Annotated in this window: 34 protein-coding genes, 1 rRNA gene and 2 pseudogenes (1 of these 37 running past the window's edge); 10 read left to right on the top strand and 27 right to left on the bottom strand. The window is 60.2% G+C overall.

Annotated elements, in window-relative coordinates; genetic code table 11:
* The 11 genes from pgaB to J7E41_RS26710 all read right to left on the bottom strand — a co-directional run.
* Nucleotides 1-851, bottom strand: the start of a protein-coding gene (gene pgaB / locus J7E41_RS26760; protein ID WP_214997254.1) for a poly-beta-1,6-N-acetyl-D-glucosamine N-deacetylase PgaB. The gene continues 1,147 nt to the left of window position 1, outside the view; the window shows 851 of its 1,998 coding nt (coding positions 1-851); the start codon lies at nt 849-851; its stop codon lies beyond the left edge, outside the window.
* Nucleotides 852-863: 12 nt separating this feature from the next.
* Nucleotides 864-3,341, bottom strand: a complete 2,478-nt coding sequence (gene pgaA, locus J7E41_RS26755) for a poly-beta-1,6 N-acetyl-D-glucosamine export porin PgaA (protein WP_214997253.1) — start codon at nt 3,339-3,341, stop codon at nt 864-866.
* Nucleotides 3,342-3,647: 306 nt separating this feature from the next.
* Nucleotides 3,648-5,144, bottom strand: a complete 1,497-nt coding sequence (locus J7E41_RS26750) for a YdgA family protein (RefSeq protein ID WP_214997252.1) — start codon at nt 5,142-5,144, stop codon at nt 3,648-3,650.
* A gap of 127 nt (nt 5,145-5,271) precedes the next feature.
* Nucleotides 5,272-5,904 carry an NADH:ubiquinone oxidoreductase subunit N gene (locus J7E41_RS26745; protein WP_155586250.1) on the bottom strand — a complete coding sequence of 211 codons (633 nt, stop codon included), beginning with the start codon at nt 5,902-5,904 and terminating at the stop codon, nt 5,272-5,274.
* A gap of 79 nt (nt 5,905-5,983) precedes the next feature.
* Nucleotides 5,984-7,432 (bottom strand): efflux transporter outer membrane subunit, encoded by a 1,449-nt coding sequence (locus tag J7E41_RS26740; protein WP_214997251.1) that lies wholly within the window; start codon nt 7,430-7,432, stop codon nt 5,984-5,986.
* Entirely contained in the window at nt 7,429-8,319 is an 891-nt protein-coding gene (locus J7E41_RS26735) for an efflux RND transporter periplasmic adaptor subunit (RefSeq protein WP_214997250.1), read from the bottom strand. The genes J7E41_RS26740 and J7E41_RS26735 overlap by 4 nt, the downstream gene beginning before the upstream one ends.
* Nucleotides 8,316-8,525 carry a DUF1656 domain-containing protein gene (locus J7E41_RS26730; protein ID WP_155586247.1) on the bottom strand — a complete coding sequence of 70 codons (210 nt, stop codon included), beginning with the start codon at nt 8,523-8,525 and terminating at the stop codon, nt 8,316-8,318. Before J7E41_RS26730 ends, J7E41_RS26735 begins: the two co-directional genes overlap by 4 nt.
* Complete coding sequence (locus J7E41_RS26725; RefSeq protein ID WP_214997249.1) at nt 8,522-10,600, bottom strand: FUSC family protein; 2,079 nt, start codon at nt 10,598-10,600, stop codon at nt 8,522-8,524. Before J7E41_RS26725 ends, J7E41_RS26730 begins: the two co-directional genes overlap by 4 nt.
* A complete protein-coding gene (locus J7E41_RS26720) occupies nt 10,597-11,028 on the bottom strand; it encodes a MarR family winged helix-turn-helix transcriptional regulator (RefSeq protein ID WP_214997260.1) in 432 nt (143 codons plus the stop codon). The genes J7E41_RS26725 and J7E41_RS26720 overlap by 4 nt, the downstream gene beginning before the upstream one ends.
* Before the next feature lie 378 nt (nt 11,029-11,406).
* Nucleotides 11,407-11,652 (bottom strand): DUF2789 domain-containing protein, encoded by a 246-nt coding sequence (locus tag J7E41_RS26715; protein ID WP_214997248.1) that lies wholly within the window; start codon nt 11,650-11,652, stop codon nt 11,407-11,409.
* A gap of 78 nt (nt 11,653-11,730) precedes the next feature.
* Nucleotides 11,731-13,332, bottom strand: a complete 1,602-nt coding sequence (locus tag J7E41_RS26710) for a glycosyltransferase family 39 protein (RefSeq protein WP_353049434.1) — start codon at nt 13,330-13,332, stop codon at nt 11,731-11,733.
* A gap of 264 nt (nt 13,333-13,596) precedes the next feature.
* On the opposite strand from J7E41_RS26710, the gene J7E41_RS26705 reads away from it, so the two are divergent.
* Entirely contained in the window at nt 13,597-15,741 is a 2,145-nt protein-coding gene (locus tag J7E41_RS26705; RefSeq protein WP_214997247.1) for an outer membrane assembly lipoprotein YfiO, read from the top strand.
* Between the two features lie 3 nt (nt 15,742-15,744).
* Nucleotides 15,745-16,449 carry a DUF3142 domain-containing protein gene (locus J7E41_RS26700; protein WP_214997246.1) on the top strand — a complete coding sequence of 235 codons (705 nt, stop codon included), beginning with the start codon at nt 15,745-15,747 and terminating at the stop codon, nt 16,447-16,449.
* A 54-nt stretch (nt 16,450-16,503) separates the two neighbouring features.
* Here J7E41_RS26700 and J7E41_RS26695 read toward each other — a convergent pair whose 3' ends face one another.
* The 11 genes from J7E41_RS26695 to J7E41_RS26645 all read right to left on the bottom strand — a co-directional run bounded on the left by J7E41_RS26695 (nt 16,504) and on the right by J7E41_RS26645 (nt 30,895).
* On the bottom strand, nt 16,504-17,949 hold the full coding sequence (locus J7E41_RS26695; RefSeq protein ID WP_214997245.1) for an efflux transporter outer membrane subunit: 1,446 nt from the start codon (nt 17,947-17,949) through the stop codon (nt 16,504-16,506).
* Entirely contained in the window at nt 17,946-19,004 is a 1,059-nt protein-coding gene (locus J7E41_RS26690) for an HlyD family secretion protein (RefSeq protein WP_214997244.1), read from the bottom strand. The genes J7E41_RS26695 and J7E41_RS26690 overlap by 4 nt, the downstream gene beginning before the upstream one ends.
* A gap of 26 nt (nt 19,005-19,030) precedes the next feature.
* Nucleotides 19,031-20,566, bottom strand: coding sequence for an MFS transporter (locus J7E41_RS26685; RefSeq protein ID WP_214997243.1), 1,536 nt, complete (start codon nt 20,564-20,566; stop codon nt 19,031-19,033).
* Nucleotides 20,567-21,109: 543 nt separating this feature from the next.
* A complete protein-coding gene (locus J7E41_RS26680) occupies nt 21,110-22,030 on the bottom strand; it encodes a LysR family transcriptional regulator (RefSeq protein WP_214997242.1) in 921 nt (306 codons plus the stop codon).
* A gap of 62 nt (nt 22,031-22,092) precedes the next feature.
* A complete protein-coding gene (locus tag J7E41_RS26675; RefSeq protein ID WP_214997241.1) occupies nt 22,093-22,941 on the bottom strand; it encodes an ABC transporter permease in 849 nt (282 codons plus the stop codon).
* 12 nt (nt 22,942-22,953) lie between these two features.
* Entirely contained in the window at nt 22,954-23,805 is an 852-nt protein-coding gene (locus J7E41_RS26670) for an ABC transporter ATP-binding protein (protein ID WP_214997240.1), read from the bottom strand.
* A 1-nt stretch (nt 23,806) separates the two neighbouring features.
* Nucleotides 23,807-24,832, bottom strand: a complete 1,026-nt coding sequence (locus J7E41_RS26665; RefSeq protein ID WP_214997239.1) for an ABC transporter substrate-binding protein — start codon at nt 24,830-24,832, stop codon at nt 23,807-23,809.
* Nucleotides 24,833-24,846: 14 nt separating this feature from the next.
* Nucleotides 24,847-25,740 (bottom strand): TauD/TfdA dioxygenase family protein, encoded by an 894-nt coding sequence (locus J7E41_RS26660; protein ID WP_214997238.1) that lies wholly within the window; start codon nt 25,738-25,740, stop codon nt 24,847-24,849.
* Nucleotides 25,741-25,981: 241 nt separating this feature from the next.
* A complete protein-coding gene (locus J7E41_RS26655) occupies nt 25,982-27,343 on the bottom strand; it encodes an HlyD family type I secretion periplasmic adaptor subunit (protein ID WP_214997237.1) in 1,362 nt (453 codons plus the stop codon).
* Nucleotides 27,333-29,489: a type I secretion system permease/ATPase gene (locus J7E41_RS26650; RefSeq protein ID WP_214997236.1), complete on the bottom strand. Its 2,157-nt coding sequence runs from the start codon at nt 29,487-29,489 to the stop codon at nt 27,333-27,335. The genes J7E41_RS26655 and J7E41_RS26650 overlap by 11 nt, the downstream gene beginning before the upstream one ends.
* 41 nt (nt 29,490-29,530) lie before the next feature.
* Nucleotides 29,531-30,895, bottom strand: coding sequence for a TolC family outer membrane protein (locus J7E41_RS26645; protein WP_214997235.1), 1,365 nt, complete (start codon nt 30,893-30,895; stop codon nt 29,531-29,533).
* A gap of 338 nt (nt 30,896-31,233) precedes the next feature.
* Between J7E41_RS26645 and J7E41_RS26640 the strand changes: the two genes are divergently transcribed.
* Together J7E41_RS26640 and J7E41_RS26635 are read left to right on the top strand one after the other, a co-directional pair.
* A complete protein-coding gene (locus J7E41_RS26640; RefSeq protein WP_214997234.1) occupies nt 31,234-44,556 on the top strand; it encodes a retention module-containing protein in 13,323 nt (4,440 codons plus the stop codon).
* Nucleotides 44,557-44,718: 162 nt separating this feature from the next.
* Complete coding sequence (locus J7E41_RS26635; RefSeq protein WP_214997233.1) at nt 44,719-45,057, top strand: tryptophan synthase subunit beta; 339 nt, start codon at nt 44,719-44,721, stop codon at nt 45,055-45,057.
* 40 nt (nt 45,058-45,097) lie between these two features.
* Here the strand turns inward: J7E41_RS26635 and lapD are convergent, their stop codons facing one another.
* Both lapD and lapG read right to left on the bottom strand, forming a co-directional pair.
* The gene (gene lapD / locus J7E41_RS26630; protein WP_214997232.1) at nt 45,098-47,047 is read right to left on the bottom strand and encodes a cyclic di-GMP receptor LapD; all 1,950 of its coding nucleotides are present in this window, start codon (nt 47,045-47,047) and stop codon (nt 45,098-45,100) included.
* 14 nt (nt 47,048-47,061) lie between these two features.
* A complete protein-coding gene (gene lapG, locus J7E41_RS26625) occupies nt 47,062-47,754 on the bottom strand; it encodes a cysteine protease LapG (protein WP_214997231.1) in 693 nt (230 codons plus the stop codon).
* A gap of 249 nt (nt 47,755-48,003) precedes the next feature.
* Here lapG and J7E41_RS26620 point away from each other — a divergent pair, with 249 nt between their 5' ends.
* The 5 genes from J7E41_RS26620 to J7E41_RS26600 all read left to right on the top strand — a co-directional run bounded on the left by J7E41_RS26620 (nt 48,004) and on the right by J7E41_RS26600 (nt 54,834).
* Complete coding sequence (locus tag J7E41_RS26620) at nt 48,004-48,714, top strand: GntR family transcriptional regulator (RefSeq protein ID WP_214997230.1); 711 nt, start codon at nt 48,004-48,006, stop codon at nt 48,712-48,714.
* A gap of 536 nt (nt 48,715-49,250) precedes the next feature.
* Nucleotides 49,251-50,027, top strand: a complete 777-nt coding sequence (locus tag J7E41_RS26615) for a DUF3050 domain-containing protein (RefSeq protein WP_214997229.1) — start codon at nt 49,251-49,253, stop codon at nt 50,025-50,027.
* Complete coding sequence (locus tag J7E41_RS26610) at nt 50,024-50,971, top strand: diiron oxygenase (RefSeq protein WP_214997228.1); 948 nt, start codon at nt 50,024-50,026, stop codon at nt 50,969-50,971. The genes J7E41_RS26615 and J7E41_RS26610 overlap by 4 nt, the downstream gene beginning before the upstream one ends.
* A complete protein-coding gene (locus J7E41_RS26605) occupies nt 50,968-54,348 on the top strand; it encodes an amino acid adenylation domain-containing protein (RefSeq protein ID WP_214997227.1) in 3,381 nt (1,126 codons plus the stop codon). Before J7E41_RS26610 ends, J7E41_RS26605 begins: the two co-directional genes overlap by 4 nt.
* Nucleotides 54,349-54,375: 27 nt before the next feature.
* Entirely contained in the window at nt 54,376-54,834 is a 459-nt protein-coding gene (locus J7E41_RS26600; protein ID WP_214997226.1) for an SRPBCC family protein, read from the top strand.
* A gap of 49 nt (nt 54,835-54,883) precedes the next feature.
* On the opposite strand, the gene J7E41_RS28640 is transcribed toward J7E41_RS26600, so the two are convergent.
* Both J7E41_RS28640 and J7E41_RS28635 read right to left on the bottom strand, forming a co-directional pair.
* Nucleotides 54,884-55,669, bottom strand: coding sequence for a methyl-accepting chemotaxis protein (locus J7E41_RS28640; protein WP_435304144.1), 786 nt, complete (start codon nt 55,667-55,669; stop codon nt 54,884-54,886).
* A gap of 69 nt (nt 55,670-55,738) precedes the next feature.
* Nucleotides 55,739-56,764, bottom strand: a pseudogene (locus J7E41_RS28635) (HAMP domain-containing protein); the annotation flags it as partial.
* 186 nt (nt 56,765-56,950) lie between these two features.
* Between J7E41_RS28635 and J7E41_RS28275 the strand changes: the two are divergent.
* Nucleotides 56,951-57,122 (top strand): annotated as a pseudogene (locus tag J7E41_RS28275) (sigma-70 family RNA polymerase sigma factor); the annotation flags it as partial.
* Between the two features lie 319 nt (nt 57,123-57,441).
* Here J7E41_RS28275 and rrf read toward each other — a convergent pair.
* A 5S ribosomal RNA gene (gene rrf, locus J7E41_RS26590) occupies nt 57,442-57,557 on the bottom strand.
* Between the last annotated feature and the right edge of the window lie 114 nt (nt 57,558-57,671).

Here is a 57,671-nt window from a genome sequence, read left to right as displayed (position 1 = left end):
CTGCTCATCAGGTTGCCGAGGCTGTCGAGCCCGTCTTCCAGGGTCAGGGCCATCTGGTAGCCCTGCTCGCCCACTACCGCCAGCGAGGTGCCGTCGGCGGCGCCATATGGCCAGACCCACACACGCGGCGCCTTGCCGGTCACGGTGCGGATCTTGTTGGAGATGGCGGCGACATCGTTACGCATCCGTGCCTGGAACTGCGCTTCGGTTTCGTAGCGGCCCGTGGCAGGATCAAAACGGCGGGTGGTGGCGGCCGGTTGCAGGTTGCCCTGAGGGTTGGCCAGCACGCCCTTGTGGTTGGCATCGGTGTGCGCAGCGATTTCCACCAGGCCGGACTGAGAGACTTCGCGCACCTGCTGCCAGGTGAGGAACTCCGAACGCGGGCGTGGCGTGCCGGCGAAATCCACCGGCTGGTTCAGCGGCGTATCGACCCAACTGCCCACTGGCGCCAGCAGCGCGTGCCAGTTGTAGGCCCGCAAAATCGGCATGACTCGGGTATAGAAGCTGGCATAGCCGTCATCGAAGCTGAGCATGATGGCTTTGGCCGGAAGTTCGGGGCCGCCACTGCGCGCCGCCAGAATCTGGTCGACAGTGACCGGCTGGTAGCCGTTCTCCCGCAGCCAGGACAACTGCTCGATCAAACGCTCAGTGCGCACCGCCACCACCGCCTGGTCGGGGTCACGATCCTCGACGTCATGGTAGGCAATGCCCAGGAAATGGTTTTTCGGCCACGGCGCTTCGTTAACGGGTTTGAGCCGCTCGACGGGTGGAGTGAAAGGCGCGGGTTGCTGGGCGCAAGCGCTGCTCAGCATTAACCCCAGGGCCAGCAGGCATCGGGAAAGGACAGGCATGATCGGACTCTTCTAGAAGCGGTAAGTGAGGTCGACGATCAGGCGCAGATCGCTTTCGCGCTCACCGTCATAAGGTCGGTTGATCCAGCTCAGGTTGGCGCCGGTTTCCAGCACGTCGCTCCAGCGAAAACGCTGGCCGTAGCCGATCACGCCGACGCCACCGGTGGAGTAATCCCGCTGGCTGTAAGTACCCGCACCCACCTGGAACTGCTGACTCCACTGAGTCTCGTAGCGGTGATAGAGCACGTGATTGACGTTCACTGTGGGCAACACGCTGAAGTCCGAACGCGGGTTGAAGTACGGTGTGTCTTCCTTACTGTTGCGGCTGGTACCGACCTCCAGGCCGAGGTCGACTTGCACTTTCGGCGAGCTGTAGACGCCTTCACGGCCGGTGAGCAGGGCCTCGACACGGTTGTTGCCGTCGCTGAAATGGGACGGGCTCAAGGCCAGTTTCCATTCGCGGCTTTCATTCGCACGCCAGCGGATAAAACCACTGCCGCCGTTGGCGGTGATGTCGGCGTTCAAGGCGCGCAGTGGCGTGCTGGCCGAGAGGTAATCGAGGCTGCCGCCGTACTGCCAGTGATCGTTGATGTCCCGGGCCAGGGCGATGCGCGCGCCCTGTTTGGAACCGAAGCCATAAGAGTGGTTGGAGACTTCGGCCTCCAGGGTCATGTCGCGGGTACGCCGCTCCACACCCAAGCGCTGCCAACGGTGTTGACCGGTGCCTTCCTGGAAGTCGGCGGTGGCGTAGCCGACGCCACCGAATACCCGCCAGTCTTCGTCGATCGGCGGGCTGTAGAGCAGGGTTTCGATGCCAAAGTCGCGACTGCCGGACACCGCGCCGGCGCCGCTGTTGCCGCCGCCGTAGCTTTTGCCGGTGTAGGCTTCGACCCGCAACTCGGCCATGTCATGCACATCCCGCAGGCGACTGAGGCGCTGCACCTGACGGTTCTCTGGAGCACGGGCGACCACGTCATCGGTGAGCGCATCGAGCTGGCGCCACTCCTGCAAGTCCAGGGCGGTATGGCCTTGGGAGACTTCCAGGCCGATGTCACGCGGTGCCTGGCTTTCGGTTTCCTTGAGGCTGTTTTCGGCGCGACGCGGCCAGTCCCGGGCGCGGTACATGTCAGCCTGGGCCAGGCGCAGGCCAACGTTACCGGGGGCCTGTTGCACCAGGGCCTCCAGGCTTTTTTCGCTGGCCGGCAGGTCGGCGCCATAGGTGCCGGCCTGGGCCGCCAGTTGTTGGGCGTCCATCCATGCATCGTTAGGATTGCCGATCGGCAGACCCTTGAGTTCGACCCGTGCGGGTTGAGTGCTCGCCAACTTATTGGCGACCTCACGAGCCTCGCTCACCTGATCGTTTTCCAGCAGGGCGTAGAACAGCGCGGTGCTGTCTTCAACGCGATCGCTGCCATCGGCATCCGGCGCGGCCAGCGCTTGACGGTACAGCGGTGCGGCTTTTTCCGGCTGACGCTGGTCGAGGTAAGCGGCGGCGACCCAGCGCAGGGCGTAGGTCGGCAACTGTACGCCTTCGCTCTTGAGGGTTTCATAGTCGTAGATCAATTCGGCGGTGCGCGCGCGGGCCTTGAGGGCGCCCAGGCGGTCGATGCGCCAGCGCACTACGTCGTCATGGGCATTGGCATCCGGGGCCCAGGTGGCGAGCAACTGGTTGTAGTCCTTGAGGGCACGGTCGGCGATGACGTAACGCTCTTGCTCCGTGCGGGAGGCGAACTCGGCCAGGCGCACGCGCTCGGCAGCAAGGTCGCCTTCCAGGCGGCGCTGGGTGACCGGATCCAGCAGGCCAGGACGCTGGGCGGCCAGGCGCAGGGCCGGCTCAGGCATACGAGCGCGTTGCAGGGCGACGATGTACTCGCGGGCGACCTCGGGGTTTTTGCCGGCGCGGATGAAGGCCTGGTCGAACTCAAACAACGCATCAAAGGTTGAACCCGCGCGGGTCAGCGCGTAACCCAACGCCATGCGCCGGTCCGCGTCGTCCGGCTTGGCGGTTACCAGAGCTCGGGCGCGTTGCACGGCTTCGGCGGTCTGGCCGGCATCGGCCAGGGTCAGGGCCAGGCCCAGTTGCAAGTCAGCGTTGTTCGGTTCGCGCACCATGGCCTGGCGATAGACCGCAACCGCCGGCTCCCAGCGCTGCTGGTTGCGGTAGGTACGCGCAACAGTGGCGAGTGCTTGGGTGGTCAGGGTACGGTTGCGCCCTTGGGCCTCGTAGACCTTCAGCACTTCGGCGTCTTGATGGGCCCAACTGGCGATCAGCAGGTGGTCGCTGATCTGCCCCGGCGTCTGGCGCTCGGCGGGCAATTGACGCAGCAGGTTGAGCGCCGGTGCATAGTTACCGGTGCGGGCCTGGTGGATCAGGGAGTCGTAGGCAGGATCGGCCAAGGCCAGCGCAGGCAGCAGCAGTTGGCTGCACAGGGCGGCGCGGATAAACAGGCGCAATCGGTTGTCGGTAGGTGGATGTGAGTGTTGCAACATTTCGTCAACTTCCCTAACACGGAAAGCTGTAGCAATAGGTTTACCTGTAAAACACACATCAGGTCGCCGGCGTCTGATGACCCGGCCAAGCTTTCCTACGGCGCAATATCCTTGAGAGGGGTACAAAAAAGGGCAATTCCAAACATTTATTCAGAATTGCCCTACAAAATCTATGGTCTGGCAAAACACCAATGTGGGAGCGGGCTTGCTCGCGAAGGCGGACTGTCAGTCAACACATCTGGCGACTGACCCACCGCCTTCGCGAGCAAGCCCGCTCCCACATTTTGCCCAGCGGTGGCCAGGTTTTTACTGAGCCCCGCTCACCGCGCCCAACTTACCGAGTACACCACCAATGAACTGCTCAACGGTCATTTTCTGGCCGTTGAAGGTCACTTCATTGTTGGCGTAGTGCAGCTTGGACACGATATCGGTGCCGTCCAGGGTTGCCAATTGGGTGCCGACGGCCATGTTGCTGACCATTTCACCGGCCATCTGGGATTGCTGCTCAATGGCTTTCGGGTCGGTAACGCCGCCAATCTGTGCTTGCAGGCCAGCCACATCGGCAAGCATTGGCTTGGACAGGGTCAGGTTGGCATCCAGCAGCGAGATGATCTGCTTGCCCAGTTCAACCGATGGCAGTTCCATGGTCGCCGGTTTGGTCATGTCCACCAGCAGGTTGAAGCGGCTTTCGCCATTGGTGGTCTTGAGGGACAGGTTTTCCACGGCCACTTGCGGTTTGGCGGCCAGCAATTGGTCGACATTGGCCTGGGCCAGCGTTTGCTCGGCTTCGGTCAGTTGCAGTTCCGGGATCGGTTGCCCGGCAGCGGAAGCGGCCTGCGCCGGCTGCATCTTGTCCTGGTACAGCTTGGTCAACACCAGCATGGCCGGGATATCGACGTTTTTCATGCTCACGGCCATGGCCGCCGAACCCACGGGCTTACCCTGGTAACCGATCTCGTTGATCTTGTAGTCCACGCGGCCGGACAGGTTGTTGTCCTTGGTCTCGCTGCTGTCTTTCTGCTCAAAGCCCTTGAGGGTCAGCACGGCTTGCTGCGGACCGAAGGTGGCCTTGGTATTGGTCAGCTCGATGGTGTTCTGGCCGGTGTAGAAACCGAAGGTGCTCTTGACCAGGTTACTGGCCACGGTCAGCCCGCTCAGCTCAGCCTGGAACGGCGCGCCATTGGCATCGATCAGCGAAACCTTGAGGGCGTCCATGTAACCGTTGGCCTTGACCTTCTGGGCCTCGGCGGTGCTGGAGAAGTCCAGGTTCGCGCCGGAGAAGCTCACCGAGGACTTGTCGTCCTTGATTTCCAGAGGCAGCAATTCGACATTGCCGTCTACCGAACGGCTATAGCCGATATTGGCCACGCCCTTGAGCGGCGACACGTCTTTGGTGGCGGCGAACCATTTTTCAGTGGTGGCGTTTTTCTCAAGCTCGTAGTGACTGGTGGCCATGACCGGCAACCATTTCAGCGATACCAGACGGGAGAACGGCAGCGGGCCGTGCTCGATGTGGTCGACGAATAGCAGCTCGGAATCTTTGTGGTCTTCGCCGAACACCGAACCTTGGGCCCTGAGGCGGTAGTGGGCGGTGCTGGTGAACGTCTGACGGTCCAGGGACACCAGTTCCAGGGTCACCGTGCCGTCGACGCCGGCCATGGACGTCTGCAGTTCCTTGTTGGCATTCTGGATCGCAGTTTGCAGTACCGGCTCCAATTGCTTACCGGTGTACCAGGCGCCACCGGCGCTGACAACGCCGACCGCGACGACAAAACCCAAAAGAACGACTGCTGGCTTATTCATGTAGTGACCTGATCAAATCCTGTATGGATGTGGGCTGTCTTCCCTGAGCACCCAACGGGTGTCGGCTCAAGCCCGCCGAAAATCCGGGGAAGATTAGCATAGGCACCCAATCATAGCGGTAGGCCCCTCAGGAATACTCCGTCTCGATCTCGTCCAGTTGATGGTCAAAGCTCTTCAGCCGCGCCGTCCACGTATACACCAGCACCTCGAACTCCCGGTGAATCACCGCATTGCTCGGCGTGTCCGCCTTGGGGTCACAAAAGTCCAGTTGGTAGCGCTCCCGAGCCATGGCCGTGGCGACGTCGGACAGTTCCCGCGCGTTGTTCAACCAATGACGGCCGTCGGCGACCTGTTGGTCCAGCGCCACGCATTGTTTCTTCAAGGCTTCGAGGCTTTTTTCCAGGGGGGTGCCGGTGAGCTCACCCATGACTTCCTGGAAGGTGCGGCCGGGCTGCCAGTAGCTGCCCCAGAAATAGCGGTCGAAGACGGTCTCGACCCGGCGCAGAGCCACTTTGGTGTCCCAGATGGCCACCCGCGTCTTGCCTTGTTCGAGGAGTTTTCGCTTGATGCGCTGGCCCTGGTAGGAGGCCCAGGCCACCACACCGATGGACAGCACGGCAATCAGCGCGCTGGCACTGTCGAGGAACACCATGGCCTTGTCGATCTGATGGGCCAGCATGATGCCGTAGAAGTAGGTCGCCGATAACAGCACCAGTGCGAAGAACACGCACCAGAAAGCGGGAGCATAAGGGTTTTTCATTATTGGAATCCCCATGAGCAAACGCGAGCAGTGACAGGTGGGCCTTCAGGTGCCCACCTGTCCAAGCATAGCAACCCGCTCAGGGTTTGCTGGCTTGTGTGCCTTGCGTTCGTCCACTTTCCCAACCGCCGCCCAACGCCAGGAACAAATCGATCTGGCTCATGGCAACCTGGGTGTTGGCCGCGGCCAACTGCGCCCGCATGTCGGTGTAGGTGCGGGTGGCTTGCAGGTCAGCCAGGAACGACGCGCGGCCGGCCTGGAAGAAGCGGTGCGTCTGGTCCGCGGCTTGTTGCGCCGACTGCTCGGCATCGGCCAGGGCATCACGCCGCTCCAGTTGCGCGGTGTATTGCGCCAGGCCGGTCTGGGTCTCGCGAATGGCGTTGAGCACCACACCGTCAAAATGTGCCAGGGCGCCCTGGGTCGCGGCCTCGGCTTCATGGATGCGAGCGCGGGAGCCGTTGGACGGCACGGTCCAGCTCAACAGCGGGCCAAAGCCCCAGCGGTTGGCGGCCGGTTTGCCCAGGTTTTCCAGCAGGCCAACCGTGCCAATCGTGGCACCGATACTGATGTCGGGGTACAGCTCGCCGGTGGCAACACCGATGCCAGCAGTGGCGGCGGCCAGCCGGCGTTCAGCTTGGCGTACATCGGGCCGACGCTTGAGCAAGGCAGCGCCGTCGCCCACCGGCAATAGCTGGGAGATATGCGGCAGCTCGGCGCAGTCGCGGGTACCGGCCGGCAGTTGATCCAACGGCTTGGCCAGCAGCATCGACAGGCGGAACAATCCGGCCTGACGCGCCGCGTCGTAACGCGGCAGCTCGGCACGCAGGGATTTGAATTGGGTCTGTGAACGGGTGACCTGGGTTTCATCACCGCGCCCGGCATCACGCAGACGCTGGGTCAGATGAGTGCTTTGGGCCTGCAGATCGAGTGAATGCCGGGCAATCTCCAGCTCTTCGTTGGCCGCGCAGACCTGGGTGTAGGAACGCACCACGTCTGCCACCAGGGTAATGCGGGCGGTATCGACGGCAGCCTGGGTCGCGTCGGCATTGGCCTGGGCACCTTCAATACCGCGCTGCAAGGTACCGAACAAGTCGAACTGATACGAGGTGGTGATCCCCACGTCACCAACATTGGCCACCGGCACTTTATCCGCCAACAAAAAAGCTTCGCCGGACTCTTGCAAGCGTTGGGCGCCGAGCTTTACGCCGCCACTCCAGCCGCCCGCAGACTGGGCTTCTTGAACCTGGAAACGCGCCCGTTGCAGGTTGGCTGCGGCTACACGCAAATCAGTATTGGAAGCCATAGCCTGGCGCACCAGTTCATCCAGGCGCGGGTCTTGATACAGCTTCCACCAATCAGCGGCCACAGGGGCCGAGACCACATGACTACCCTGCCCTGCCAGTTGCCCTTGCAAGTCGCCACGGGATACGGCGGCCTGGTCCGGCAGATGATAATCCGGCCCGACCACCTGGCAGGCCGACAGCAGCAACCCCAGCCCGGCGGTTGCTAAAAGCGCTGCCGGTTTCATGGTTTGTCTCCCTGGACGGGCTTGTCATCGATGATCGACACCGTAGCGGTCCGCCCGGCGATCATGCGGAAATCCTCCGGCACATCGTCAAAGGCAATCCGTACCGGAATCCGCTGGGCCAGGCGCACCCAGCTGAACGCCGGGTTGACGTTGGGCAACAGGTTGGAACCGCTGCTGCGGTCACGGTCCTCGATACCGGCGACGATGCTCTGCACATGGCCACGCAGGCGAGCGCTGTCGCCGATCACGCGGATGTCGACGCTCTGTCCGACGTGAATGCCATCCAGCTTGGTTTCTTCGAAATAACCGTCGATGTGGAAGGAATTGCTGTCCACCACCGATAACACCGGGCGACCGGCGGTGACGAATTCCTGGGTACGGGGCGCACGGTCATTGACGTAGCCGTCCACCGGGCTGCGGATCACCGAGCGATCAAGGTTGAGCTGGGCGCTGTCCACCGTCACCTGGGCTTCGGCCAGGGCCGACTGGGCACGGGCCACGCGCGATTGGCTTTCTTCCAGTTGCTCGCTGGCCACCAGGTTGCCCAGGCCTCGGTTACGCTTGGCTTCACGTTGGGCCTGGGCCAGGGTTTCCTGACGGTCGGCGACAGCGGCCTGGGCCTGGCGCAGGGCCAATTTGAAGCGGTCCTGATCGACGGAGAACAGCACTTGGCCGCGCACCACCAACTGGTTGTCGCGCACGTCCACTTGCTGGATCAACCCGGACACGTCCGGGGCGATCTGCACGATGTCGGCACGGATGTGGCCGTCACGGGTCCAGGGCGCAAACATGTAGTACATCACCATGCGCCAGACCACGACGCAGGCGAAACTCACCACCAATAACGTCAGGACTACGCGGCCGATGGTCAAAAAAGGTTTTTTCATGTCATCAGGTATCGACTGAGTGAGTCCACTGCGCCCAGCAACAGCGCGTAGAGACCCACATTGAACAATGCCCGGTGCCAGACCAGGCGATAGAAGTGGAAGCGCGTCAACAGCCCGTGCACCACCAGGTACAACACATACGTAATGCCCATCAGCACCAGCAGCGTGGGCAGGAACACCCCGCTGACATCCAGATCACCGATCATAAAGGCGCTCCATCGGGTAGCGGCGCGTCCAGCTCGGCGCCGCCGACAAATTCCACGCCCGGCAACAGCGCCAGGCGCAAGCCGCTGAGGGCATGCAACAGATGCAGGCGGGTTTCGTCTTCACCTTGCAGGCCCTGACCGTTGAGGGCACGGCGGGTACGGTCCAGAGTCATCAGCAGCCCGCCGGGGGCAGGCAGGCGTTCACCGGCTTTCAGGCAGGCCTTGAAGTACCCCCCAACGCCCTCCACCACTTGATTCAGCAGGACACGCGGCACGCCGAGGATGCGCGGCGAATAGGCCAGCAAATCCAGCAGGTTCAGCGCTACCCGCACTTCGCGTAGCGCGATGCCGGTGTCTTGCCCGGTCATCGCCAGGCGCGGCAGGTGTTGCATCAGGCGGTCGAGCATCCGCACACCCATTTGCCGGTGTTCGGCCAGGGTCGCAGGTTCGGTGAGGCCGACGATGTCGCGCCAGCTGAAACGGGTCAGGCGCTTGGCGGCGAACTCTGCGCCGAACGGTCGGGCGATCAAGGTCCAGACAAACGCGAACAACAACCCCACGGGGCCGGCCAGGTTGGAGTTGGCGAAGGCCAGAAAGTCTGCGTCGTAGGCGCCCTGGATGCTGATAAACGATGAGGTGTTGACCAAGGTCAGCAGCATACCCAGGTAGAAACGCGGCTGGACCGTCAGGGTGCCAATACAGATAAAGGGCACAGCGAAGGCCAAGACCAGCATCGGAAAATCGTGCAGGTTGGGCAGTACCAGAAACAGATAGAGGCTGGCGAACAGCACTGACATCGCCGTCCAGAAAAAGAACCGGTAAATCTGCGGCGCCGGGTCGTCCATGGAGGCGAAAAAGCTGCAGGCCACGGCCGCCAGAATCACCGCACTGCCGCCATCGGTCCAGCCCAGCAGGATCCACAGCACCGAGGCGACAATGATGGCGGTGACGGTGGAAAACGCCGAATAGAACATCAGACCACGGTCAATAAAGGGCGTCAGCCGGCCCAGGCGCCAGTGGCGGTACACGGCCCGCCAATTGTCCTGGCTTTCGCACTGGATGGCCGCTTGCAGGCTGCGGCAGTCTTGCCACAAATCGACCCATTCGCCCAAGCGGTAGAGCGCATTGGAAAACAGCAGCTGATGACGGTCATCCAGCGCTTCGGCGTCGGGCTGCAAGGCTTCGATCTGGTCACGCAGGGCGCGCCAGCGTTCGATGGGCGCATCCTTTTGGGTGTTTTCCAGCCATGCAACGGTGGCGGCCAGGAGCGGCGCAAATTTTCCGACCAGCTCTGGCGTGCGGCGCTCCAAGGCATACAAGGCGTCGTCGAGGGCATCCACCACTGGCAGCAGATGGATCATCCGCCCACGCAGCTCTTTGGTGTTGCGCACCGTTTGCGGCCGCGCGCCCTCGTGAGGCAGTTGCCCAATCATCAATTCCAAGGTGTTGAAGGTGGCGACCATACCGCCGCGCAGGGTGCTGACTTCTTCGGGTTGCACGTTGCGGGTCAGGAAGCGCTGGCTGTAGACCTGCGCGTCGGCAAACCACTTGCTGACCGAATCATCAAACACCGGCGCCAGGCGCCGGGGCCAGAACATTGCGCCGACCACCGCCGCCACGGCGATACCCAGGAAAATCTCTTCGGTACGCGCCTCGGCCACGTCCCATACCGCCAGAGGGTTATCCACCACCGGCAGGGCGATCAGCGGCAAGGTGTAGCCGGCGAGCATTAGCGCGTAGCTGTTGGCGGTACGCAGGTGCAATGAAAGGAACAGCAGGATCCCGGTCCACAGCGCAATCACTACCACCAGCAAATACGGGGTTTGCACAAACATAGGCACAAAAAATACCGCTGCCGCCGCGCCGAGAAAGGTGCCGACGGCGCGGTACAACGCCTTGGAGCTGGTGGGACCGACAAAGGGGCTTGAGACGATATACACCGTGGCCATCGCCCAATAGGGACGTGGCATCTGCATCAGCATGGCGATGTACAGCGCGATCATCGACGCCGCAAATGTTCGAACGCCGTAAAACCAATCTCGTGCCGGCGGCATGCCGCTAAAAAATCCGTTCAAGGCGTCACGACCGCAGGGTGTTGGTGGGCGGCTTCGAAGGCACGCAGCACGCGCAGCGCAGTCTCCAAGTCATCGTGGTCGATGTCCGCCAGCACTTCTCGACGCAAACGCACCAGTTGCTCCTCCACCGCCTGCACCAATTCACGGCCACGGGCAGTCAGGCTCAAGGCCTTGGCACGGCGGTCATGAATGTCTTCGGTACGGCACACGAAGCCGGCGTTGCACAGCTGGTCCAGCAGGCGCACCAGGGACGGACTTTCCATCCCGGACGCCTGGGCGACCTTGACCTGATGCACGCCGTCGCCCAGGCGGCCGATCATCAACAGCGGCACGGCGCAGGCTTCGGAGATGCCATAGCTCACCAGCGTGGTCTGGCAGATTTTTCGCCAGTTACGGGCACCCACCACCATGCTGCTGCTGATGTTCATCTGGAGTTGTTCGAGAGTCTGGGACACGGGATCATTCGCACAATGTTAGTTTGCTAACTATCAATATGGTGGATGGATCCGACTCAGTCAAGTTTTGATACAAATTTGGGGATGGGTGGTGGGCAGTGAGGTAAGTAAAGCGGGTTTGGGCAAAGGTGTTGGAGATTTTCAGGGTGCTACAAAACCAATGGGGGGTACGAATGCGGTTGTAGCCGCTGCCGAGGTACGAGGCTGCGATGGGCTTGGTGCGGCATTCCGACGTAGCGGCCCCAGAGGCGGTCCTGCGGACACGCATCGCAGCCTCGTACCTCGGCAGCGGCTACAACCAGTGGGCAAGCCCACTCCCGCACCTGGGAGCAGCTATTCGGCAAAGTTTTTTTACACCCAGCGCCCGCTCCTCAACCGCAAATTCAACTCATCCACCACCTCGGCCCAATCCGCGTCCTCCAGAATCTCGTCTCGCAAAAACGCCCTCTGGCTATCGTTCCAGAAAAACGCGTCTGCCAGCTTCAAATCCGGTTTAAGCGGTGAATGTGCCGTGATGAATTGCTCGATGCTTTGTGGGTCGTCAGGCAACCCGAGTTGTTTGAACAACGAAGGCAGGCTGTGGATTGGGGATTCCATGACAGGTTCCTGATGAAGAGATTGACTTGAGTCTAGCCCAGGCGCCGGCCGATACCGGACGCCCACGCCAGACGGATATTAACCGCAGCCGTCCTTGGGTAACGGCCCTGGCACGTGGCATAGCACGAACAAGCGCGCCCTGGCGCCGCCGCCGTCCTGTTGGCTGAGCTGGCGCCAACCGTCGGGTAGCGGTGCAAACTCATCCGGCCCGTCACTGCTACTGATCAGCCAGACGCGTTGGGTCTGCGGCGCAATCGCCGACAGGCGGTCGAGGTAGATTCGGCCACCGTCCTGATCCACCAAAGTGCCAAACCCATAGGCATTGGGCCGCGTCGACTTGCCCCCGGCCGTCGGCGGTGTGTAGAGCTGCAATTGGGCGTCGGTCTGGTCGTAATACACATAGGGCAAGTACCAGAGCATGTCGCTGATGACGATGCGGTCGTCCTGCTGGTAGTTGCGATTGACGAACTCCACCGCGACGTTGAACTGATCGTGTTCATCGACGGTGAAGTTGGTCTTCAACCCCACCAGCTCCACCCCGACAAACAACACCAACAGCGCAGCACCGATGATCCGCAAGCGTGCCCCAAGGCGATCCACGGCCAAGGCCACAACGATGGGCAAGCCCAAGGCATAGACGGTGAGATAACGTTCGATGAACACCGGGGAAACAAACGAAACGCCATAGACCAGCAGCATCGGCAACAGGAAAAACAGCGCCAGTAACCAGCCGAACCGATAACGGCTCTGGTCTCGCCACGCGGTCACTCCCAACACCACGATAAACAGTACTGGCACTAGGACAAACAGCGGACGCCACAGGCCATCACCTTCGTCCTGAATCAGGAACTGCCAGATCATCGCCGGCACGGAGGACAAGGTAACGGGGTCTTCCCAGCCAATATCGCCGCCGACTTTGAGTTGTTCGACGTGCTGCACCAGATCCAGCAGATTCGGCAGCCAGGGCAGGTACAACACAACAATGGCGACGTTGGCCCACCACCAGCCCGGACGGGTGATCAACCGCAGGTTCGACGTTTGCGGCAAACACAGCAGCCCCAGCCAGAGCCAATGCACCAGCACGCACAGCGCGGTGAAGTAGTGAGTGTAAAACCCGGCGGTCATCAGCAGCACATAAGCCACCAGATACCGTGTCCGCTCGGGATGCCTGACCCAATAGACCAGTGCCAGGGTGGCGGCCAGCAGCCACACACCCAGCAGCGAGTACATCCGCACTTCCTGGCTGTAGCGCACGGCCGTAGGCAACAACGCCAGCAGGATCCCGGCCAGCACGGCGGCGCGGCGGGTGGCGATCAGCCGCGTCAACCAGATGCCCAGTCCAACGGCAACCACCCCGGGGATTGCACTCATGCTGCGAATGGAGAAAATCCCATCACCAAACAGCTCAATCCAGCCGCGCAGCAGGAAAAAATACAGCGGCGGGTGTACGTCATGGGCCGCGTGGAACCACAGGTCGCCCGGGGCATACTCGCTCAGCAGCAGGCTTGAGCCTTCATCGCCCCAGATCGCCGAGGCAGTCAGGCCATAGAAACGCAGGATCATGGCCAGTGCCAGGATCGGCACCCACCATAACCGGCTGATCCAGCCTGATTCCTTCCAGACACCCGGCATGCGGCTGAGCACGGGAAATGCCCCGACCTTGTCGTCTTGCTCTACCACAGACCGTCGCACCTCTATTCCCCCACTATTGCCCATTTCCAAGGCAAAACCTGCGCTTGCGCGAACAACCGCCACTCTAGGACAAAAGCCTGCGCCTCGCCTGTTGTTTCGCAATATGCAGGACCCGCATGAGACTTGGGACTGCGGCGTTAAATCGCCCTCTCACAACCGGAAAAATCTGAATTTTGCGTAGCTCTTCACCGACGTTTTTCTTGGTTCAAGCTATGATTGCGACCTTCCATGGATTCAGGATCAAGGACTCTTATGCGCATCGGTCTTCTGTCACCCTTGGCACTGGCACTGCTCGCCGGCCTCTCCCTTCAGGCCCAGGCCAGTTCCGACGACTCGTGCTACCCCGACTGGCGGGTGTCGCGTAACAACCTGGACGTGTGCAGCAACCTGCCCTTCCTGAGTCCGGGCAATGACAGCCGGGTCAACCTGCGCCTGTTGCTGGCCGACAAGAAAGCCGCGCCGCTGGTACCCAATGCATTGAATGAAGAGGACCTGTCCCAGGGGTTCGGTCCGGTGCCGTTTCCGGTGTATCGCCTTGTCCCGCCTGCGGCTGAGCCCACCGCCACAGCCGATGACACGCTCACTGAACTGCTCACATCGCTGAGCATCCCGCGTGATAACGACAAAGCGGCGGGTGACGCCTTTCTCTCCGGGGAGGGCAACCGCTGCCGCAGCAACAACAACGACAGCGCCGCTGCATTTATCAGCCAGGTAGTAAAAGCCGACATACCGCCCGCCGAGCGCCAACTGCTGGCCAAGCAACGCGTGCAGATGCTCACCGCCTGTACCTGGGACGGCCTGGCGACCGGCGAACAGTTGAAGTCGGCCGATGGCAAGGCGCTGCTGGCGTACCTGCAAGCCGCCGGCGACTTTTACAGCGGCCGTTTTGCCGAGGCGCAAAAAGGCTTTGCCACCCTGACCGACAGCAGCCTGCCCTGGCTCAAGGAAACAGCGCTGTACATGACCGCCCGTACCGCGCTGAACAATGCCCAGCAAAACGCCTTCGACGAATACGACACACCGTCGCTGGAGCATGTGGATAAGTCGGCGCTGCAACTGGCCGAGACCGGTTTCGATGACTACCTGAAAACTTATCCACAGGGTGAATACGCCGCCTCGGCCCGCGGCCTGCTGCGCCGGGTGCATTGGCTCGCCCCTAACCCAGACAAGCTGGCGGACGACTTTGCCTGGCAGTTGACCCAGGCCAGCGACGCCCAGCGCAATGTGTCCTTGAATGAACTGGTGGAAGAAGCCGACACCAAACTGCTGACGAGCACTACCGTAGCGGTCAACAACCCGCTGATCCTGGCCCTCAACGACCTGATGTGGATGCGCGCCGGCAACCCGCCCAAGCTGACCCGTGAAGCCCTTGACGCGCAACAATCGGTGTTTGCCCAGGAGCCTGCGCTGTACGACTACGTGCAGGCGGCATTTGCCTTGTACGTTGAGCATCAACCTGACAGCACCTTGAAACGGCTGCCGCAGGATGTGCCGTCGAGCCTCGATTACTTCGCCTTCAGCCAGCAAACCCTGCGTGGCCTGGCACTGGAAGCCAAGGATGACTGGAAGGCCGCCGAGGCCCTGTGGCTGCAACTGCTACCGCTCGCCAAACAACCGTTGCAACGCGATCAGTTGGAACTGGCCCTGGCGATGAATTACGAGCGCAGCGGGCAACTGGCGAAGGTGTTTGCCGCCGACTCGCCGATCAGCGCCAAGCAAGTGCGCTACATCCTGCTGCGCAACGTCGCCGACCCCGAGTTGCTACGCCAGCAAATCGCCCAGGCCAGCGACCCAGTTGAACGCCAGACTGCGCAATTCGTGCTGCTCTATAAAAACCTGTTGCACAGCCAGTTCGCCACCTTCGCCGACGACCTCAAACAACTGCCCTCCCCGGTCCCCGAGGACAAGATCGGCACCAGCCTGGGTTACGTCTACTCTGGCGGCAAGTCCCTGCAGCTGTTCCAGTGGAGCGGTGAAAAAAGCGAATCCGGCTACACCTGTCCGAGCATCGCGCAAACCGCCAACACCTTGCAGAGCGACCCGAAAAACCCCCAAGGCCTGAACTGCTTTGGTGAGTTCATCCTGCGCAATGGCCTGGACGGCATGCCCCTGGAAGAGGCGCGTTCCGCCGCCAGCCTGGGCAGCACCGCGTCGGACTTCAAGGGCGAAACGTTCTCACGGCTCGACGGCTACAAGCAGGTCATCAACAACGCCAAAGCGCCCCATAACGACAAGGCCTACGCATTGTTCCGCGCCATCAACTGCTACGGCCCTTCCGGCTACAACAGTTGCGGTGGCGAAGACGTCGACAAGAACGTGCGCAAAAGCTGGTTCCGCCAGTTGAAAACCGGGTTCGCCGACACCCAATGGGGCCAGTCGCTGCAGTATTACTGGTAAGCCGTGAAAGGCTTCTGGCTGGCGCTGCTCCTGCTGGCAAGCCCGGCTTTCGGCGCCGTGGATGCCAGCGACTATGACGCCTTCTGGCTGTGGAGCGGCGTCGCTCCACAGCCGGTGCTCAAACAGGCGAAAGCCCTGTACATCCTGCAAGGCCAGATCAACTCCACCCGCCGCGCGCCCCGACGCGGCGTGCAATTCATCGCCCAAGGCATGAGTGTGCCGCGCCTGACCCGGGGCGAGGTGTGGATCGTCTACCGCGCCCACACGCTGCACTGGCCAGAGTCGGTCTACACCCAACTGTTGGGGCAGGTACAACGCTGGCGGGAGGCGGGCAACCCGGTGATAGGCATCCAGATCGACTTCGACGCCCGCACCCAATACCTGCATGAATACACAGGCTTCCTGCGTGACCTGCGCCAACGCCTGCCCAAGGAGTTACGCCTGAGCATCACCGGGCTGATGGACTGGAGCAGCAACGCCGACCCGGCGGCCATCGCGCAACTCAATGGGGTGATTGATGAAGTGGTGGTGCAAACGTATCAGGGGCGCCACAGCATCCCGGATTACGCGGCATATCTACCGCGGATGAATCGGTTGGGGATGCCGTTCAAGATCGGACTGATTCAGGGTGGGGAGTGGGAAGAGCCGGGGTATTTGAAAGGGAGTGAGTGGTTTCGGGGGTATGTGGTGTTTTTGCGCAATCCTTGAGTGCTGATCGTTCCCCGCATCGCACGGGGATGATCAAATTGACCGATCTCAAGGTTAGCGCCCAGCCGTCTGCACCGGGTACACCGACTCCCACCCTCCCCCCAACGCCTTATACAAACCGACCATCGCCAGGGACACGCCAGTGGAGCTTTCGACCCACTGTTCCTGAGTAGCCAGTAGCGCACTTTGCACGGTGAGCACGTTGACGAAATCCGCCACGCCTTCGACGTATTGATGCTGGGCCGTGGTGAGGGCGATCTGGTTCTGGCGCACCGCTTCGGCGAGGCTGTCACGGCGCAATTGGCTGGCGTTGTAGCGGGTCAACTGATCGTCGATTTCATGCCAGGCGCGCAACACGGTTTGCTGGTAGGCCAAGGCCGCTTCCTGTTGCTGGGCTTCGCGTAAATCGAGCATGCCCTTGAGGCGACCACCGTTGAAAATCGGCAGGCTGAATTGCGGGCCGAAGGCGAATGAACGGGAGCCCCACGAGCCCAGGTCCGACAGTTGCATCGCTTGGGAGCCGAGGCTGCCGGACAAGGTGATGCGCGGGTAAAAATCGCCCTTGGCCACGCCAATGCTGGCGGTCGCCGCATGCAATCGCGCCTCGGCCTGGCGGATATCGGGACGGCGCTCGGCCAGTTGCGACGGCAGGCCGATGGCGACCTGGCGTTGGGTCTGGGGCACGGCGGCGTCTTTGGATAACTGCGCGTACAAGGCCTGCGGCGGCTCGCCCATCAACAGGCTCAAAGCGTTGATCAACTGGTCCTGACGTTGCTGCAAGTCCGGCAAACGCGCTTCGATGGCGGCCACTTGAGCGGCGGCTTCGGCTACATCCAAATCAGTGGCGACGCCATCAGCCAAGCGCAACTGCGACAGCTTGAGACTATGGCGGGCGACGTCGAGGTTTTGCTCGGTGACGGCACGGGTATTCTGCACGCCACGCAACTGGATGTAGTCCTGAGCGGTTTCTGCAAGCACCGATAACAGCACGGCGCGGCGGTCGTTTTCGGCCACTTGCAACGTGGCGTCGGCGGCTTCGGTTTCACGCTTTACCCGGCCCCAGAAATCCAGTTCCCAAGCGGCGGAAAAACCGACGTCCCAGAGGTTGAAAGCCGAACGACCGTTCCTGCCGGACGGGTCGCTCAAGCCATCAGCGCTGTTGCGTTGGCGAGTGTAATCGCCATTGGCATTCACGTTCGGATAACGCTCGGCCGTGATCACCTGGCGCATGGCACGGCTTTGCTGCAAGCGGCTGCTGGCCAGTTTCAGGTCAAGGTTATCGGTCAGCGCGCGGCGTGTGAGGGCGGACAGTTGTTCATCGTGGAACACCTCCCACCAGCGCTCTTCGAGTGCGCCGGTATCCGCGCGACTGGCCGCTTGACGGCCCTGGGGTTCGGTCCATTGCGACACTGATGGGCCTTGCGGGCGCTGAAAATCCGGGCCCACGGTGCAGGCACTCAGGCTGATTAAACTCAGGGTGAACCAGGCTATCCGTCTCATTGCTGAGCCACCTCGCGCTGCTGTGTCGCGGGCTGGGTGTTGACGCTGGCTTCCACCGACATGCCGACCCGCAAGCGCTCGGTCAGGGACTGGCCGGGCTCCAGGATGATCTTCACCGGAATACGCTGCACCACCTTGGTGAAGTTGCCGGTGGCATTGTCTGGTTTGACCGAGGCGAAAGTCACGCCGGTGGCAGGCGCCAGGCTTTCCAGATGGCCGTTGAGCACTTCACCGTCGAGGCTGTCGACCCGCACCTCCACGGCTTGGCCTGCATGCATATGGGACAGTTGGGTTTCCTGGAAATTGGCCACCACATAGGCCTCGGCCAGCGGCACTACGGCGAGGATCTTGCTACCCGGCGTTACGTAGGCACCGACCCGCACGGCGCGCTCGCCGACCATGCCGTCCACCGGGGCGACGATGCGCGTATAGGACAGTTGATAACTGGCCAGCTCCAGCGCGGCCTGGGCCCGCTTGAGGCCACCTTCGGCCGCATCGCGCTGGGCGGTGAGGATTTCCACTTGCTTGCGCTCGGCGGCCAATACTGCCGTGGCGTGGGCCAGGCGCGCGGTGGCCTGATCAATACGGGTCTTGGCCTGCTGGGCGTTCTGCACCGTACCGGCGCCAACACCGGCGAGGTGGTTATAGCGGTTCAGTTCATGTTCGGCGAAAGCCACTTCGGCACGATCCGCCGCCACCGTGGCCTGGGCCTGGGCGATCACCGAGCTCTGGCGCTCCAGGGTGGCTGTGGCGTTTTTCAGTTGGGCCTGAGCCACCAGAGCGTCAGCGTCAGCCGCCTGGGCGGCGGCACGGAAGTCACGGTCATCGATCAGCGCCAGCAATTGCCCGGCCTTGACCCGCTGATTGTCTTCCACCAACACTTCTTTGATAAACCCGGCCACCCGTGGCGCCACCAAGGTGTAGTCGGCGGCGACGAACGCGTCGTTGGTGGTCTGACGCTTGCTGCCAAACACGCCTGGCGCCAGCAGGTAAACCAAGGCGCCAACAGCGAAGACGGCGATGACAGTGACGGCGATTTTGTCTTTGCGTTTCATAAAAAATCCTTTGTTTCGATAAGCAATCAGGTCGGCGCCCGGGGCGGATAGATCCGCGTCGGCATCCAGAAAATCAGCAGAATCAACGCCACCGCGACACCGGCCATGACGTAGTAGAGATCCGAAGACGTGAGCACCACGGCCTGCTCGTGCAGCCGATGGGCCAGGCCTGCCGGGTCGCTGTCAGCCAGGGGCGAGTTGCCCAGGCTGTCCACCAGCATGGTTGAGTGGAAATGCAGGCGGTGGGTGGTCAGCGCGTCGATCACGCCAGTGGCAACCACGGCGGCCAGGCCCTTGACGGTGTTGAACCAGGCCGAGGCGAATGGCCCGTCCGCCGGGGTGATGCTGCCGGTGGAGAGCATCAACAGCGGTAACACCGCCATGGGCTGCCCGAAGATCTGCAGCAGTTGCAGGGCATAAAAATCATCGCGGATCCACGCCGAGGTCAGTTGCGCCCCGCCGAGGCAAGACAGGATCAGCATGCTCAGGCCAATCCCCAATACCCAGCGGCAATCGACCCAACGCAGGTTGCACAGCGCCGCCACCAACGGCAGCGCGATCAACTGCGGCAGCGCCATGATCAACATCACCGGCGCGGTTTGCAGCGGTCGGTAACCCTGGACCTGGGCCAGGTAGCTGGACGGAATGATGATCGCCGCCAGCAACACAATCAGCACGCCGGCCAAGACGATCAGCGCGAACGCCAGGTTGCGGATGCCGAGCATCTGCAACTTGAAAAACGGCATCGGGTGCGACCATTCGTTGATCATGAACAACACCAGCAACAGCGTCCCGCCACACAGCAGCGAGGTAATGAGTGTCGATTCGAACCAGTCCAGGCGATTACCCTGCAACAGGCCGATCACCAGCATGCAGATCGCCGGGAAACCCAGCAGCAGACCGCGCCAGTTGAACTGCTTGAGACGCTCCAGGCGTGGCGGATCCTGGGGCAGGCCGTAGGCCACGGCGGCCATGGCCAGCAGGCACGGCGCGACGATCTGCCAGAACGCCCATTGCCAGCCGACGTACTCGGTCCACAACGCCGCCAGCGGTGTGCCGAGGCTCGGGCCGAAGGTGGCGGTCAGTGCGTAGCCGGCCAGGCCATAGAGCTTGACGTTGGCCGGCAGGAAACGCAGGGCTACGGTCATCAGCATCGGCGGCAAAGCCCCTCCGGCCAGGCCCTGCACCGTGCGCAGGATCAACAGGCTTTCGTAGTTCGGCGCAAACGGGCACAGCACGCCGAGCACGGTGAACACACCGATTGCCCACAGGGTGAAGCGACGCAGGGAAAAGGTCACCGAACACCACGGCGCAAACGCCATGGCCGAGACGGAGGTGGCGGTGTACGCGGCCACCAGCCAGGTGCCTTCGTCGAAACCGATGTACAGCGCACCGCGAATGTCAGCGAGGGCGACCTTGGTCACCATTTCGTTGAGCCCGGAAACCAGCACCGCCAGCAACACGCCGACCAGGCCAATGATGATACGAGGACCGAACGTGGGCGGCGCGATGGCACTAGGTTTGGCTGCGGCCAGGGGTACGGGGGCAGCGAGGGAGGTCATGAATACAACTCGGAATAAGAAATACCCGAGCAGTTTAATAAGGCATAGACATGACGAAAACTGACTTATTGGAAGGTTATAAGTGCGCTAGACGCAACAGTTGCACAGCACATCTCTGTCGGCCCCAAGAGCCATGCCCGCTCATACATTTGGCCCGTTGTGCCGCTGACGAGATACGAGGCTGCGATAAGGGCCGAAGGACCTTCGGCAGTTTCAAGAGACTGGCGACTGCTGCGCAGCCGATCGCAGGCTGCGCCAGCGGCTACAGGTGATCGACACCCTGTAGCCGCTGCCGAGGCACGAGGCTGCGATAAGGGCCGAAGGACCTTCAGCAGTTTCAAGGCCCTGGCGACTGCTGCTCAGCCGATCGCAGGCTGCGCCAGCGGCTACAGGTGATCGACACCCTGTAGCCGCTGCCGAGGCACGAGGCTGCGATAAGGGCCGAAGGATCTTCGGCAGTTTCAAGACTGGCGACTGCTGCGCAGCCGATCGCAGGCTGTGCCAGCGGCTACAAGTGATCGGCTGCGGCTACACACAGGCAACTTATGCGGGCTGCGCTTCGCGCCAGGTGGCTTCACAGCACTCACGCATGGTTTCCCGTAGCCATTTATGCGCCGGATCTTTGTCAAAGCGTGGGTGCCAGGCCTGGGTCAATACCAGGGTCGGCAGGGAGATCGGCAAGGTGAAGGCCCGCAATGGCAGCTTCAGGCGATTGGCGCTGTACAGCGCCTCCTTGGGCACCGGCAGGATCAGGTCAGAGTCGGGCAGCATGAACATCGCACCGTGAAAACCCGGGGCAATCATCGCCACCCGGCGCTCCAGGCCTTGGACGTTGAGGGCCGTGTCGATGGGGCCACGCGCGATACCACGGCGGGAGATGCTGATGTGGGAATAACTGGCAAACCGGGCGGCGGTGATTTCGTCATCGAACAGCGGATGTCCTTCCCGCGCCAGTCCGACAAAGGTGGTGGAGAACAGGTTTTGCACCTTCACTTCCGGGGTGATCGGCATGGTATTGCCCACCCGCAGGTCCAGTCGGCCTTCGCGCAGCGCTTCATCGTCGCTGTCGCCTTCCGGCACAAAGCGCAGCTCGCACAGCGGGGCCATGCGTTCCATGGTGTCGAACAGACGACCGCCATAGACCCCGACGAAAAAGTCGTTAGCCCGCACGCTGAACCGTCGGCGCAGGGTACTCAAGTCCACCTGGTCCGCCGAGCGGAACAACAACGCGGCCTGTTCCACCACGTTGCGCACCTGGTCCTGCAACTCCAGGGCCTTGGGTGTCGGCACCAGGCCGCGACCGGCACGCACCAGGATCGGATCGCCCACCGCTTCGCGAATCCGCGTCAGGGTGCGGCTCATGGCCGCCGGGCTGAGGTTCATCCGCCTCGCGGCACCCACCACGCTGCCTTCATCGAGCAAGGCGTCGAGGGCGACCAGCAGGTTCATGTCCGGTAGTTGCATGCCAAGCACTCGTGATCAGTCGGGAGTGAACTGCGTGCAATCGTAGCAGCATTCAACCGACTTCAGCGCTGCATGCCCCAACGCTTCACCGTGACCCGCTCAAGGGTGTCAAACACCAGGTTTTCCACCAGCAAGCCAATCAGGATCACCACCGCCAACCCGGCAAACACCTTGTCGGTGTACAGCTCGTTGCGGTTCTGGAAGATGTACCAGCCCAACCCACCCTTGCCGCTGGTGGCGCCGAACACCAGCTCGGCAGCGATCAGCGTACGCCAGGCAAAAGCCCAGCCGATCTTCAGCCCCGCAAGAATCGACGGCAGCGCCGCCGGGATCAGGATGAACAGTACAAAACGCATGCCCTTGAGGCCGTAGTTGCGCCCGGCCATGCGCAGGGTTTCCGAGACACCGAGGAACCCCGAATAGGTGTTAAGGGCCAAGGCCCACAGCACCGAATGCACCAACACGAAAATCAGGCTGTTCTGCCCCAAGCCAAACCACAGCAACGCCAGAGGCAACAAGGCAATCGCCGGCAGCGGGTTGAACATCGAGGTCAGGGTGCTCAGCAGGTCGCGTCCTAACTGAGTCGACACGGCCAGCGTGGTCAGGGCAAACGCCAGGACGATACCGATCAAGTAGCCCTTGATCAGCACCACCAGCGAGATGCTGACTTTGCTCAACAACTCCCCACTGGCGATGCCGTCGTAGAAGGCATGGAAGGTCTGCAAAAAGCTGGGTAACAGCAGGTCGTTGTTCTGATAACGCGCCGCCGCTTCCCAAAGAATGGCGAGCACGATCAGGATCAGGCTTTTGCGCAACCAGCCTTGTTGCCACAGGCGCTGGCGCAACGGCAACTCGCGTTCTACGCGAACGCCGGGCAACGGCTCGAGAGTGATTTCATATTCCTGGCGCATGGGGACAACCCTTCAATAAGCGATGCGGATATCGGCAAAACCCAATTCGGTTTCAGCTTCAGGTGCTTCATCAAACAACAGCCGATGAATACGCCGCGCCGAGGCCTGAAATTCCACACCGCCGAGGCTGTGCAGGTCGTATTGATGGCTGTGAATTTCCGCTCGTACACGCCCCGGATGAGGCGACAGCAACAAAATGCGATTGCCCACCACCAGTGCTTCTTCGATGGAGTGGGTCACGAACAACAGGGTGAAGCGCACCTCCTCCCAGAGCAGCAGCAATTCTTCCTGCATCTTGCGGCGAGTCAGGGCGTCGAGGGCGGCGAAGGGTTCGTCCATCAGCAGGATTTTCGGCTGCATGGCCAAGGCTCGGGCAATTGCCACGCGCGCTTTCATGCCACCGGAAAGGGTATGCGGATAAGCATCGGCGAAAGCCGTGAGGCCAACTTTTTCCAGGTAGTGCAGCGCCCGCTCCTCGGCCTCGCGGCGCTTGAGGGTTTTGGAGGCGAGCAGCGGGAACATGACGTTCTGTTTGACGGTTTTCCACGGTGGTAACTGGTCGAATTCCTGGAACACCACGATGCGATCCGGGCCCGGTTGCTCGACTTTTTGCCCCAGTAAACGGATCTCGCCTTCGCAGGGTTTGATAAAGCCGGCGACAGACTTGAGCAGCGTGGATTTACCGCAGCCCGAAGGGCCCAGCAACACAAAACGGTCGGCCGGGTCGATCTCGAAACTGACTTGGTGAGTGGCCCGCACCACCCGCTCGGGGGTGCGGTATTCAAGGCTGACATGGTCCACCGAGAGCAGCGCTTCGGGGGTACTCAGGTTGCTGGCCGTGTGGCCTTGCAAGGGAGCGTTCATCTCAGCTCCCTTGCAACGGCTTGGCATCCTGGAAGAAGTAATCCTTCCACGATTCAGGTTTGTTCTTGATCGCCCCCACACGGTAGAGGAACTCCGCCAACGGGTAAGTATTTTTTGGCGTAACGCTGAACTCGAATTGCGGGTTATCAATGATTTTCAACAATTCGGCACGGTCGATCTTGGCCTTGGTCACGCGGATGTAGGTATCGGCGGCGGCGCCTTTGTCGTTCTGGGCGAATTGCGCGGCTTCGGTCAGGGCTTCGATGAAAGCCTTGTAGGTTTTCGGGTTGTCGTTGCGGAATTTCTCGGTGGCGAACAATACCGTCGGCGAGTTTGGGCCAAGGACGTCGTAGGAGTTGAGGACCACATGCACATTAGGGTTGGTCAGGGCCTGCTCCTGGAACGGCGGGTTGGAGAAATGCCCCGTCAATTCGGTGCCACCGGCAATCAGCGCAGCAGTGGCGTCCGGGTGCGGAACGGCCACGGTGTACTTGTCCAGGCGATTGAATTCCTTGTCGCCCCACTGTTTGGCAGCGGCGTATTGCAGAAAGCGCGACTGCACGGAAACGCCGACGGCCGGTACGGCAATGCGGTCTTTTTCGGTGAAGTCAGCGATGGTCTTGACCTTGGGGTTGTTGCTCACCAGGTAATAAGGGAAGTTGCCCAGGGACGCCACCGCCTTGACGTTTTGCTTGCCATGGGTGCGATCCCAGATGGTCAACAGCGGCCCGACGCCGGCACCGGCGATGTCGATGGAGCCGGAGAGCAGTGCGTCGTTGACCGCTGCCCCACCGGATAGCTGAGTCCAGTCGACCTTGATGTCGATACCTTCCTGCTTACCGTATTTCTCGATCAGGTTCTGGTCGCGCACCACGTTGAGCAGCAGATAGACGATGCCGAACTGCTCGGCGATGCGAATCTCGCCTTCAGCCTGGGCGGCGGCCGGTGCGATCAGGCTGCCGGCCAGCAGGCTGACACCCAAACCAAGGGTGGCGGCCAGTCGTGTGAATGGGATTTTCTTGGACATGGTCGTGCTCCGGTTCAGAAAGGCGCGTCGCCCTGGATGGTGGTGCGGTACAGCTTGCGGCGCAGGTGGCTTGGGCAGCCGGCAGCCAAGTGGACCAGCGAACGGTTGTCCCAGAACACCAGGTCGTGGGGCTGCCATTGATGGCGGTAGATGTTTTCCGGCAGCACGCTGTGGGCGTAGAGCTGAGCCAGCAGGTCGCAACTTTCGTCTTCCGGCAGGCCGACGATGCGCGTGGTGAAGCCTTCGCTGACGAACAAGGCCTTGCGGCCGTTTTCCGGGTGGGTGCGCACGACCGGATGCACCACTTCAGCCACTTGGGCAAGCTGCTCAGGCGTCAGGGTCGGGCGCCAGTTGCCTTCGAATTTGGTCTCGCTGTAACGCGCCGTGTAGGAGTGAGCGGCGCTGCGCCCCTCAACCGCCTTGCGCAGGTGCGCGGGCAGTTGGTCCCAGGCTTTGTGCATGTCGGCGAACAGGGTGTCGCCACCTTCGGACGGCAGCTCCTGGGCGTGGAGCATGGAGCCCAGGCTCGGCAGCTCCTTATAGGACAGGTCCGAATGCCAGAACTTGCCGGCGTCTCCCAGGCCGATGGATTGGCCGTTTTCGATGATGTTGGAGACGATGAGGATTTCCGGGTGGTTGGCCAGCAGGAACTGTTTGAGCACGTGGATTTGCAGCACGCCGAAGCGGCGGCTGAAGGCGATCTGTTGTTCGGGGGTGATGCGTTGGTCTCGGAACACCACGACATGGTGGTCCAGATGCGCGCGATGGACGCGGGCGAAGTCCTGGTCGTTGACCGGCCGGGACAGGTCCAGGCCAATGATCTCAACGCCGACGCTGCCGGGAAATGGGCGGATGTCGAAGGTTTGGGCGGCGTGGGCGGCGGTTGGGGCAACAGAGGTGGCGGACATGAAATCACTCCCGGGCGGTCAGGAGAGTGACTTTATAGATATAAGAACGGCAGTTTAAATACCGTTAATGAATATCTATATACAGTAAGTCTCTGTAGCCGCTGCCGAGGTACGAGGCTGCGATGGGTTGCGAAGCGACCCCAAGGGGCGGTCCTGCGGACACGCATCGCAGCCTCGTACCTCGTCAGCGGCTACAGCCCATCGCAGCCGTGCCTCGGCAGCGGCTACAGGAATCGGGTGATTAGCGCTCGTGCAACGCCTCGGCCCGGGCCTTGATGATCGGCTTGAGCAGGTAGCTGAGGATCGTTTTCTTACCGGTGATGATGTCCACCGACGCCACCATGCCCGGGATGATCAACAGCGGCTTCTCGTCCGTGCCCAGGTGGCTGCTGTCGGTGCGCAGGGTGATCATGTAGTAGGTGGTTTTCTTGTCTTCGTCGGTGATGGTGTCCGCACCGATGCGTTCCAGCTTGGCTTTCAGGCCACCGTAGATGGTGTAGTCATAGGCGGTGAACTTGACCACCGCTTCCTGCCCAGGGTGCAGGAAGGCAATGTCTTGCGGGCGGATTTTGGCCTCCACCAGCAAGGTGTCGTCCAACGGCACGATTTCCACCATGTCGCTGCCCGGCTGGATCACGCCACCGATGGTGTTGACCAGCAGTTGCTTGACGATCCCGCGCACCGGCGAGGTCACCAGGGTCCGGCTGACCCGATCTTCCAGGGCTTTGCCGGTGGCCTGGGCCTTGTTCAGGTCGGTGCGGGCTTCGTTGAGTTGGGTCAGGGCTTCACTGCGGTACTTGCCGCGCGTCTCGTCGATCTTGCGCTGCACTTCCTTGATCGCCGAGTCGGCGCGGGGGATCGCCAGGGTGGTGGCGTCCAGTTGCCCACGGGTTTCCATTTCCGCGCGCTTGAGGCGCAGCACTTCTACCGGCGACACCGCACCCTGGGCGACCAGGGGTTCGGACATGTTGATTTCCTGGCGCTGCAATGACAACTGGTTGCGGTATTGGCTCTGCTTGGAGGAATACTCACGCAGTTCCTGCTGACGTTGCGTCAGTTGCTCCTGCAAACCACCGATTTCGTCCTTGAACTGCTGGCGACGGCTTTCGTACAGCGATTGCTCGCTGATGGCCTGGCTCGGCGCGGCAGTACGCACGTCCTCGGGGATGCTCAGCGGCCGGTCTTCGACCTGGGCACTCAAGCGCTCGATACGCAGCAGCAGGGACAGGCGCTGGGCTTCGGTTTCCCCGGCGTTGGACACGAACCGAGTGTCGTCGAGGCGAATCAGCGGCGCGCCGGCGTCAACAATCTGCCCTTCCTTGACGTACAACTCAGCAACGATGCCGCCTTCCAGGTTCTGGATTTTCTGCAGTTTGGAAGAGGGAATGGCCTTGCCATCGCCACGGGTCACTTCATCGATCTTGGCAAAACCGGACCACAGCAGCATGCACAGGAAAAACCCGATGATGCCCCAGATGGTCAGACGCACCACGCGGGGAGCATCTTCGATCAGGGCCTTCTTGACCTCAGGCAGTGGCTGGCCGTCCAGCGAGTCGGAGCCGATGAAATAGCGACGGACCGCGTCCTTGAATTTACGCAACACTGATCTGCCCCTTCTTCAACGCTTCCATCACCACGGCTTTCGGGCCATCCGCAAGGATTTGCCCACGGTCGATCACCAACAAACGGTCCACCAGGGACAGTAACGACGCCCGGTGCGTCACCAGCACCACGGTCTTGTTCTCTATCACCGATTGCAGGCGCTGCTTCAGGCGCTCTTCACCGGTGTTGTCCATGGCGCTGGTGGGTTCATCCAGCAGCAGGATGGGCGGGTTGAGCAGCAAGGCACGGGCCAGGGCGACGTTCTGTCGCTGGCCGCCGGAGAGGTTCTGACCACGCTCACCCACTTGCAGCTCATAGCCCTGGGGGTGCAGGCGGGCAAATTCATGGACGCCCGCCAGCTCGGCGGCTTGCAGCACCAGTTCGTCTTCGACGTAACGGGCGCCGGAGACCAGGTTATCGCGCAGGGTACCGGCCAGCAGTTGGATGTCTTGCGGCACGTAGCCAACGTTGTGGCGCAGTTCGCTGACGTCGATCTGGCGGATGTCCACACCGTCCACCAGCAGGGCGCCGGAGTCGGGCTGGTAGAGACCGACGATCAGCTTGGCCAGGGAGCTTTTACCCGAGCCGCTGCGTCCGATGATGCCGATCTTCTCCCCGGGCTTGATGATCAGGTTGATGTTCTTGAGCGCCATGTTCTGCTGGTTGGGGTAGGTAAAGTTCATACCCCGGCATTCGATGGCGCCTTGCAGGGTACGGCGGCTCAGGGGGCGCTCTTCGAAGTTGCGCTCCTGGGGCAGCTCCATCATCTGGTCGGTGGAGACCATGGTGACCTTGGCTTGCTGGTAGCGGGTCATCAGGCCCGACAACGAGGCCAGCGGGCTGAGGGCGCGGCCACTGAGCATGTAGCAGGCAATCAGGCCGCCCATGCTGAGGTTGCCGCCAATGATCTGATAGACCCCGAAGACGATCATGATCACACCCGCCAATTGCTGGATCAGCAGGGTGATGTTCATCGACAGCCCGGAGAGCATTTTCACCCGCAGTTCAAGGCGGCTGAGGGTGCCAATGGTTTGTTCCCACTGGTACTGGCGTTCGCTTTCAGCGTTGTTGACCTTGACCGCATCCAGCCCGGCCAGGGTTTCGATCAGGCTCGACTGGCGCTCGGACGCCAGGGCCATGGTGCGCTCCATGGTGGCCACCAGCGGCTTTTGCAGCAGGTAGCCGATGACCAGAGCAATCGGGAACGCCAACATCGGGATCCACACCAGATGCCCGCCAAGCATGGCGATCACCAGGAAAATCAGCAGGGTGAACGGCAGGTCGATCAGGCTGGTCAGGGTCAGGGATGCGAGGAAGTCCCGCAGGCTCTGAAATTCGTGGATGTTCTGGGCAAAGCTGCCGACCCGCGCCGGGCGGTACTTCATTGACATGCCGACAATCCGCTCGAACAGCGTGGCCGAGATGATCAGGTCGGTTTTCTTGCCGGCCAAATCCAGGCACAGACTGCGCAGGCTCTTGAGGATCAGGTCGAAGATGTAGGCGATGATGATGCCGGTGGCCAACACCCACAGAGTCGCGGTGGCCTGGTTCGGCACCACGCGGTCGTAGACGTTCATCACGAACAATGGCGCAGCCATGGCGATGATGTTGATCAGGAAGCTGGCGGCGATGGCGTCGGCGTAGAGCCAGCGCGAACGCTTGAGGGTGTCGCGAAACCAGGAACGGGCCCGGGGAATCAGGGTGCCGTGGCTGACGTCGAACTTGTGCTGGGGTTGGGCGAAGAACACTTTGCCAATGTAGTCATCGGCCAATGCTTCGCGCTTGACGATGGTTTCGCCACCGTCGCTTTCGCTGAGCAGTACCTGAGCTTCATCTTCACCCTGCCAACCGAGCAACACGGCACTGCGGCCGTCTTTAAGCAACAGCAGCGCGGGCATGGCGATAGCGGGAATCGAATCAAGCTTGCGTTGCAGCAAACGCCCTTGCAAACCGGCCCGGGCAGCAGCCCGAGCCAGCAAGTCAGCACTCAGGCGCTGCGACGGCAACGGCAGGCCGGTGGTCAGCATCGCCGCGCTGGCGGTCTTCTGGTGCAGGGCACAGAGCGCCAACAACCCGTCGAGTAACGGGTCGTCGTGCAGCGTGCGTGGATCATGACTGAGTTGAACTCGACCGACTTCGGATTCCACGCGGCTACTCTCGACTAACTGATGGGTCTATAAGGAATAGCTCAATTCATCCCGGGCAGTTGGACTTTCGGCTTCACATCGTTTTGCACGACGGAAGCCATTGGTGCGACCACTCCCTGGCTCTTGAGCAATTCGCCCATGGTCGCCTTGATTCGGTATTGAGTAAATAACTGAATGTTCTTGATTTCTTCCAGTCGGCGGGAAGCAGTGAACAGTTCGTTCTCGCTGTCGAGCAAATCGAGCAGAGTCCGTTGGCCCAGGCTGAATTGCTGCTGGTAAGCGGTGCGTACACTGGTGCTGTGATCGACATATTGCTGGGCAATCGGCACCTGGGTATTCGCGTTGTTCAAAGCGTTCCAAGCCAGGCCCAATTCCTCGTTCAACACGCGCAGAGCGTTGTTACGGATGTCCAGGGCCTGGTTGGACTGGTAGGACTTGGACTCCAGGTCAGCCTTGTTGCTGCCACCGGCGAACAGGTTGAAACGCATGCGCACCATGGCTTCCCAGCCGTTGGTATGGGAAGGATCCCCGGCGACGTTGTTGTCGGCATTGGTGCCCAGTTCGGCATCAAAACGCGGGTAGAACGCGGACTTGGCGGCTTCGTATTGTTGTTCGGCAGCAACGATATCGGACTCGGCCGAACGCAGGATCGGGCTGTTATCGAGCATCTGGCGGCGCGCTTCGTTCAAGTCGGCAGGCAGCATCGCCATGAAGCTGGCCGGACGCTCCAATTGATCGGGCATCTGGCCAACAGCACTGAGGTAGTTGGTCTGGGCATCAGACAGGTTGGTCTGTTCGGTGATCAGGTTGTTTCGGGCCTGGGCCAAACGGGCTTCGGCCTGATCCAGGTCGGCGCCGTTACCCACGCCGCGCTGGGTGCGCAACCGGATCTGGTCGTAGATACGCTCGTGGTTGCGCAGGTTATCTTCAGCCAGACGCACGAACTCACGGCGAGTCAACACATCCAGATAGACCTGGGCGACGGTCAGCCCGGTGCGTTCAGAAGTGCCGAGCAAGGAGTAGGCGCGGGAGTTAACGGTGGCTTGTTGACGCCCCACTTCGCTGGAGGTGGCAAAACCGTCAAAAATCATTTGTTGCAGACGCAGACTAGACTCACCTCGAGTCAGAGTGTCCCAGTCCTTGGAGCTGCCATTAGCACGGTTCGTGGCACGGGTCGTGGAGTTGTCGACGCCTTCACGACCATACCCGGCGAGCGCATCCACGCGCGGCAGGTAGCCGCCCTTGGCAGCCTTGAGCTGGTAGTCGGCGGACAAACGGCTATTCACGCCGGCCTGAATTTCCGGGTGCACGTCCAGCGCTTGCTGCATGGCCTGAGGCAATGTTTGGGCCTGTACGAAACTGGCGGCGAGAGCGAACGGTATTGCCTTAAGCAGGTGCAAGCGCATTTAAGAGTTCCCCTGGACTTCTTGTCTCAAATCACAGCGGATTGGGCCGCAGTGTCGGAAAATGGCAACCGTAATGACCGTACGTCGGAAAGTTCCAAAAGCGGAACTGGTTCACATCTGTAGGACGGTTCGCCGGATGAATATCAATGTGACATTAGTGGGACGATTGTTTAGGATGGCGACCATAAGGTCAATAGTTTGGCATAAAGTTATTCCCCTAAGAATGAAGCCAAATTATTGACGATTCATACGTCAATATTCAAAACACCTCCAACCTGATAGCCAACTCGCGGTCAGGCCTATGGAAGTCAGCGAGCGGATCGCCGGAGAAATCTTCAATGAGCAGCGTAGTTGCTATTGCCAAAAGCGTTGTAGGCCAGGTTTTTGTTATTTCTCCGGAAGGCGCCCGCCGCGTACTCGTTGAAGGTGATCGGCTGTTCGCAGGCGATCAGGTAGACACGGGTATGTCGGGCGCCGTCAGCCTTGAGCTGGCCGACGGCCGCATCCTGGACCTGGGTCGTGACACACAATGGAGTGCTGACACACCCGACTCCAGCGTCGACCTGGCTCAAGCGACTGCGCAAGCAGCACCGTCGGTTGCCGAACTGCAGCAAGCCATCGCTGCGGGCGTCGACCCGACGACCGACCTGGAAGCCACGGCGGCCGGTGCAAACGCGGCCGGTGTCGGCGGTGCAGCCGGTGGCGGCCACAGCTTTGTAGTCCTTGATGCAACCGCGGGTAGCGTCGCTCCGGTGATTGGCTTTCCAACGGCGGGCCTGGGCTTCGCCACTTCAGCTCTGAACCAACTCGCCGGCGCGCAAGCGAACGGCAATGGCGGCCTGACACAACAGGCGTCGACCCTGACCCTGGGCGCAACCCCGACCATCACCGAAGCCGGCGGCGTACTGACTTACACCGCCACCGTTACCCGGGCCTCCAGCACCGACCTGAACGTCACCCTGTCCAACGGTTCGGTGATCACTATCCCGGCCGGCCAATTGACCGGTTCCGTCAATGTTCCGCTGGCGCCCAACGACAGCCCGTACATCGACCCAAGCCAGATTACCGTCACCGTCACCGGCACCACCGGCGGCACCAACCTGGTACTGACCGTCGACCCGACGCCAGCCGTGACCCAGATTACCGACACCATCGACACCACCACCGTGACCCTGACCGCGGCCGAGACGGTAACCGAAGGTGGCCAGATCACGTACACCGCCACCCTGACCAACCCGGCGCAAACGCCGGTGACTGTCACCTTGAGCAATGGCTCGGTGATTAACATTGAGGCGGGCAAGTCCACGGGTACCGTGGTGGTCAATACGCCGGCCAATGACGTCTACAACAATGGCAGCACCGTCACCACCACGATTACCACGGCCACTGGCGGCAACTTTGAGAACCTGGTGCCGAACCCGACGCCAGCCGTTACCACCATTACCGATTCGGTCGACAACACCGGGCTGAGCCTCACCGCCACCGACACCGTCACCGAAGGCGGCCAGATCACCTACACCGCGACGCTGACCAACCCCGCGCAAACGCCGGTGACCGTGACCCTGTCCAATGGCTCGGTGATCACCATCAAGGCCGGCGAGTCGGTCGGCACGGTCGTGGTCGATACCCCTGCGAACGACGTCTATGTCAACGGCAGCACGGTGACCACGAGCATCACCGGGACAACCGGCGGCAACTTCGAGAACCTGGTACCCAGCACCACGCCAGCCGTCACGACCATTACCGACTCGGTCGACACCACCACCGTAACGCTGACCGCGCCGGGTGATGTCAGCGAAGGCGGCCAGATTACCTACACCGCCACGCTCTCTAACAAGGCGGGCACTGACGTCACGCTGAAGCTGGATAACGGTTCGACCATCACCATCAAGGCTGGCGAAACCGTGGGCTCCGTGACCGTTGCGGCGCCTGGTGATGACGTGTTCATCGACAAGAGCACCCAGACCGTCAAGATCACCGACACCGCTGGCGGTAACTTCGAGAACCTCGTCGTGGCCGGCAACGGTGCGACTACCACCATCAACGACACCATCGACAAAGTGGATGTGGTGCTGACCGCGACCACCACCGTGGGCGAAGGTGGCCAGATCGTCTACACCGCCAGCCTTGTGGATAAAAACGGCGCGGCGGTGACCAACGTCACTAATCCGTTGACCGTGACCTTGGATAACGGCCAGACCATCACCATCGGTGTAAACCAATCGAGCGGCACCGTTTCGGTTGTGGCTCCAGATGATGTGTACAAAGGCGATCAGACTGTCACCACGGCCATCACCAAGGTAGCCGGCGGCGAGCACTTTGAAAGTCTGGTTCCGGGGACCACGCCCGTCACCACTACCGTGACGGATACCCCGGGCACCGATAACACCACCACCGTAACCCTGACGGCTCCCTCGGAAGTCAGCGAAGGTGGCCAGATCACCTATACCGCTACGCTTTCCAACAAAGCGAGTACCGACGTCACGCTGAAGCTGGATAACGGTTCGACCATCACCATTAAGCAGGGTGAGACTGTTGGCTCGGTCACCGTGGCCGCTCCAGGCGATGACGTGTTCATCGACAAGAGCACCCAGACCGTCAAGATCACTGATACCGCTGGTGGCAACTTCGAGAAACTGGAAGTCGCTGGCGACGGCGCAACTACCGCCATCAACGACACTATCGACAAAGTGGACGTGGTGCTGACCGCGACCACCACCGTGGGCGAAGGCGGCAACATCGTTTACACCGCCTCCTTGGTCGACAAGGCAGGTAATGCTGTTACCAACATCACCAACCCCCTGACCGTGACCTTGGACAACGGCCAGACCATCACTATTGGCGTGAACCAGTCGAGCGGCACTGTCTCGGTTGTGGCGCCGGATGATGTGTACAAAGGCGACCAAACCGTTACCACCGCCATCAAGGGCGTGACCGGCGGCGAGCACTTTGAAAATCTGGTTCCAGGCACCGCACCGGTCACTACCACCGTGACCGATACTCCGGGTACCGATAACACCACCACCGTGACCCTGACGGCTCCGTCTGAAGTTAACGAAGGTGGCCAGATCACCTATACCGCGACCTTGAGCAACAAGGCCGGGACTGATGTGACGCTGAAGCTGGACAACGGCTCCACCATCACCATCAAGGCCGGCGAAACCGCAGGCTCGGTCACCGTGGCCGCTCCAGGCGATGACGTGTTCATCGACAAGAGCACTCAGACCGTCAAGATCACCGACACCGCTGGCGGTAACTTCGAGAAACTGGAAGTGGCCGGCGATGGCGCAACTACCGCCATCAACGACACCATCGACAAGGTCGATATCGTCCTGACGGCGACCACCACCGTGGGCGAAGGCGGCCAGATCGTTTACACCGCCAGCCTTGTGGATAAAAACGGCGCGGCGGTGACCAACATCACTAATCCGTTGACCGTGACCTTGGATAACGGCCAGACCATCACCATCGGTGTAAACCAATCGAGCGGCACCGTTTCGGTTGTGGCTCCAGATGATGTGTACAAAGGCGATCAAACCGTCACCACGGCCATCACGAAGGTAGTCGGCGGCGAGCATTTCGAAAACCTGGTGCCAGGCACAACGCCGGTCACTACCACCGTGACCGATACTCCGGGTACCGATAACACTACGACTGTGACCCTGACGGCTCCGTCGGAAGTTAGCGAGGGTGGCCAGATCACCTACACCGCAACCTTGAGCAACAAGGCCGGTACTGATGTGACGCTGAAGCTGGACAACGGCTCCACCATCACCATCAAGCAGGGTGAAACCGTAGGTTCGATCACCGTCGCCGCCCCAGGCGATGACGTGTTCATCGACAAGAGCACTCAGACCGTCAAGATCACCGACACCACCGGTGGCAACTTCGAAAAACTGGAAGTGGCTGGCGACGGCGCGACCACCGCCATCAACGACACTATCGACAAAGTGGACGTGGTGCTGACCGCGACTACCACCGTAGGCGAAGGCGGAAACATCGTTTACACCGCGTCCTTGGTCGACAAAACGGGTAATGCGGTGACTAACATCACCAATCCGCTGACTGTCACGCTGGATAATGGCCAGACCATCACCATCGGTGTAAATCAGTCCAGCGGCACCGTTTCGGTTGTAGCGCCGGACGATGTGTACAAAGGCGATCAGACCGTCACCACGGCCATCACCAACGTAGCCGGCGGCGAGCATTTCGAAAATCTGGTGCCCGGCAAAACGCCCGTCACTACCACCGTGACTGACACACCGGGCACCGATAACACCACGACTGTGACCCTGACGGCCCCGTCGGAGGTTAGTGAGGGTGGTCAGATCACCTATACCGCTACGCTTTCCAACAAAGCGGGCACTGACGTCACGCTGAAGCTGGATAACGGCTCGACCATCACCATCAAGGCCGGCGAAACCGCGGGTTCCGTGACTGTTGCGGCGCCAGGCGATGATGTGTTCATCGACAAGAGCACCCAGACCGTCAAGATCACCGACACCGCTGGCGGTAACTTCGAGAAACTGGAAGTCGCTGGCGACGGCGCAACTACCGCCATCAACGACACCATCGACAAGGTCGATATCGTCCTGACGGCGACCACCACCGTGGGCGAAGGCGGCCAGATCGTTTACACCGCCAGCCTTGTGGATAAAAACGGCGCGGCGGTGACCAACATCACTAATCCGTTGACCGTGACCTTGGATAACGGCCAGACCATCACCATCGGTGTGAACCAATCGAGCGGTACCGTCTCGGTTGTAGCGCCGGACGATGTGTACAAAGGTGATCAGACTGTCACCACGGCCATCACCAAGGTAGCCGGCGGCGAGCACTTTGAGAATCTGGTGCCGGGCACAACGCCGGTCACTACCACCGTGATAGATACACCGGGTACCGATAACACCACCACCGTAACCCTGACGGCTCCATCGGAAGTCAGTGAAGGTGGCCAGATCACCTATACCGCGACTTTGAGCAACAAGGCTGGGACTGACGTCACCCTGAAACTCGATAACGGTTCGACCATCACCATCAAGGCCGGCGAAACCGCGGGGTCCGTGACTGTTGCGGCGCCAGGCGATGATGTGTTCATCGACAAGAGCACCCAGACCGTCAAGATCACCGACACCGCTGGCGGTAACTTCGAGAAACTGGAAGTGGCTGGCGATGGCGCAACTACCGCCATCAACGACACCATCGACAAGGTCGATATCGTCCTGACGGCCACCACCACCGTGGGCGAAGGCGGCCAGATCGTTTACACCGCCAGCCTTGTGGATAAAAACGGCGCGGCGGTGACCAACATCACCAACCCGCTGACCGTGACCTTGGATAACGGCCAGACCATCACCATCGGTGTAAACCAGTCCAGCGGCACCGTTTCGGTTGTAGCGCCGGATGACGTTTACAAAGGCGATCAAACTGTCACTACCGCCATCAAAGGCGTAACCGGTGGTGAGCACTTCGAAAACCTGGTGCCCGGTACCGTACCGGTCAGCACCACCGTCACGGATACTCCAGGCACTGAAAACACCACCACTGTCACACTGACCGCGCCTGATGCCGTCAACGAAGGTGGTCAGATTACTTACACCGCCACGCTTTCCAACAAAGCGGGCACCGACGTCACGCTGAAGCTGGATAACGGCTCGACCATCACCATCAAGGCTGGCGAAACCGTGGGTTCCGTGATCGTTGCGGCGCCTGGCGACGACGTGTTCATCGACAAGAGCACTCAAACCGTCAAGATCACCGACACCACCGGCGGTAACTTCGAGAAGCTCGTTGTAACAGGTGACGGCGCAACCACGAGCATCAACGACACCATCGACAAGGTCGATATCGTCCTGACGGCCACCACTACCGTGGGCGAAGGTGGCAACATCGTTTACACCGCCTCCTTGGTCGACAAAGCGGGTAATGCGGTGACTAACATCACCAATCCGCTGACTGTCACGCTGGATAATGGCCAGACCATCACCATCGGTGTAAATCAGTCCAGCGGCACCGTTTCGGTTGTAGCGCCGGACGATGTGTACAAAGGCGATCAGACCGTCACCACGGCCATCACCAATGTAGCCGGCGGCGAGCATTTCGAAAATCTGGTGCCCGGCAAAACGCCGGTCACTACCACCGTGACGGATACCCCGGGCACCGATAACACCACCACCGTAACCCTGACGGCTCCATCGGAAGTCAGCGAAGGTGGCCAGATCACCTATACCGCTACGCTTTCCAATAAAGCGGGTACTGACGTCACGCTGAAGCTCGACAACGGTTCGACCATCACCATCAAACAAGGTGAAACCGTTGGCTCGGTGACCGTCGCGGCTCCAGGCGATGACGTGTTCATCGACAAGAGCACTCAGACCGTCAAGATCACTGATACCGCTGGCGGCAACTTCGAAAAACTGGAAGTCGCTGGCGACGGCGCAACTACCGCCATCAACGACACCATCGACAAGGTCGATATCGTCCTGACGGCGACCACCACCGTGGGCGAAGGCGGACAGATCGTTTACACCGCCAGCCTTGTGGATAAGAACGGCGCAGCGGTGACCAACATCACCAACCCGCTGACCGTGACCCTGGATAACGGCCAGACCATCACCATCGGTGTGAACCAATCGAGCGGCACCGTTTCGGTTGTAGCTCCAGATGATGTGTACAAAGGCGACCAGACCGTCACCACCGCTATCAAAGGCGTGACCGGCGGCGAGCATTTCGAAAACCTGGTGCCCGGTACCGCACCGGTCACTACCACCGTGACTGACACACCGGGTACCGATAACACCACCACCGTGACTCTGACGGCTCCCTCGGAAGTCAGCGAAGGTGGCCAGATCACCTATACCGCGACTTTGAGCAACAAGGCTGGGACTGACGTCACCCTGAAACTCGACAACGGCTCGACCATCACCATCAAGGCCGGCGAAACCGCGGGTTCCGTGACCGTCGCGGCTCCAGGCGATGACGTGTTCATCGACAAGAGCACTCAGACCGTCAAGATCACCGACACCGCTGGCGGTAACTTCGAGAAACTGGAAGTGGCTGGCGATGGCGCAACTACCGCCATCAACGACACCATCGACAAGGTCGATATCGTCCTGACGGCCACCACCACCGTGGGCGAAGGCGGACAGATCGTTTACACCGCCAGCCTTGTGGATAAGAACGGCGCAGCGGTGACCAACATCACCAACCCGCTGACCGTGACCCTGGATAACGGCCAGACCATCACCATCGGTGTGAACCAATCGAGCGGTACCGTCTCGGTTGTAGCGCCGGACGATGTGTACAAAGGTGATCAGACTGTCACCACGGCCATCACCAAGGTAGCCGGCGGCGAGCACTTTGAGAATCTGGTGCCGGGCACAACGCCGGTCACTACCACCGTGACAGATACACCGGGTACCGATAACACCACCACCGTAACCCTGACGGCTCCATCGGAAGTTAGCGAAGGTGGCCAGATCACCTATACCGCGACTTTGAGCAACAAGGCCGGGACTGACGTCACCCTGAAACTCGATAACGGTTCGACCATCACCATCAAACAAGGTGAAACCGTAGGCTCGATCACTGTCGCGGCTCCGGGTGATGACGTGTTCATCGACAAGAGCACCCAGACCGTCAAGATCACCGACACCGCTGGCGGTAACTTCGAGAAACTGGAAGTGACTGGCGATGGTGCAACTACCGCCATCAACGACACCATCGACAAGGTCGATATCGTCCTGACGGCCACCACCACCGTGGGCGAAGGCGGCCAGATCGTTTACACCGCCAGCCTTGTGGATAAAAACGGCGCGGCGGTGACCAACATCACCAACCCGCTGACCGTGACCCTGGATAACGGCCAGACCATCACCATCGGTGTAAACCAGTCCAGCGGCACCGTTTCGGTTGTAGCGCCGGATGACGTTTACAAAGGCGATCAAACCGTTACCACGGCCATCACCAACGTAGCCGGCGGCGAGCATTTCGAAAATCTGGTGCCCGGCAAAACGCCGGTCACTACCACCGTGACGGATACACCGGGTACCGATAACACCACCACCGTAACCCTGACGGCTCCATCGGAAGTCAGCGAAGGTGGCCAGATCACCTATACCGCGACTTTGAGCAACAAGGCCGGGACTGACGTCACCCTGAAACTCGACAACGGTTCGACCATCACCATCAAACAAGGTGAAACCGTAGGCTCGATCACTGTCGCGGCTCCGGGTGATGACGTGTTCATCGACAAGAGCACTCAGACCGTCAAGATCACTGATACCGCTGGTGGCAACTTCGAGAAACTGGAAGTCGCTGGCGACGGCGCGACCACCGTTATCAACGACACCATCGACAAGGTCGATATCGTCCTGACGGCCACCACTACCGTCGGCGAAGGCGGCAACATCGTCTACACCGCCAGCCTTGTGGATAAAAACGGCGCGGCGGTGACCAACATCACCACCCCGTTGACCGTGACCTTGGACAACGGCCAAACCATCACCATCGGTGTGAACCAGTCCAGCGGTACCGTTTCGGTTGTGGCGCCAAACGACGTCTACGCCGGTAACCAGACCGTCACCACCGCTATCACCAACGTAGCCGGCGGCGCACATTACGAGAACCTGGTCCCGGGCAAAACCCCGGTCACCACCACCGTGACCGACACGCCGGGCACCACCGATACCACCACCGTCACGCTGACTGCGCCTAGCGCCGTCAACGAAGGTGGCCAGATCACTTACACCGCCACGCTTTCCAATAAAGCGGGTACCGACGTCACCCTGAAACTCGACAACGGTTCCACCATCACCATCAAACAAGGTGAAACCGTAGGTTCGATCACCGTCGCCGCCCCAGGTGATGACGTGTTCATCGACAAGAGCACTCAGACCGTCAAGATCACTGATACCGCTGGTGGCAACTTCGAGAAACTGGAAGTCGCTGGCGACGGCGCAACCACCGTTATCAACGACACCATCGACAAGGTCGACGTAGTGCTGACGGCCACCACTACCGTCGGCGAAGGCGGCAACATCGTCTACACCGCCAGCCTTGTGGATAAAAACGGCGCGGCGGTGACCAACATCACCACCCCGTTGACCGTGACCCTGGACAACGGCCAAACCATCACCATCGGTGTGAACCAGTCCAGCGGTACCGTTTCGGTTGTGGCGCCAAACGACGTCTACGCCGGTAACCAGACCGTCACCACCGCTATCACCAACGTAGCCGACGGCGCACATTACGAGAACCTGGTCCCGGGCAAAACCCCGGTCACCACCACCGTGACCGACACGCCGGGCACCACCGACACCACTACCGTCACGCTGACTGCGCCTAGCGCCGTTAACGAAGGTGGCCAGATCACCTACACCGCCACCTTGAACAACAAGGCCGGCACTGACATGACGATCAAGCTGGATAACGGCTCGAGCATCACCATCAAACAAGGTGAAACGGTTGGCTCGGTCACTGTGGCCGCTCCAGGCGATGACGTGTTCATCGACAAGAGCACCCAGACCGTCAAGATCACCGATACCACGGGCGGTAACTTCGAGAAGCTGGTTGTGGCTGGCGATGGCGCCACCACTACCATCAACGACACCATCGACGATGTGAAGGTTGTACTGACCGCCACCAACAGCGTTGCCGAGGGTGGCCAGATCACCTACACCGCCAGCCTCGTGGACAAGAACGGCGTCGCCGTGACCAACGTCGGCTCCGATCTGGTGGTCAAGCTGGATAACGGCTCGAGCATTACCATCGGCAATGGCAAGACCAGCAGCACCGTCAATGTCACGGCACCCAATGACGTCTACGTCGGCGCCAACGATGTGTCGGCCAAGATCACCAACGTGATCAGCGGCGGCGACAAGTACGAGAACCTGATTGTGGTCGGCACCCCGGTGGTCACCAAGGTGACGGACGTGGTGAACAACACCGTGATCAGCATCGCGGGTGATACGTCGGTCAACGAGGGCCAGACCGCCCACTACACGCTGAACCTGACCAACCCGGCGGCCACCGACGTCACTGTGACCCTCAAGTACAGCGGCACGGCCACCGACGGTTCGGACTTCACCGGCGTGTACACCGTGAAGATCCCGGCGGGTTCCAGCAGCGCGACGTTCGATATCAAGACCATCGATGACAAGTTGACCGAGCTTACGGAAAACTTCGTGATCACCATCGACAAGACCACCGGTGGCAACTTCGAGAACCTGGCGATCAGCGGTACCAACGGCAGCGTCACCACGTCGATCATCGACAATGACGCGCCACCGGTCATCGACCTGGACGCCAACGACTCCAGCGGTGCAACGGGTGCCAACTTCAAGACCACGTTCACCGAAGGCGGCACAGGGGTGTCGATTGCTGACACCGACATCAAGATCACCGACCCGGACAGCACTCAGCTGACCGGCGCCACCGTGGTCCTGACCAACACCCAACAGGGCGACTCGCTGAACTTCACAAACGTCGCCGGCATCACCGTGACCTCGGCCACGGACCCTGCCACCGGCAAGATCACCCTGACCCTGACCGGCACGGCGTCACTGGCTGACTACACGCAGCAGATCAAGAACATCACGTTCACCAACAGCAGCCACGACCCGAGCACCACGCCACGGACCATCACCGTGACCGTGACCGATGGCGGCAACTACTCCAACGTGGCAACCACCACGGTCAACGTGGTAGCCGTCAACGATCCACCGGTTGCCACCGGCAGCGCTGTCACTGGTACGGAAGACACCCCGCTGGCCCTGACCTGGTCCAACTTCGGTGTCACTGATGTGGACTCTCCACAAGCCAGCCTTGGGGTGAAAATCACCGAGCTGCCGGTTGCCGGAAAGCTGCAGTTCCTCGCAGCGGATGGCGTCACCTGGAGCAACGTGACCGCCGGCCAGACCTTCACCAAGGCGCAGATCGACGGCGGCCAGTTGCGCTTCACGCCGAACGCCAACGAATCCGGTGTCGATGGCTACGGTGGCACGGGCGTGGGCAACAAGCAGGCGGACTACGCACAGTTCAAGTTCCAGCCAACCGATGGCAAGGATCTGGGCAACACCGCCACGATGAAAGTCGACATCACGCCGGTTGCCGACAAACCAACGCTAACCACCGACAACTCCCAAGCGACCCCGCCCTCCATTGGCCTGATCAAAGAAACCTGGACCAATCTCAAAGGGCTGGGGACTGATGGCAACGGTGTTTCCGCTGACCAACTCAAAGCGGCCATCGCTAATGCCGGTACGCCAAACAGCACGACAGTAGAGACCAACGTTCAGTCCACCGGCAATGTGGCTCTGGGCACCGGCTCGAAAACCTCTGGCCTGATTTACCTGGAAGCCGGCAAGTCCTACAAGTTCACCGGTACTGGAGATGACAGCCTGGTCGTGAACATCGGAGGCAAGGACGTAGCGACCACCACTTGGGGTGCGGGCGGTGCGTTGAACGGTACGTTCGTACCGACCACCAGCGGCTACTACACCATAGATGTCTACCACTCCAACCAGTCAGGCCCCGGTAGCTATGATGTAAACCTGTCAGTCAACGGCGCTGCGGCTATCGATCTAAGTAGCGGTGGCGTGCCGCTCTACACCGACCGCCAGGACCTGATCAACGCGGGGGTCAACCTGTCCGAGTTCACTGGCAGCAATGGTGATGGGTACTACACGGCCTACAAACCTAACGAGGGTCTGGAAAACAGCAATGTCCACCTGTCCAAGGTGGTCACTGCACTGACCGACACTGATGGTTCTGAATCTCTGGCCGTGAAGATTAGTGGCGTTCCGGCGGGCTCGGTGCTCACCGATGGTGCGGGCCATACATTCACCGCAACCGCTAGCAACGGCGAAGTAAACGTATTGGGTTGGGACCTTGCCAACCTCGCGATCAAGCCACCGCCTTATTACAATGGCACGTTCAATCTGACGGTCACGTCCACCTCGACTGAAAGCCTGGGCGGTTCGGCTAGTAGCACGGCCACGATCCCGGTCAAAATCTACCCAGGCACCTATACGCCGTCGATGGGCAGCTCGGGCGATGACAACGTTGTTGGCACCGGTGGCAACGACATCGTCGTCGCCGACGTGGCCGGCCTGAACGTGGTCCAGGGCAAGAACTACAACATCGCGTTCATGGTGGACACCTCTGGCAGTATGAGTGCGGCTTCGGTGAAGGCGGCGAAAGACTCGTTGACCACCGTGTTCAAATCGCTGCAAGACAGCATAGGCTCCAGCACTTCGGGTACCGTGAATATCTTCCTGGCGGACTTCGATACCCAGGTCAACCAGACGATTTCGGTCAACCTGAAGGACCCTGGCGCCCTGACGGCCCTGCAGGGCGTCCTGAACTCGATGGTGTCGGGCGGCGGGACCAACTACGAAGATGTGTTCAAGGCCACGGCCAACTTCTTCAACAGTGCCCAGGCGAAAGGCAACAGCGGCGCAATCAACACAACGTACTTCATCACCGATGGCCAGCCGACGTACTACCAATCCGGCGAGCAGACCAACCCGACCTTGTATGGCAGCGTAAAACTGGATGATGTCGTCACCAGCAGCAACTACACCTTGGGTAGCGCATTCAGCACCAGACCCGACAACAATCACCAAATTGACATTGATGCCAGCGGGAAAGTAACCGTCTGGACCTACAACTTCGGCTGGACCAGCTACAGTCCGGGAACCGTCCATGCCCAAGGGGATGGCACCTATGAGTTGTCTAACCTTGGCGGTACTGGTTTCTCCACCGATGGTTCTACCACCAGCAACTCCGGCTCCGCGTTTGCACTGCTCAGCGGTTTATCCACTGGCGGCGTCGAAGCTATCGGCCTGAACAGCGGCGTCAGCCTGGACCAGTTGAAACCGTACGACAGCGACGGCAAGCCACAAGCCAACATCGATCCGAAGGACCTGGCCAATGCCATCCTCGGCCACAGCGAGGCCACCCTGCCGGGTGCCGACCGTGTCGATGGCGGTGACGGCAACGACATTCTGTTCGGCGACCTGGTGAGCTTCCCGGGCATTCAAGGCGAGGGTTACAACGCGATCCAGACCTACGTGGCCGGCAAAAATGGCGTAGCAGTAGCGGCCGTTACCGGCCAGGATGTGCACAAGTACATCACCGAGCACTACACCGAATTCGACACCTCGGGTGCCAAAGACGGTAATGACACCCTGCTGGGTGGCTCGGGCGATGACATCCTGTTCGGCCAGGGCGGCAGCGACTACCTGGACGGCGGCAAGGGTAATGACATTCTGCTGGGCGGTACCGGTAATGACACGCTGATCGGCGGCCAGGGCAATGACATCCTGATCGGCGGCTCGGGTGCCGACACCTTTATCTGGAAAGCCGGTGACACCGGCAACGATGTGATCAAGGACTTCAAAGCATCGGAAGGCGATCGTATCGACTTGCGCGATCTGCTCAAGGGCGAAACCGACGGCACCATCGACAACTTCTTGAAGTTAACCACGGTGGATAACGTGACGACGCTGCAGATCAGCTCCGAAGGCAAGCTCAATGCAGCCGGCGGTGTGGCCAATGCGGATGTCACGATCAAGCTGGAGGGTAACAACTGGTCCGGTCAGACGATCAATTCGTTGATCAGCGGTGCCGACCCGACCATCAAGGTCGATCACACCTAAGCTGACCCCCTGCACCGGCCGCCTCTTGAGGCGGCCGGTTCATTTCAGGCCGCTCGTCACTGGCATGGGGTCACGGTTGCACGGCATACTCACGGCCAAATGCACGCCGTTGGCCTATGCTGCTGACAGGTTGTTGCCAGTTCTTCTCATGAGGGATGTTCAATGTTCTACGTGCAACGTGATGCACAGGGTGAGCTGATTCGCGTAGAAACAGCGCCGTACGCTGAGGCGACGGGAACCTTGCCGTCCGATCACCTTGAGATCCAGACCTGGTTCGCTGACGAAAAAGCAGAGGTGAGCCTCAAGCAGCTCAAGCACAGCGACTCGGAGATGATCCGGGTGCTGGAAGACTTGATTCAGGTGCTGATCCAGAAAGGCGTGATCAACCTGACCGACCTGCCGGTCGCCGCGCAGGAAAAGTTGAAAGACCGTAGCAGCGCACGGGAATCATTGGGCGGCCTGAGCCAATTGATCGATGACGACGAAACCGGTTTGATCTGATCTCACACCCCGTTCCTCGACAGCGGCTACAGAAATGGCGCTACCCGCGCCACGGCGCCGGCTCACCAAACAGTTGCCCCTGCACACCGAAAATTCCCATCTCGCGGATCACTTTCAATTCCCCCTCGGTTTCCACGCGCTCTGCGATCAGTGGTAGATCGATGCTGTGGGCTGCGCGCTGGATAGCTTCGATAAACAGGCGTTTGTCGCTCTCCTGATCGATGTCGCGGATGTAGCTGCCATCGATCTTCAGGTAGGCCAGGCCCAAGCGGGCCAGGTTGCCGATCATGCTGAATCGCCCGCCAAAGCGCTGCAAGCTTAGGGCGAAGCCGAGTTCGCGCAGCCGCTGGGTGAGTTGCTCCAACACGACCTGTTCAGGCAATTGCTCTTCACCGATTTCCAGGGTCAGGCGCGGCCCCAGGTTGGAATGCTGACGCAGCAGATCAAAAACCCGGTTCAGGGCTTGAGGATCGGCCAGGGTAGCCGCCGATAGATTCAACGCCAGGCAGTGGGTGTGGCCGCTCATCTGCTTGAGCACCAGTTCCAGCATCAAGCGGTCCAGACGCGCCGACCAGCCGAAGCGCTCGAGCCAGGGCAGGAAACGCCCTGCCGGGATGGTATGACCATGGTCATCCACCAGCCGAGACAAGACTTTGTAGTGCAGGACCAACTGGGGATCCTGGCTGGCAACCACCGGCTGAAAGTACAGCTGAAAACGCTGTTGGGTCAACGCGTCATCCAGCAAGGTGTGCCAGGCATGGTGGTCGTCACCGACGCTGGCGGCGGCGCTGTGGTCGAGGCACACCCAACTGGCCTCGCCTTGGCCTTCGGCCTGGGCCAGGGCTTGATCGGCGAGCGTCAGCAACGCTTGCGGCGCGTCGCCGTGATTGAACGGAGCCAGGCCAATGTAGGCCACCGGTGTCACGTCGCTGGCGCCAGTGGCTTGCAGGCTGAGCAGGCTACTCTCCAGGCTCTGTGCCAGTTGCAACGCCTCTTCGCGCATCAGCCCCGGCGCCAGCACGGCGAACTCGCCACCACGAATACGGGTGACCAGGTTGTGGGTTTCCGGGTAGGGCTCGCATTGGCGCAGCAGTTGCTCGCCTACCGCCTGCAACAACCGGTCAGTGCGCTGGCCGCCCAGGCGCTGGTTGAGGCCGGCCAGGTCCTTGACCCGCAGCAGCAGCAAATAGCCGGAACTGGTTTCTTCGGGATTGCTGACGCGGGCGTTGAGTTGCATCTCGAAATAACGACGGTTGGCCAGGCCGGTGAGGTTGTCCTGATAAGACTCGACCCGCAGCTTTTCGCTACGCTCAGCCTGCTCTTGAAACAGCGCCTTGAGCTTCTCCACCATCTGGTTCATCGCCTGCACGACTCGGCGCAGTTCAGGGGTGCGCGGCAGTTCCGGCAGGCTGAGAAACTCCCGGCGGGCAATGGCGTGGGACTGTTTGACCATGTAATCCAGAGGTTTCAATTGGCGGCGCAACAGCAAGGCCCCGAGCACCGCACTGACCGCACCACACAGCAGCAACCAACCCAGGCTGCCGAGGGCGCTCTGCCAGAGTTTGGCCAGAGCGAACATCGGGTGGCTGACCACCTCGACCCTCGCTGCTTGTTCCCAGCCGCGGCTGACCAAGGCATCACCACCGGCCGGCTCAAGCCCGATCAATTTAACGAACCAATTCGGCACGCCATTGTTGTCAGGGATGCCGCTGCGTTCGACGATGGTCTTGTCGGTCGCCAGGTCCACCACGCGGATGCTGGCGTAGTAACCACTGTCGAAAATCGAGCTGACCAGCAACTCCACCATCGCCGGGTCGTCGATGTTTGGGGTCAGCGACAATGCCAGGGCTGTCGCCGCGTCTTGGGCATGGGAGCGCAACTGGTTCACGTATTGAGTACGCGAGCTTTCCAGGCTGACCATGAAGCTGCCGCTGAAGGCGACCACCAGGAACAGACAGATAGCGATCAACAGTTGTTTGAACAGAGACATCTGAACAGTTACTCCTAGTTGGCAGGCTCGGCTGGAAAGCCTTCCGCACGCATTTTTCTCAATACATCCTGCCAGCGCGACAAGCGTTTGGTGTCGCCGACTTTTTTGTTGCCCTTGGCACCCGGTAGCCACAAACCTTCGGCATTGAAGGAGTAAACGGGCAGCAAGTCGGTACGTTGGCTGGCCGGCTGGATTTCATCCATCAGGCTGTCGAGCACCAGTGGCATCGCCTCTGGCGTCGAATAATAGGTCAAGACCATGTGGGCGCGATTCTGACGCAGCGCCTTGACGTAGGTAATGCGCAATTTGTCACTGGAGACACCCAGGTGACGCAGGCTGAAATACTTGGCGATTGCATAATCTTCGCAATCCCCAGCGCCCTTCCACAGGGCTTCGATGGGGGTTTCCCAATAATCCACCTGATGCCACAGGTCGATGTCTTCCACATAATGCATCTGCTTGTTGAAGAACAGGTTGACCACCTTGAGCTGTTCCAACTCACTGACTTGCTGTTGTGTCGCCAGCAGTCGTTGCCAAGCATCGATGCGTTGCTGGCCTTCCCCCAGCGATCCGTACAAGGCGGTGGCCTTGCGGCTGATCTGAGAGAAATCCCAATCGGCATGCAACCCGCCAGGCAATAAGCCAGCCAGCAGCAGCGCCGAAAACAGCCAGCACAGGATCCGGGAGGGAGTAAAACGTACCGCCAATGCGTTCAGTCCGTGGAGAGAGACGGAATTTCAATGGATGGTGAAGCTTCAGTCGGTAAAAAACAATGGCACGATGCAATCACCCTTGCGGCGCCAGGCTTTTTGAACCAAGGCCTGTCAGATAACTAAAGGCAGTGATGTAAGGCCTTACAAACAGAAACCTTGCCTGTTTGACAAGCCTGAAGGCAGTCTCTAGTGTGCATTGGATCCAATAAGCCAGCCTATTCTAAAAAGGAGGATAGCGTAGTCGTGACGCAGAAGCCGAACCCTTTGAGCAGCATCAAGATCAGCGGGCCCATCCCCGCCCACCTTGCTCGCTCCATGATTGAAGAAACATTGCGTAACGCCATCCTCGATGGCCGCTTACCTTGCGGCACTGCCATGCGCCAGCAGGAGCTGGCCAGCCTGTTCGGGGTCAGCCGAATGCCCGTACGCGAAGCCCTGCGCCAACTGGAGGCCCAGTCGCTGCTGCATGTCGTAACCCATAAAGGCGCAGTGGTTGCCCCCCTGATTGAAGACAACTCGGCTGAAACCTATGCCTTGCGTCTTCTTCTGGAGTCCGAGGCGCTACGCTTATCGATTCCCCTGCTCACCGACGACGACATCGCCGAGGCCGACGCTTGTATTGACGCCCTTGAACGCGAAACCGATTACACCGAGATTGGTCGGCTCAATCGCCTGTTTCACATGGCCTTGTATGGCAAGGCCCCCAATCAGCGGCTGCTCAAGCTGGTGGAGCATGGGCTGAACGAAGAGGAACGCTTCCTGCGTTTCAACCTCGAGTCCATGGGGCTGGGCGAAACGTCCCAGGAAGACCACCGCGAACTGCTGAACCTGGTGGCACAAAAGAAGGTCGACGAAAGCATCCTGACCTTGCGCAACCATCTCATGCGGGGGATGGAGGTGATTACAAACTACCTGAACGGCCTTGAGCGGACCGACGAACATGGTTCGCTGTAAGTTTTCCAGGGAACTCAATGGTCCCTTCGACCACAAAGGCGCTGCATGAGCCTCAGGTCATAGCACAGTAGGCCGCCTGGCCTATTGATGTCGGCCTGTTGCACCTTGTGTATAACGACGCAAACGTTATTTGCAACCACATACCCAGTGTCAATCGGCTGGTTGCCGATACCTGCCTGAAACTCTCCCATTTAAACCTGCAACTCAAAAGGAAACTTCCCACTTCAATAGCAGAACATCTCGACTATCAACTTTCTTATTTCTAAAACAACTAAAAAGCACTAAGCATTTAATTCGCTTATTTTTTATTAATCCTTAATCCCCCCCAATCGACCACGTTAATACTGGCTTGGGCTCACTGCGTTCGGCGTCCCTTTAGAGAAGGCCTTGGCGTTACCCCAGCGTGTTGCCTGCTGAAAGGCTCTGATCCGGCCGCTGGTTAAAAATATTCTCTCGCCAGTAAACCCCAATACTCATTTGTCGCCGAAACAACTCGCTCCTACCAGCACTGACATAACGTTTTATAGGCACCCAACATGTTTCAATGCCAAGCACTACTTGAACAAAAAAAGTTGCAACTGCGCAGCCATCCAATATTTCTGGAGATAAATTCGCTCCCCAAACTTCAATATTTCATGCAATACCATGTATTTGCCGTTTGGGACTTCATGACCCTTACCAAACGTCTGCAACAGGACTTGACCTGCGTGCGCCTGCCCTGGCTGCCCCCCGTGGACTCACAGGCAGCACGCCTGATCAATGAAATCGTGCTGGGTGAGGAGTCAGACGAACGTGTGGGTACAGGACACTGCAGCCACTTCGAGCTGTACCTGGAGGCCATGCGCGAAGTCGGCGCCACCACCACGGCCATCGAGACGTTCATCACCCTCTTGCGTGAAGGCACAAGCGTGGAAACGGCATTGCAGCAGATCGACATCCACCCTGCCGTGGTCCGCTTTGTCAGAAATACCTTGCACATCGCCTTGAACGCGCCGACTCACTGCGTGGCTGCGGTCTTTCTCCATGGTCGGGAGAGCATCATCCCGTCGATGTTCAAACGCTTCCTCGACGGCTGCGATATCGCCCACCACCAAGCTCCCACCTTGTGTTACTACCTCAAGCGACATATAGAGTTGGACGCCCAGGATCACGAGCCAGCGGCGGAACAGCTGCTCCAGCGCCTGATCCTCGCCGACCCGCACCGCGATCAACAAGCCTGCGGCGTCGCCCTCGCCGCCGTGGAAAACCGTATTGCCTTGTGGGATGGATTACGCCAGAGCCGCCATGCCAAGACGCAAGAGGTGAGCGTATGAACGCCGCCGATTACCGTTCATTTGCCGAAGACTGGGAGCAGCGCGCCACGATCCGCACACGGCCTCGCCGCCTGCTGGAGGATGACGACAAGCTGATCTTCCCCCTGTGCCGCCAACCCTTGGTGCTCACCGCGACCTTTCTCGAACAGTGCCCCCAATGGCGCGACTTTGTCCTGGTGCAGACGTTCTACAAGTTCATCAACGATGTGGTGATCTTTGAAACCGAAATCGTTGATAAGACGGCGCGTAGCATTGCCAAGAACCGCTTTTCGGTGCCCTTCCCTTTCGCCTGTCGCTACAACGCAATGACCGTGGTCGTTGATGAGGACTACCACGCCCTCGTCGCCCTGGACTTCATGCAACAGACGATAGAAATGACCGGCATCCGACCTCTGGAGTTGCCGACACAAATCGAGCTTAGCGTGGCGATACCGGCGGCACTGAACCTGGCTCCCGAACACTTGCGCGATGCCGTGGAGTTGATTTGCGTAGCGATCGCGGAGAACACGGTAACCCAGGACGTCGCGGCGTTTTCCAAGGACGACAGCGTCAAGCAGTCCATCAAAGGCTTGATGGCCGATCACTTGTTTGACGAGGGCCGCCACGCCGGGTTCTGGACACGCCTGGTACGCCGTTACTGGCTCACTGCGAGCGATGAGGACCGCGCCACCATCGCCCAAATCCTTCCGGTATTTCTTCAACATTACCTGACCAACGACCTGCAAAAAGGCTTCGACCTGCAATTGATCGAGCACCTGGACGTCAGCGCCAGCACCCGCGCCGCCCTTCAGGCCGAGGCCCATGCCTTGGCCTTCCCTATTACCTGCCAGCACCCGCTGGTGGGCAATATCATGGGCTTGTTGCGCCGCAGCGGCTTGCTGCAAACACCTAGTGTCTCGCAAGCGCTGGACGCCTACCTGCCAGTGCCAGGAGGAAGTTCATGAGACGCTTGAAGATTGTGCTGATCGGTACCAGCAGGGCGTTGAAGGAGATAAAGGCGGCATTGGAGCCATTCGGCCATGAGCTGCTCCCGATGACTGTAAGGCAAGACGTCGACCTGCTGATCGAAGACGCAAGCCAGCCAGTGCCAGCCGGATTCATCGCAACTGCATGGGTGAGGTTGCGCCTCGATATCGGCCCGGTGACCGGCTGCGGGCTACCGGCACTGCAGTTCAGAGGCTACGACAGCAAGCGTCGCCTGTTCGCCATCCTGGACGTTACGGGCGAGGCCTGCGGCAACGGTCAGAGGTTGCGGCAACGGGCTGTGGCTCTCCTGGCCGAATGGGTCGCCCTGCACGTCAGTGGATTCTCGCGAGATGCCGGGTACTTCTCTCGAACATTTAGCGCCCACGATTATCAGGAGCACGGTCTGCAAGGGCTGGATTCGCTGGCGTATCTGCATCGCTATAACCGGACCGCTGATCTGGTACTGCTGCAAAAGGCCCAAGTCCCAATGATCGAGCGGCTGGAACAGAGCTTTCAGCGTTTCGCCGAGCGGCCGGCGCTGAGCGTCGCGGGCATCACCTTCAGTTATCGTCAGTTACATCGTCAAAGCCAAGCCATCCAGCGGCGCCTGCAGCCATTGCTGGCGCCATTTGATACGACGCCGGTGGTCGCTATCTGCCTGGGCAAATCTCTCGAACTCTACGCCGGCATTCTGGCCATCCTCGGCTGTGGCGCGGTGTACCTGCCACTGGAACCCGGCCATCCGCTGCGACGTCAGCAGGCCATGCTGGAAAATGCTCGCACATCGGTGCTGCTGGACGATGGCACGCACCCGTTGCGCGAGCATTTTGTTTCACTGGATATCAGCGCCCTCGACACCGACAGCGCCCAACCGCTATTGCGTCACCGCCTCTCGGATGACGCGCCGTGTATGGTGCTCTATACCTCTGGCACGACCGGACAACCCAAGGGCGTCATGCTGAGCCAGCATAACCTGGCCCATTTCACGGCCTGGATCGCACCCCATGTGCAACTGACGGAATTCAGCCGAGTCCTGCAGTTTTCTTCCCTGAGCGTTGATTCTTCGCTGATCGATATCTTCCCGACCTTGATTCAGGGTGCCGAGCTGATCGTACCCAACGAGGATCAACGTCGTGACCCGCAACAGCTGGTGGGGCTGATCCGCGAGCAACGTATCACCCATGCCTTCCTGCCTCCGGCGCTGCTGAGCATCCTGCCTCTGGAGCCAGCCCTGGGCTTGACCCATCTACTGACCGGAGGCGACGTCTGCGAGCCTTACGTCATCGAACGTCTGGCCGGACAGTGTCAGTTGCACAATCTCTATGGCCCGACCGAAGCCACGGTCCTGGTGACCACCCGCACGATGCAGCCCGCAGACAGCAATCACAACCTGGGCACACCCATTGCCAACAGCCAAGTGCTGATCCTTGACGGTGAGCTTCAACCGGTGGATGAGCAGGTCATGGGCGAGCTGTACATCGTCGGCCCCGGGGTAAGCCTGGGCTATGTGAATAACCCGCAACAGACGGCACAGCGCTACGTAGAACTCTCGCTACCCGATGGCAAAACCTTGCGGGCCTATCGCAGCGGCGACATGGCGAAATGGACCGATGACGGTGTCGAGCTCGGCGGGCGCCGGGACAACCAAGTGAAAATCCGTGGTTTTCGCGTCGAGCCGCAGGAGATCGAACACTGCCTGCGCAGCAGTCAACTGTTTCGTCAGGTGGCGGTGGTGATCGACCGTGATCGGCGGATCCTGGCCTTCGTGACACAACCTGAACAGCACGCCACCTTGTCAGCGCTCAAGCAGCACGCCGCGTACTCGCTACCGGACTATATGCAGCCAACGCTGTGCACCGAGCTGAAGAGCATGCCGCGCTCCAGCAGTGGCAAAGTCGACCGGCAGGCGTTGCTGGCGATGAGGATCCAGGCCACCTCGGACATCACTCACCGGGCACCGCAAACCTCTCGGGAAGCACAGTTGCTGAATCTGTGGAGTGAACTCTTGGCCTTACCGGTCAGCGGGCTGTCGACGGACGACAGCTTCTTCAATCTCGGCGGTCACTCCATCCTGTTGTCGACCATGCTTCTGCGCATCCGCGAGCAGTTTGGTCGCAGTCTTTCGCTCAATCGGTTTATTGAAGTGCCCACGGTTCGTACGCTCGCCGCACTGATGGGCGACAACGCACCGGCCGAGGTGCCCACGAGCCAAGCCGCACGGGACGCGTTGCGTGAGCTGCGCCTGACGACGCTGCCGGCGGATCAAGCGGGGAACCGTCACAAGGTGATTGTCACCGGCGCCAACAGTTTTGTCGGCGTACATATCGTCGAGGCGTTACTGGCCGGTGATGCGCTTGAGGTCGCCTGCTTGGTGCGCGAAATTCCCGGGGGCTGCGCGTCCATGCGATTTGCCGAGGCGTTGCGCGACTATCAGCTGGAGCACCTGGACCTGGGCCGGGTGCGGGTGTATGCCGCCGACATCAGCCAGCCTCGCTTGGGGCTGGCGGCCGAGGTCTATGATTACCTCGCCGGCGAGTACGGGGTACTGGTACACAACGCCGCTCACGTCAATCACGTCATGGATTATGCGGCACTGGCCAAGGACAACGTCGAACCGGTGCTTGAATGCCTGCGCTTGTGTGAGACCGGGCGCAAGAAGGTCTTCAATTTCATCTCGACACTGTCGGCATCCAGCAGCATCGATGCGCTGGGCCAGGTCCTTGAATCCCCCGCTGCCGCCACTCCACCGCTCTACATCAAGAACGGCTACAACCTGTCCAAATGGGTGGCCGAGCGCCTGCTGGGACGTGCAGTCGAACACGGCGCATGGGTCAATATCCATCGCCCTGGGAACATCAGTTTCAACAGCCGTAACGGCGTCTGCCAGCCGCAGAAGAATCGCCTGATGCTGATGCTCAAGGGCTCGTTGCAGCTAGGGCTCGTCCCACGCCTGGAGTTGAATTTCGATTTGATGCCGGTGGATTTCCTGGCTCGGTTTGTTGCATTCCACTGCGGCCACTGGCAACCGGAATGCGCTGTTTTCAACCTGCACAACCCACAGCCACTGAGCTGGGCAGCTTACGTGGAGTCATTTCGTGAGGCGGGGCACGTCTTCGAGCTAATCAGCGTCGCCGACTGGCAGCGGCAATTGAGCCGGGTGGACAGCGATAACGCACTGTTCGGTGTGCTCGGTTTTTACCTCAATGGTCAGGGAGAGGACATCGGCGACACCTCCATGATCCGCCATGACAATGCCCGACAAGGCGTCAAACGGATGGGCGCACGGTACCCCGAAAAGGACCCTGCGCTGCTACGTAAGGGATGCCGTTACCTCAGGCACATCGGTTTCCTCTGATCACTGTTTCGCCCACAGGAGCACCTTATGAAACAGCTGCAACCCGATACCTTGATCAAAAACCCACGTGGCAAACCTGTGTTGTCTTGCGTAGTGATTGCCTGCGATGCCGCCTCGCTATGGAAGGTGGTCGGTCACTTCGGTGGGTTTGATGCGTTCATCCCTGCCCTGTCCCACATCGAGTTAACAGATGCAGGCGTAGGATCATTGCGCAAGAAATGCTTCCAGGATGGAAACCTGGTGGTGGAGCAACTCAACAGCCGTGATGAACACGCCATGAACATGACCTGGACCACGATCTACAACACCTTGGGCGTGGCCCGGCTGTGGGCGTCGATGAGTGTCGAGCCTGTCGGGGACGCCCACGCCAGGGCGACATGGACGATCATTGCCGAGCCCATCGAAGCAGAGCAGGAAGGCTTTGAGCCGTTCGTGCAGACGTTCATCGACAATGCGCTGGAGAACGTGCGTCAGTTACTGAGCTAAACCGGTGGTGAGTGGCCATGCCCCTCACCACCACCCTGCACGCTGACGGTCAGATCTTGAAGCTGTCGACCAACTGTTTCAAACGATTGGCCTGTTGAGACAGCGCGTCGCAATCCTTCAAGGTTTCGTTGAGGTTGACCACACCCTGCTGGTTAAGCAGGTTGATCTGGTTGATGTCGACGTTGAGGGTTTCCACCACGGCGGTCTGCTCTTCGGTGGCCGCCGCTACCGACTGGTTCATGCCATCAATCTCGACAATCCGTTGCGTAACGCTGACCAGACGCTCGCCGGCCTGGTTCGCCACTTCGACGCTTTCTTCGCTGGATGCCTGGCTGGCGTTCATCGTGCTGACAGCTTCCCGCGAACCGACCTGCAGGGAGGTGATCATTTTGTGGATCTCTTCTGCCGACTCTTGAGTGCGATGGGCCAGGTTGCGCACTTCATCGGCCACCACCGCGAACCCACGCCCCGCTTCCCCCGCACGCGCAGCTTCAATCGCAGCGTTGAGGGCCAGCAGGTTGGTTTGCTGTGAGATGCCTTTGATCACATCCAGAATATGTCCGATGTTGTCGGTGCTCGCATTCAGGGTTTCGATCTGGGTGCAGGACAAGCTGATTTTCTGCGACAGCTCCGACATAGCCTGAATGGTTTGCTCCACCACCTTACGACCATCATCGGCCTGCTCGCTGGCACCACTGGCGTGCTGCGAAGCATCGGCCGCGTTGCGCGCAATTTCCTGAGTGGCAGCCCCCAACTCGTTGATCGCGGCGGCCACGCTATTGGTACGGGCACTCTGCTCGTCGGAGCCGATGATCGACGCATTGGAGGAAGCCATCACGCGCTGGGACAAATCATGCACCTGGCGCGTGGCCGAGGACACTTCGCAAATCGAGGCATGAATACGCTCGACGAACTGGTTGAAAGAACTGCCTAGCTCACCAAACTCATCCTTGCTTTCGACCGCCAGGCGGCGGGTCAAATCGCCCTCCCCCTGGGCAATGTCCTGCATGGCACGGCCCATGGTGGTCAGCGGACGCATCAGCACTTGGATCAGCAGACTCAAGAGCACGGCAATCGCCGCCACGGCGATGAACATGGCAATCAAGGCGGAAGTGCGGAATTTACCCAGCGCGGCGTAGGCTTTGTCTTTGTCGATCGACAGACCAATGTACCAGTCCGCATTGGGCAGGCCGCTGATCGGGGTAAAAGACAGAATCCGATCTTTACCATTGAGCACCACGTCTTGATTGACCTTCTCGATACGGACGTTGGTACCGGGGTAGATATCTTTGAGGTTTTTCATCACCTGGTCCTGATCAGGACTGACGATGACCTGACCGTCACCGCTGACCAGGAACGCATGGCCGATGCCGCCGAAATCCACCGAGTTGATGATCTTCACCAAGGTTTGCAGGCTCAAGTCACCACCCACCACACCCAGCAGTTCACCATTCTTTTTGATCGGCATGGCAATGGTCACGATCAGTCCACCCACCGCCGCCATGTAAGGCGGAGTCAGCATCGTCTTGTCGGCCGCTACCGCTTGTTTGTACCAGGGACGCTGACGCGGGTCGTAGTCATCGGGCATTTTTGCGTCAGGGCGTTGAGTGAACACACCGTTGGTTGAACCGACGTAAGTGAACTGGAAGTTCGAGGTGAACGCCGATTGATCGACCAGCCCCGGCAGGTCAGCGCCGCTACCTTGATGGGCAACGTTCTGCGCAAGGCTTTCCAGTACCAATACCCGGCCACTGAGCCAGTTCTGCACACTGCTGGCGGTCAGGTCGCCCGACTGCTGGATGGACGACTCCAGGTTTTGCGTGATGGTGCTGCGCTGAAGGTAGTCGTTGTACAACGTGAATAACGCGAAGGCCAGAACCACGACGCCTGACGCGGCCAACAGAATTTTATGACTGAACTTGAGATTCATTTCATCGACTTCTTTTGCCAAAAAGGGGGGTGAGCGTGCCGGATGCAACATTCCATGTAACGGGATAGGCGGACTCTTCGATCGCTCTATTTCGGTGCACGCATGGCTCATCAGGCTTTCGGCCAAGACCGGATAAATCTTAGAAATTTGTGAGAATCATCTTCTTTCTATGTCGGAACCCGACAGGTGGTAACAGCGCAAAGGGCCGAGCAGGCGCGTTACAGCAACCATCACGGCTGGCTGAACAAGATGTTTGGGCAATGCGGTGGGCCTGGTTCCGGACACCTTTGTCCGGCTGTTACGGAAAACCGAGGGCTTTGAGCTCGAGGCACCTCGGGCGTTTTTGCGCACCATTGCCTGAGGGCTGCGCGAGGCTCACCATGAGCGCGAGCTGGCGTGGCAGCGTGTCCAGGTCCTTGCAGCAGGACCAGCTTGCAGCGATTCCTGGCACCCATGTGGCACTGGAAAACAGTACTCGGCGCAGAGTCGACGGCAGGCGTTGAACGTGTTGTCAGGCACGCTGTTGGTGGGATCAACGGCGAGGGTCAGCAGAGACCTAAGGCTGGCAACGTTGGACTTCCGAATCGCGGGCGGCTTGTGGGTTTACTTACCGTTTATGCTGCCCTGAAACGACAAAACCCCTGTCTGCATTAGCAGACAGGGGTTTCGGAATTCAATCTTGACGATGACCTACTCTCACATGGGGAAACCCCACACTACCATCGGCGATGCATCGTTTCACTACTGAGTTCGGGATGGGATCAGGTGGTTCCAATGCTCTATGGTCGTCAAGAAATTCTGTGTACCCGTCCGTTGCGCTTGCAACGTACCGGTGAAAATCATGGACTTCTACATAAACAAAACCCCTGTCTGCGTTAGCAAACAGGGGTTCTGGAATTTAATCTTG

The sequence above is a fragment of the Pseudomonas fluorescens genome (genome assembly GCF_018614655.1).
GTDB classification, from domain to species: Bacteria; Pseudomonadota; Gammaproteobacteria; order Pseudomonadales; family Pseudomonadaceae; genus Aquipseudomonas; species Aquipseudomonas fluorescens_BX.
This window is presented reverse-complemented; position numbering and strand designations above follow the sequence as displayed.

Excerpts from the sequence above, each read along its gene's own strand:
- pgaA (WP_214997253.1), bottom strand. The coding sequence starts at position 3,341 with ATGTTGCAACACTCACATCCACCTACCGACAACCGATTGCGCCTGTTT.
- J7E41_RS26750 (WP_214997252.1), bottom strand. The coding sequence starts at position 5,144 with ATGAATAAGCCAGCAGTCGTTCTTTTGGGTTTTGTCGTCGCGGTCGGC.
- J7E41_RS26745 (WP_155586250.1), bottom strand. The coding sequence starts at position 5,904 with ATGAAAAACCCTTATGCTCCCGCTTTCTGGTGCGTGTTCTTCGCACTG.
- J7E41_RS26740 (WP_214997251.1), bottom strand. The coding sequence starts at position 7,432 with ATGAAACCGGCAGCGCTTTTAGCAACCGCCGGGCTGGGGTTGCTGCTG.
- J7E41_RS26735 (WP_214997250.1), bottom strand. The coding sequence starts at position 8,319 with ATGAAAAAACCTTTTTTGACCATCGGCCGCGTAGTCCTGACGTTATTG.
- J7E41_RS26730 (WP_155586247.1), bottom strand. The coding sequence starts at position 8,525 with ATGATCGGTGATCTGGATGTCAGCGGGGTGTTCCTGCCCACGCTGCTG.
- J7E41_RS26720 (WP_214997260.1), bottom strand. The coding sequence starts at position 11,028 with ATGAACATCAGCAGCAGCATGGTGGTGGGTGCCCGTAACTGGCGAAAA.
- J7E41_RS26715 (WP_214997248.1), bottom strand. The coding sequence starts at position 11,652 with ATGGAATCCCCAATCCACAGCCTGCCTTCGTTGTTCAAACAACTCGGG.
- J7E41_RS26705 (WP_214997247.1), top strand. The coding sequence starts at position 13,597 with ATGCGCATCGGTCTTCTGTCACCCTTGGCACTGGCACTGCTCGCCGGC.
- J7E41_RS26695 (WP_214997245.1), bottom strand. The coding sequence starts at position 17,949 with ATGAGACGGATAGCCTGGTTCACCCTGAGTTTAATCAGCCTGAGTGCC.
- J7E41_RS26690 (WP_214997244.1), bottom strand. The coding sequence starts at position 19,004 with ATGAAACGCAAAGACAAAATCGCCGTCACTGTCATCGCCGTCTTCGCT.
- J7E41_RS26685 (WP_214997243.1), bottom strand. The coding sequence starts at position 20,566 with ATGACCTCCCTCGCTGCCCCCGTACCCCTGGCCGCAGCCAAACCTAGT.
- J7E41_RS26680 (WP_214997242.1), bottom strand. The coding sequence starts at position 22,030 with ATGCAACTACCGGACATGAACCTGCTGGTCGCCCTCGACGCCTTGCTC.
- J7E41_RS26675 (WP_214997241.1), bottom strand. The coding sequence starts at position 22,941 with ATGCGCCAGGAATATGAAATCACTCTCGAGCCGTTGCCCGGCGTTCGC.
- J7E41_RS26670 (WP_214997240.1), bottom strand. The coding sequence starts at position 23,805 with ATGAACGCTCCCTTGCAAGGCCACACGGCCAGCAACCTGAGTACCCCC.
- J7E41_RS26665 (WP_214997239.1), bottom strand. The coding sequence starts at position 24,832 with ATGTCCAAGAAAATCCCATTCACACGACTGGCCGCCACCCTTGGTTTG.
- J7E41_RS26660 (WP_214997238.1), bottom strand. The coding sequence starts at position 25,740 with ATGTCCGCCACCTCTGTTGCCCCAACCGCCGCCCACGCCGCCCAAACC.
- J7E41_RS26645 (WP_214997235.1), bottom strand. The coding sequence starts at position 30,895 with ATGCGCTTGCACCTGCTTAAGGCAATACCGTTCGCTCTCGCCGCCAGT.
- J7E41_RS26640 (WP_214997234.1), top strand. The coding sequence starts at position 31,234 with ATGAGCAGCGTAGTTGCTATTGCCAAAAGCGTTGTAGGCCAGGTTTTT.
- J7E41_RS26635 (WP_214997233.1), top strand. The coding sequence starts at position 44,719 with ATGTTCTACGTGCAACGTGATGCACAGGGTGAGCTGATTCGCGTAGAA.
- lapD (WP_214997232.1), bottom strand. The coding sequence starts at position 47,047 with ATGTCTCTGTTCAAACAACTGTTGATCGCTATCTGTCTGTTCCTGGTG.
- J7E41_RS26615 (WP_214997229.1), top strand. The coding sequence starts at position 49,251 with ATGTTTCAATGCCAAGCACTACTTGAACAAAAAAAGTTGCAACTGCGC.
- J7E41_RS26610 (WP_214997228.1), top strand. The coding sequence starts at position 50,024 with ATGAACGCCGCCGATTACCGTTCATTTGCCGAAGACTGGGAGCAGCGC.
- J7E41_RS26605 (WP_214997227.1), top strand. The coding sequence starts at position 50,968 with ATGAGACGCTTGAAGATTGTGCTGATCGGTACCAGCAGGGCGTTGAAG.
- J7E41_RS26600 (WP_214997226.1), top strand. The coding sequence starts at position 54,376 with ATGAAACAGCTGCAACCCGATACCTTGATCAAAAACCCACGTGGCAAA.
- J7E41_RS28640 (WP_435304144.1), bottom strand. The coding sequence starts at position 55,669 with ATGGCTTCCTCCAATGCGTCGATCATCGGCTCCGACGAGCAGAGTGCC.